Source organism: Burkholderia sp. MSMB1078WGS (assembly GCF_001528895.1).
Lineage (GTDB): Bacteria > Pseudomonadota > Gammaproteobacteria > Burkholderiales > Burkholderiaceae > Burkholderia.
The window spans coordinates 1-55,335 of the sequence record NZ_LPDI01000079.1; the positions used below are offsets into that span (position 1 = coordinate 1).

Below are 55,335 nucleotides of genomic sequence, written 5' to 3' on the forward strand. Positions count from 1 at the left end.
CCGCCCGGTGCGGACCCGCATGCCGGGTGGTGTGGGAGGGGATCGGTCAGACTCTCTGACCGCCCCTATCCCGATCTCATGCAAACATCGGCGCGCGGCTTGCACGCGCCGCCGCCGTCACGCGGGCTGTCGCGCCGCCGACTGCGAAGTCGCGTCGGGCGGCGTGCCGCGCGTGCCGGCGTCGGGCGCCGGCGCATGGGCGGCCGACGCGTGGCCGTGGCCGCGCGCGCAGAAGTGGCGCACGCGTTCGCGCACCGCACGCAGGCGCGCGATGCGGTCTTCGGCATGGGCGGTCCGGGCTTCGGCGATGCGCGCGTCGAGTGCGTCGAGCTTGGCTTCGCAGCCGGAGCGGGCGGCGACGGCGGGCGCCGCGGCGGCCAGCAGGGCGGCCGCGAAGAAGGGCGTAAGTCGTTGTTTCATCATGCTGATTTGTTGTTTTTCGGGTTCGGCCGGTCTGGCGCGGCAAGGTCAGGTGCCCCGCGTCGATGGGTGCCACCCCAGGCGCTCGGTTCGCCTGGCTGGTCGGGGCACGATCGAATTTTGGCTCATTTCGGCCGTCGCGAACACGGGACGTGGATTCTCTTTGACCACGCAGCCGTATTTCCTTTATAATTCAGGGCTTTTCCGCATTCATGCCCACGGAAAAAGAACAGGGAGAGCCTGCACCGCGCCTCGAAGCGCACACAGACAAGCAGGAAGAACACATCGGGCAAAGCATTTTTTTGGATCGATCATGAAGACGTTTTCCGCAAAAGCCCATGAGGTGACGCGCGAATGGTACGTGATTGACGCGACGGATAAGGTTCTCGGCCGTGTTGCCAGCGAAGTGGCACGCCGTCTGCGCGGCAAGCACAAGCCTGAGTTCACCCCGCACGTCGACACCGGTGATTTCATCATCATCATCAACGCGAGCAAGTTGAAGGTCACGGGCAACAAGACGCTGGACAAGAAGTACTACCGTCACTCGGGCTACCCGGGCGGTATCTATGAAACGACGTTCGGCAAGATGCAGGAACGCTTCCCGGGCCGCGCGCTCGAGAAGGCGGTCAAGGGCATGCTGCCGAAGGGCCCGCTCGGCTACGCGATGATCAAGAAGCTGAAGGTCTACGCAGAAGCGACGCATCCGCATTCGGCTCAACAGCCGAAGGCGCTCGAGATCTAAGGGGAGCCCACATGATCGGTAACTGGAACTACGGCACGGGCCGCCGCAAGAGCGCTGTCGCACGTGTCTTCATCAAGGCTGGCAAGGGCGACATCATCGTCAACGGCAAGCCCATCGCTGACTACTTCTCGCGCGAAACGTCGCTGATGATCGTGCGTCAGCCGCTGGAACTCACGAACCACGGCCAGACGTTCGACATCAAGGTGAACGTCAATGGCGGCGGCGAAACGGGTCAGGCAGGTGCAGTGCGCCACGGCATCACCCGTGCACTGATCGACTACGATGCGACGCTGAAGCCGTCGCTGTCGAGCGCAGGCTTCGTCACGCGCGATGCGCGTGAAGTCGAGCGTAAGAAGGTCGGTCTGCGCAAGGCTCGCCGCGCAAAGCAGTTCTCGAAGCGTTAATTTCGCTTCATGGCCTCGCCGCTTTCGGGCGGCGTCCGCCGGAAAAACCGCCAGCTTTCACGCTGGCGGTTTTTTTATGCCCGCTTCCGGGCCGCTGCGGCGCCCGCCTGCGCGGGCGCCCTTGATGAAATCGACAAGAACCTGTTGATTTCATGGACTTCAGCACGATCTTCTGATCGGCCCTACAATAGCGGCTAAAGCTTTTTGGAGAGTTCGAATGAACGCTGTTACCGAATCCGCAGCAACGACGACCGATATGCCGCTGCCGTTCGTCTTCACCGACGCCGCGGCCGACAAGGTCAAGCAATTGATCGACGAAGAGGGCAATCCCGACCTGAAGCTGCGCGTGTTCGTGCAGGGTGGCGGCTGCTCCGGCTTCCAGTATGGCTTCACGTTCGACGAGGAAGTCAACGAGGACGACACCGTGATGAACAAGAACGGCGTCCAGCTCCTGATCGACTCGATGAGCTACCAGTACCTGGTCGGCGCCGAGATCGACTACAAGGACGACCTCAACGGCGCCCAGTTCGTGATCAAGAATCCGAACGCAACCACCACCTGCGGGTGCGGTTCGTCGTTCTCGGTCTGAGCGCACGCCGGATCCGCGCCGGTTCGCCGGCATGAAAAAACGGGGCTTGATGCCCCGTTTTTTCATGCGCGCTCGCCTTGCGGCGCCCGCCGCGCGACGGTATCGCTTCAGCGCGGATAAAGCGCGCCGAGCACGCGCTCGCCGGCGGCGCCCGTCACGCTCGCGAGATTGCCGGGCTGGCGCGCGGTGAAGCGGTACGCGAGCCACGCGAACGCGAGCGCTTCGACCTGCTGCGGCGGTACGCCGAGCGCGGCCGTCGTATCGACGGTGGCCGGCACGCCGGCCTCGTGTAGCGCGTGCCGGAGCGCGTCGAGCAGCACCGGATTACGTGCGCCGCCGCCGCATACGAAGACGGCCTTGCAGCCCGGCGCGTGCTGCGCGATTTCGCGCGCCACCGACACCGCGGTGAGCGCGGTGAGCGTCGCCTGTACATCCTCCGGCGCAACCTGCGGGAACGCGGCGAGCTTCGCATCGAGCCATGCGGGATTGAACAGGTCGCGTCCGGTGCTTTTCGGCGGCGGCGCGGTGAAATACGGTTCGTCGAGCAACGCGTCGAGCAGCGGCGCGCGTACGCTGCCGCGTGCGGCGAACCTCCCGCCGTCGTCGTACGGCTTGCCCAGATGGCGGGTCGCCCATGCATCGATCAGCGCATTCGCGGGGCCGCAGTCGAAGCCGCGCACGTCGCCGCCCGCGTCGGGCAGGATCGTGATGTTGCTGATCCCGCCGAGATTGCAGACGACGCGCGTTTCGCCCGGCGCGCCGAACACCGTCGCATGGAAGGCAGGTGCGAGCGGCGCGCCGTGGCCGCCCGCGGCCACATCGCGGCTGCGGAAATCGGCGATCACGTCGATCTGGGTCAGCTCGGCGAGCAGCGCCGGATTGTTGAGCTGGCGCGTATAGCCGCGCTCGGGGCGATGGCGCACCGTCTGGCCGTGCACGCCGATCGCGCGGATCTCGTCGCGCGACAGCCCGGCCGTACGCTGCAATTCATGGCAGCACACCGCATAGCGCGTGACGAGCGCATTCGCCGCGAGCGATTCGCGGTCGATCTCGTTGTCGCCGGGCTGCTGCAGCGCGAACAGCGCGTCGCGCAGCGATTGCGCGAAGCCGACGAACGCTTCCGCGAGCACGGCCGGCGCGCGGCCGGCCTCGAAACGCACGGCGACGCCGTCGACGCCGTCCATGCTGGTTCCCGACATCAGCCCGAAGTAGATGCCGTCTGCCGGATGGGCATTCTGCGGCGGTCGTTGCGGCACGTTGGGTTCTCCTGGATCGTGCGGCGCGGGCCGGTGCCGCGCGCCTTGCGCCCGATTATCCGCGCAACCTGACGCGTCGTTAAGCGATGCGCGCGCAAGTTATGGGAAAATCCCTGTTTTTGCGACATTCTTCCCGGCACCGATGAGCACCGAACCCAGTTCCAAGCCCGTTTTCCCGATCACCGACGAAGTCCGGCATGCGCTCGCCGTCACGAAGCGCGGCGTCGACGAGCTGCTGATCGAGGAAGAGTTCGCGCAGAAGCTCGCGCGCAGCGCAGCCACGGGCACGCCGCTGCGCATCAAGCTCGGCCTCGACCCGACCGCGCCGGACATCCACATCGGCCATACGGTCGTGCTGAACAAGATGCGCCAGCTGCAGGACCTCGGCCACACGGTGATCTTCCTGATCGGCGATTTCACGTCGCTGATCGGCGATCCGTCGGGCCGCAACGCGACGCGCCCGCCGCTCACGCGCGAGCAGATCGAATCGAACGCGAAGACCTACTTCGAGCAGGCCGCGCTCGTGCTCGATCGCGACAAGACCGAGATCCGCTACAACAGCGAATGGTCGATGCCGCTCGGCGCGGACGGGATGATCAAGCTCGCGTCGCGCTACACGGTCGCGCGGATCCTCGAGCGCGAGGATTTCACGAAGCGCTTCCAGGGCGGCGTGCCGATCTCGATCCACGAATTCCTGTACCCGCTGATGCAGGGCTACGATTCGGTCGCGCTGAACGCCGATCTCGAACTCGGCGGCACCGACCAGAAATTCAACCTGCTGGTCGGCCGCGAACTGCAGAAGCAGTACGGCCAGGAACAGCAGTGCATCCTGACGATGCCGCTGCTCGAAGGCCTCGACGGCGTCGAGAAGATGTCGAAATCGAAGGGCAACTACGTCGGCATCAGCGAGAAGCCGACCGACATGTTCGGCAAGCTGATGAGCATCTCGGACACGCTGATGTGGCGTTACTTCGAACTGCTGTCGTTCCGCAGCATGGAAGAAATCGCCGGCTTCAAGCGCGACGCCGAAGGCGGCCGCAACCCGCGCGACTTCAAGGTGCTGCTCGCGCAGGAAATCGTCGCGCGCTTTCACTCGCAGGCCGACGCCGAGCGCGCACTCGAGGACTTCAACCACCGCGCGAAGGGCGGCGTGCCGGACGACATTCCGTCGGTTACGCTGGCCGGCGCGCCGCTGGCGATCGGTCAGTTGCTGAAGCAGGCCGGCCTCGTGCCGTCGACGAGCGAAGCGCTGCGCAACATCGAGCAGGGCGGCGTGAAGATCGACGGCGCGACCGTGTCCGACAAGGGCCTGAAGGTCGAGGCCGGCGAGTTCGTCGTGCAGGTCGGCAAGCGCCGCTTCGCGCGCGTCACGCTGACCGCATGATCGCGCTGATCCAGCGCGTGAAGCGCGCCGACGTACGCGTCGGCGAGCGCACGACGGGCGAGATCGGCGCGGGCCTGCTCGCGCTCGTCTGTGCGGAGCGCGGCGATACCGAGGCCGCGGCCGACAAGCTGCTCGCGAAGCTGCTCGGCTATCGCGTGTTCAGCGACGCGGCGGGCAAGATGAACCTGCCGGTGTCGAACATCGACGGCGAAGGCCGTGCAGGCGGCCTGCTGCTCGTGTCGCAGTTCACGCTCGCGGCCGATACCAACAGCGGGCTGCGACCGAGCTTCACGCCGGCCGCGCCGCCCGACGAAGGCGCGCGGCTGTTCGACTATTTCGTCGCGGCCGCGCGGGCGCGCCATCCCGTCGTCGAGACGGGCGAGTTCGGCGCCGACATGCAGGTGTCGCTCGTCAACGACGGCCCCGTGACGTTCTGGCTGCAAGTGCGGCCCTGATTCTTCCCCGGAGGCGCGCCGCGATGGCCACCACGCAGATTCTTTTCATCCGCCATGGCGAGACGGCCTGGAACCGCATCAAGCGCATCCAGGGGCATATCGACATCCCGCTGGCCGACACGGGGCTCGCGCAGGCGCAGCGGCTGGCGGCCCGGCTCGGGCGCGAGGCGCGCGACGGCGCGCGGATCGACGCGGTGTATTCGAGCGACCTGATGCGCGCGCAACAGACCGCACAGCCGTTCGCCGATGCGCTCGGGCTGCCGCTGCTGCTGCGCGAAGGGTTGCGCGAACGTTCGTACGGCGCATTCCAGGGGCACGACAGCACCGAAATCGAAGCGTTGTTTCCGGACGCGTATGCGGTCTGGCAGACACGCGATCCGGGCTTCGCGCCGGAAGGCGGCGAGTCGCAGCGCGAGTTCTATCACCGCGTGCTGCATGCGCTCGAACCGATCGTCGCTGCGCATCCGGGCGGCCGGATCGCGTGCGTCGCGCACGGTGGCGTGCTCGATTGCGTGTATCGCTTCGCGAACGGGATCGAGTTGTCGGCGCCGCGTACCTATCCGTTGCTCAACACCAGCATCAACGTCGTCGATTACGTGGATGGCCGCGCGCAGGTCGTGCGGTGGGCCGACGTGTCGCATCTCGAAGCCGCGAGCGACGACGACGGATACCGCAAGGTGCTCTGAGCATGCCCCCCCGTCCGGCATGGCCGGCCCGGGGTTCCGTTGCCTTGCTTCGCGCGTGACGCTTACTGCGGCAGCCCGTGGCGCGTCTTGTAGTCGAGTGCGTACGCGATCTTGCCGGGCTTGTCGGCCGTGATCGGCTGGCGCAGCTTGTCGAATTCCCCCTTGCTGTATTTCTTCCCGCCGTTGATCGCATCGGCGCGCCCGAGGTCGGCGCCCGTCTTGCCGTCGATCACGGGGTCCGTGGCCGCGACCATCCGCGTCGACGCATTCCAGACCGCATTCAGGTAGCCCGTGTCGGCCTTCGCCGGATCGGGATCGGTCGTGCCGGGCCGCGTCAGGTCGTAGCCGGCCAGCGCGAACGTGCCCGGCTGCGCGCGCAGCCAATCGGCCCAGTAGAACTCGAGGTAGTCGGTCGCTTGTGCGGGTTTGCTGTAGCCGATATCGCGCGTGAAATAGACGAGCGAGCGGTAGCGGTCGTTCGTCATGCCGAGCGTCAGGCCGAGGCCGGTCGGCAACTGCGCGGTCGTGATCGGCTGGCCTTCGCCGTTCTTCAGGCGCAGATAGCCGCGGCTCTGCATCTGCTGCCAGAACGCGTCGCCCGAATAATCGGCGAGGTTGTCCTTGACGACGACGTGCACGTGCAGCGCCGGGCCGCCGTCGGGCGTTTCGTAATAGGTCGACAGCCCATGATGGCCGTCGGTCAGGTACAGCGTGTCGCCGTTGGGGCCGATCACGACGGGGTTCAGCACCGAGCGGTCGCGGGCGTTCGCGTCGGTCGTCGCGCACGTGTAGCTCGCCGGCTCGCGCAGCGACGATTTGGCCGTGTAGCCGCTCGATGCGACGCCGCCGAGGCCTTCGTCCGCGCAGAAGTCGTCGAATTTCTTGTCGGGCTGCAGTTCGTAGCGGCCGAGCTTGTAGTAAATCTGGTCGTAGCCGATCGCACCCTGCGTCGGATGGAGGTCGCCGAGCGTGACGTCGATCAGGTCGCCGACGCGGGCAGCCCTCCATTTGCCCGGCTGCGGCGTGGTGGTGGCGGGCGGCGTGGGAGCCGGCGTCGTCGTGCCGCTGGACGGCGGCTGCGCGTTCGTGCGCGCGACGGCGGCGACATCGTCGCCTCCGCACGCGGCGAGGGCGAAGACGGTGGACAGGCTGGCGGCAAGGGCGAAACGGATCGGCAGGCGTGGCATCGCGGGCATCGGGCGTCGGTCGGGTGGGCGGGACACCGCACGGGTCACGGACACGCGTGACGAGCACGAGGTGCGACCATGCGTGGGTGCAAGCCCGTCAGCTTGTCACGGCTATTTGACAGTAAATTGAAATGATCGGAAGAAGCGGATCGTCAGGCAGGCGGAGTGCCGTCGGATGGAGCGGCCGTCGCGCGGCGGCGCGCACGCTTCGACGCGCCGTTCACGAGCGCCCAGCGCAGCACGGGCGCGATGGCGCGTATGCCGGGTCGAACCACCGCACGCCGTAACGGCGCGAACGTCGACACGCCGAGCATGCGCTGCGCCCACGGCGGCAACAGGTCGATCCCGGCATGCATCACCAGCGACGCAGCAGGCCGCAGCGTGGGCTTCGCGATCGGCACGTTCAGCAGGATGGACATGACCTCGAAGGTACGCGGCCCGGCGTCGAGTTCGGGCAGCATGCGCGCGAGATAAGCGGCCACCTCGGCGCGCGAACGCGGAATCTCGCGGGCGCCGAGCAGCTCGGCGATCAGCGCCGTCTCCGCGTAATAGCGGTCCTGCAGTTCGCCCGGCAGCGCGGGATTCACGTAACGCAGATGCGCGGCGAGGAAGCTCGACACTTCCGCGACATGCACCCAGGTGAGCAACGCTGGATCGTCGGCGCGGTACGGCCGGCCGTCGGGCGCGGTACCTGATATGCGCGTGTGGATCGTTTTCACGCGCTCGATCAGCGTGAGCGCGTCCGCGCGGCTGCCGAACGTCGTACCCGTGATGAACGTGGCGGTGCGCCGCAAGCGGCCGAAGATGTCGGTGCGGAACGACGAATGATCCCAGACGCCCGCGAGCGCGAGCGGGTGGAGCGCCTGCAGCAGCAGTGCGGCGATGCCGCCCGTCATCATCGACGTGAAATCGGCATGCACGCGCCAGCAGACGGCGTCGGGGCCGAACAGCCCCGGGTCTCCGGGCGGTGAGGAGAGATCGATCGACGGGCCGCCGCCGCCGGCCGTCAGGTGCGTGATACCGGCCACGAGCCGCTTGCGGATCGGCTCGGCCCAGCGTGGGCCCGGCACGGGTGCGGTGGGGTGGCGGCTGGGCGGCGTCGTCATGGCGGGGGCGGCGCGGCGACGGATTACTTCCCGTCGGGGGTATCCCACGCGTCGTGCTCGGTGATGCGGCGCGCATCGGGTACCGACAGCCCGAAGTGGCGATACGTGAGCAGCGTCGCGACGCGGCCGCGCGGCGTGCGCTGCAGGAAGCCCTGCTGGATCAGGTACGGTTCGAGCACGTCCTCGATCGTGTCGCGCTCCTCGCCGATCGCGGCCGCGAGATTGTCGATCCCCACCGGGCCGCCGTCGAACTTGTACAGGATCGCTTCGAGCAGCTTGCGGTCCATCAGGTCGAAGCCGACCGGATCGACGTCGAGCATCGCGAGCGCGGCATCGGCAACGGCCGCGGTGATCTGGCCGTCGGCCTTCACTTCCGCGAAGTCGCGCACGCGGCGCAGCAGACGGTTCGCGATCCGGGGCGTGCCGCGCGCGCGCTTCGCGATTTCCAGCGCGCCGTTCGGGTCGATCTGCGCATTCAGCAGCGACGCCGAGCGCCGCACGATGCGCGACAGTTGATCGGCGTCGTAGAACTCGAGGCGCGCGACGATCCCGAAACGATCGCGCAGCGGGTTGGTCAGCATCCCCGCGCGGGTGGTCGCGCCGACCAGCGTGAACGGCTGCAGGTCGAGCTTCACGCTGCGCGCCGCCGGCCCTTCGCCGATCATGATGTCGATCTGGTAATCCTCGAGCGCCGGATACAGGATTTCCTCGACGACCGGCGACAGCCGGTGGATCTCGTCGATGAACAGCACGTCGTTCGCTTCGAGGTTCGTCAGCAGCGCGGCGAGATCGCCCGCGCGCTCGAGCACGGGGCCCGACGTCTGGCGCAGGTTCACGCCCATCTCGCGCGCAATGATGTGCGCGAGCGTCGTCTTGCCGAGCCCCGGCGGCCCGAACAGCAGCACGTGATCGAGCGGCTCGGAGCGGCGCTTCGCGGCTTCGATGAAGATCTCGAGCTGGCCGCGCACCTTTTCCTGGCCGACGTAGTCGTCGAGCTGGCGCGGCCGCAATGCACGTTCGAACACCTCCTCGTGCGACGAGGCAGGCGTGGCGGCGATGATCCGCTGCTCGGTGGCGAGTTTGTCGGTTTCAATCATGCGGTCATTGTACCGCGCGACGACGCGCGGACCACCTGGCCGAACGGCCGACTGGCGAGCGCCGCGCGGCGGCGCGACACTGGCTTCGACGGCCGGATCGACCGCGCGTTACGCCTTCGACAGCGCCTTCAGCGCGAGCTTGATGCCTTCGGACACGCCGGTGCCGGCCGGCACGTTCTTGATCGCGGCAAGGCCTTCCTTCTCGGAGTAGCCGAGCGCCAGCAGTGCGTTGAGGATATCGGTCGCGTGGTCGGACGGCGACGCGGCCCCGGCGAGCGCGCCGAGGTCGGCGCCGAGCTTGCCCTTCAGTTCGAGCAGCAGGCGCTCGGCGGTCTTCTTGCCGATGCCGGGCAGGCGCGTGAGGCGGGCGGCGTCCTGCATCGTCACCGCTTGCGCGAGTTCCTGCACGCTCATGCCGGACAGCACGGCGAGCGCCATGCGCGCGCCGATGCCGGTGATCTTCAGCAGCTCGCGGAAGGTCGTGCGCTCCTGCGGCGTCAGGAAACCGTACAGCAGGTGGGCGTCCTCGCGGACGATCTGCTGCGTGAGCAGCACGACGCGCTCGCCCGTTTGCGGCAGGTTGTAGAAGGTGCTCATCGGCACGTCGATTTCGTAGCCGACACCGTTGCAGTCGACGAGCAGATGAGGCGGGTTCTTTTCGAGCAGGATGCCGGCGATGCGACCGATCATGGAGGACGGGATGCGAGGAAGAAAGCGCGAGTGTAGCGCACGCGCGGCGCAATGCCGATGGGGCGCGTCCGTCAGCCCGAAGCGGCGCGCGTCGCGGGCATGTCGGGCGCGGGTAGGACGGTCAAGCCGCCAACGCGGTCGAGCCGATGTGCCGGGCCGCGGGGCGCGGCGGCGTCAGCCGACCAGCCTGCCGCGCCGCACGCGCAGCCCTTTCTGCGCGAGCGCCGGCGCGAGGCCGCCCAGCGTGCTGAGCGTGTTGCCGCCGTGTGCGTGGCAGATCGCCATGCCGAGCGCGTCGGCTGCGTCGGAGCCCGGCTGGCCGGACAGGTTGAGCAGCCGCGTGACCATTTCCTGCATCTGCGTCTTGGTCGCGCGGCCGTAGCCGACCACGGCCTGCTTGAGCTGCAGCGCGGTGTATTCGGCGACCGGCAGCCCGCCCGCGACGAGGCCGCAGATCGCGGCGCCACGCGCCTGGCCGAGCAGCAGCGTCGACTGCGGGTTCACGTTGACGAACACCTTTTCGATCGCGGCCTGGTCGGGCGCGTGTTCGCGCACGATCGTCGAGACGCCCTGGAAGATCGTGCCGAGGCGGGTGGCCAGGTCGGCCGTCGGCGTGCGGATCACGCCGCTCGTGACATAGGCGAGCCGGTGGCCGCTGACGTCGATGACGCCGAAGCCGGTGACGCGCAGGCCGGGGTCGATGCCGAGAATTCGCATGAGTGAGGAGAATGGCGTGATGCAGCGATACTACAACGAATGGTGCGGCAAGCCGGCCGCCCGGGCGGGCGCAAAGGCGCCGCGCAATAAAAAACCCGGCGGAGGGGATGCCGCCGGGTTCTCGTGCAGCGGCCGCGCGGGCCGCATGCTGCGATCAGTGACGGAAGTGGCGCACGCCCGTCAGGATCATCGCGATGCCGTGCTCGTCGGCTGCCGCGATCACTTCGTCGTCGCGCATCGAGCCGCCCGGCTGGATCACGCAAGTCGCGCCGGCCGCCACGACGACGTCGAGGCCGTCGCGGAACGGGAAGAACGCATCCGACGCGACGGCCGAGCCGGCGAGCGTCAGGCCCGCGTTCTGCGCCTTGATGCTCGCGATGCGCGCGGAATCGACGCGGCTCATCTGGCCGGCGCCGACGCCGAGCGTCATGCCGTTGCCGCAGAACACGATCGCGTTCGATTTCACGTACTTCGCGACGCGCCATGCGAACAGCAGGTCGTCCATTTCCTTCGCGCTCGGCTGGCGCTTCGTGACGACGCGCAGCTCGCTCGGCTGCACGTTCTTCGCGTCGAGCGACTGCACGAGCAGGCCGCCGCCCACGCGCTTCAGGTCGAATGCGTTGTGGCCGTCGCCAAGCGCAATCTCCAGCAGGCGCACGTTCTGCTTCGCGGCGAACACCTGCTTCGCGGCGTCGCTGAACGACGGCGCGATCAGCACTTCGACGAACTGCTTGGCCACCGCCTGCGCGGTCGCCTCGTCGACTTCGCGGTTGAACGCGATGATGCCGCCGAATGCCGACGTCGGGTCGGTCTGGAATGCCTTCGCGTACGCGTCGGCCGAATCGTTGCCGACCGCGACGCCGCACGGGTTCGCATGCTTGATGATCACGCAGGCCGGCGCGTCGAACGTCTTCACGCATTCCCACGCCGCGTCCGAATCCGCGATGTTGTTGTACGACAGTTCCTTGCCCTGCAGCTGGCGGTAGTTCGCCAGCGCGCCGGCCGGCGCCGCGAGGTCGCGGTAGAACGCCGCGCTCTGGTGCGGGTTCTCGCCGTAGCGCAGGTCCTGCACCTTGTCGAACGCCATGTTCAGCGTGGCCGGGTACGCGCTGCGCGAGGCGTGCTGCAGCTCGTCGGTAAGGCTCGTCAGGTAGTTCGTGATCGCGCCGTCGTATTGCGCGGTGTGCGCGAACACCTTCGTCGCGAGACGGAAGTTGGTCGGGTAGCCGATCGTGTTGCCGTTCGCCTTCATTTCGTCGAGCACGACCGCGTAGTCGGCCGGGTCGACGACGACCGTCACGTCGCGGTGGTTCTTCGCGGCCGAGCGCAGCATCGTCGGGCCGCCGATGTCGATGTTCTCGATCGCGTCGGCGAGCGTGCAGTCGTCCTTCGCGATCGTCGCGACGAACGGATACAGGTTCACGACGAGCAGGTCGATCGTCGGGATGCCGTGCTGTTCGAGCGCCTGCATGTGCTCGGGCAGGTCGCGGCGGGCGAGGATGCCGCCGTGCACCTTCGGGTGCAGCGTCTTCACGCGCCCATCGAGCATTTCCGGGAAGCCCGTGTAATCGGCCACTTCGGTCACGGGCAGGCCGGCGTCGGCGAGGAGTTTCGCGGTGCCGCCCGTCGACAGCAGCTTGACGCCGAGGTCGGACAGCGACTTCGCGAAGTCGACGATGCCGGTCTTGTCGGAAACGGAAATGAGCGCTTGCTTGATCATGATGGAACCACCAATAGCCAGGGAAACGGGGACGGGACGGCCGCCTACAGCAGGCCGTGCTGCTGCAGCTTCTTGCGCAGCGTATTGCGATTGATGCCGAGGTACTCCGCGGCGAGCGACTGGTTGCCGCCGGCCTGTACGAGCACGACCTCGAGCATCGGCTTTTCGACGCAGGACATCACCATTTCATAGACGTCGTGCGGATTGGAGCCGTCTAGATCCCGGAAATACACGTCCAGGCTCTCGCGGACACATTGTTCGATGTTGTGCTTGCTCATGCTGCTAACTGGTTATGGTCGTCCGACTCGCCCTGGCTGTTTTCCGCTTCGTCGTCGACGTAGACGAGGTGGTCCGACAGCGCCTTTTGCGCCTCGAAGAATGCATTGACGGCGGCGAGCTGCTCGCGGGTGGAATCGAGCGTGTTCATTCGGTGCCGGAACCCGTTGGCACCGGAAAGGCCGCGAGTGTACCAGCCGATGTGCTTGCGCGCAGTACGGACGCCGGTGAATTCGCCATAGAAAGCGTAGTGGTCTTCCAGGTGTTCGTTCATCACGTGCTGGATCTCGTCGATCCGCGGCGGGGGCAGCAGCTCGCCGGTTTGCAGGAAATGATCGATTTCGCGGAACAGCCACGGCCGGCCTTGCGCGGCGCGACCGATCATCAGCGCGTCGGCGCCGGTTGCGTCGAGCACGGCCTTCGCTTTCGCCGGCGACGTGATGTCGCCGTTCGCGACGACCGGAATCCGCACGGCCGCCTTCACGGCCGCGATGGTGTCGTACTCGGCATCGCCGCGATACAGATCGGCGCGCGTGCGGCCATGCACGGTGAGCATCGAGATGCCGGCCGCTTCGGCCAGGCGCGCGACCGTGATCGCGTTCTTGTGCTCGCGGTCCCAGCCGGTGCGGATCTTCAGCGTGACGGGCACCGCATCGGGCCCCGTGCCGACCGCCGCGACGACGGCCTCGACGATCCGCTGCACGAGCGGCTCGTTCTGCAGCAGCGCGGAGCCGGCCGCGACGTTGCAGACCTTCTTCGCCGGGCAGCCCATGTTGATGTCGATGATCTGCGCGCCGTTGTCGACGTTGTAGCGGGCCGCTTCGGCCATCATCGCCGGATCGGCGCCGGCGATCTGCACCGCGATCGGTTCGACTTCGCCTTCGTGGTTCGCGCGCCGCATCGTCTTCGCGCTTTTCCACAGCTGCGCGTTGGACGCGACCATCTCGGACACGGCATAACCGGCCCCCAGCCGTTTGCACAGCTGGCGGAACGGACGATCCGTCACCCCGGCCATCGGGGCGACGAATAGGTTGTTACGCAATACGTGAGAGCCGATAACGGGCATCGCAATGGCGCCGCCCGCGACAAGCGCGGGCAGGGGGAAGGGAAGACGGAAAGCGGGCATTTTACCGTATTCCCATGCCCCGCCGATTTGACCCGGTTTGCTGGAGGCGCTGTGCGGTGTGCCGCGCGTCAGCTACGCTGGCCGAACATCATCTGGCGCGCGATCGCCTTCTTGAGCGGCGGCACGAACTCGAGCGCGGTGAGCGCGGCGCCGCGCAGCAGCGGAAGCGGGCCCGAGTCGACCGTAAACAGGCGCGCCAGCGTGTCGGTCGCGCCGATCGTGAAGCGCCGGTCGAGCGCGCGGCGCGCGTTGAAGGTTGCGAGTGCGGTCGCTTCGAAGCCTTGTGCGGACAGCGTGTCGACGAGCGTGTGCGCATCGCGCAGCCCGAGGTTGAGCCCCTGGCCTGCAACCGGGTGCAGCGTTTGCGCGGCATTGCCGACGATCGCGACGCGACCGCTGACGAGCGTCTGCGCGGCGTTCAGGCCGAGCGGGAAGGACGCGCGCCCGGCGATCGCGACGAATTCGCCCATGCGTTCGCCGAACACGCTGCCGAGCTCGCGCAGGAACGCATCGTCGGGCAGTGCGGCACGTCGCGCCGCTTCGTCGGGCGTACAGCACCAGACGAGCGAGTAATCGGCCTGACGCGGCCCGCCGAGCGGCAGCAGCGCGAGCGGGCCCTCCTGCGTGAAGCGTTCCCACGCGACGTTCGGGCGCGGCGCCGATACCGTGACCGTGCCGACGAGCGCGGTCTGTCCGTAGTCGCGGCGATGCTTGCCCGTATCGGCCTGCTGTTCGTGGAACAGCCCGCCTTCGGCATTGACGACGATACGCGCGCGCAGCGTGCGCTCGCCTTGCGGGCCGTCGAGCGTCAGCGCGACGCCGTCGGCGTCCTGCTGCGGCGCGCGCGCGGTGGTCGACGTGAGCCAGTCGACGCGCGTGCCGCGCACCGCATTCGCGAGCGCCTGCACGATCGAGCCGTAGCGCACCACGTAGCCGAGCGCGGCGAGGGCGTGCTCGTCGCGATCGATCAGCGTGCGGCCGAAATGGCCGCGCTGCGACACGTGGATATGTTCGATCGGCGTGGCGTCGGCGGGCCACGCGAGCGTGTCGAGCAGCACGCGACTGCCGTGCGACACGGCGATCGCGCGCGGATCGTTCGCGCTCGCGGCCGGGTCGCGCGCGTCGATCAGCGCGATCGATGCATGCTGCGTCGCGCTGCGGCGCGCGAGCCAGCCGGCGAGCGCGAGCCCGACGGGGCCCGCGCCGACGATGGCGAGGTCGTAATCCGGCGTGGCGGAGGGGGAAGCGGTCGTCATCAGGGTTCGTGAAACGGTGTTGGCAGTCGAAGCGGTTCAAGCGGTCCAGGCAGTCGCAGGCGGCACGCGGCCGCTCATGCGCCGTGCGCGGCGCCCTCGCGCATCAGCGCCTCGATCTCGTCGGCCGCGACCGGCACGTCGCGCGTGATCAGTTCGCAGCCGTGCTCGCGCACGATCGCGTCGTCCTCGATGCGGATGCCGATGTTCCAGTATTCGGGCGGCACGTCGTCGGCCGCGCGCACATACAGGCCGGGCTCGACGGTGAGCGTCATGCCGGCTTTCAGCGTGCGCCACGGCAGCGCGCCGTTGGCGTCGCGCGCGGCGAGCCGCTCGCGATAGTCGCCGCAGTCGTGCACGTCCATCCCGAGCCAGTGGCCGGTGCGATGCATGTAGAAGCGCGTGTACGCGCGCTCGGCGATCGCGTCGTCGACGTTCGAGAAGCGCGTTTTCGGGATGATCCCGGTGTCGAGCAGCCCCTGCGCGAGCACGCGCACGGCCGCGTCGTGCGGCGCCTCGAACGGCACGCCCGCGCGCGTCGCGTCGATCGCGGCCTGCTGCGCGGCGAGCACGATGTCGTACAGCGTGCGCTGCGCGGGCGAGAAGCGGCCGTTGGCCGGGAACGTGCGCGTGATGTCCGACGCATAGCCGTCGAGTTCACAGGCGGCGTCGATCAGGATCAGGTCGCCGTCTCGCGCGGCCGCGTTGCCGGCCGGATAGTGCAGCACGCACGCATTCGCGCCGGCCGCGACGATCGAACCGTACGCGGGCGCCTGCGCGCCGTGCTTGCGGAACAGGTACAGCAGCTCGGCCTCGAGCTCGTATTCGCGGATGCCGGGGCGGCACACCTGCATCGCCCGGCGGTGCGCGAGCGCGGAGATGTGCGCGGCGCGCATCATGATCGCGAGTTCGTGTTCGTCCTTCACGAGCCGCATGTCGTCGAGAAGCGGCGTGAGGTCGAGCAGCGCGTCCGGCGCGGCGACGCCCGTGCGTGCCTGCGCGCGCACCGCGTCGATCCAGCCTGCGAGCTGGCGCTCGAAGTCGGCCGATGCGCCGAACCGGTAGTGCACGGTGCCCGCATCGGCGAGCAGGCGCGGCATTTCGGTGTCGATCACGTCGACCGCGAATGCCGCATCGAAGCCGAACGCGTCGCGTGCGGCGTCGGGCCCGTAGTGAAAGCCTTCCCAGATCTCGCGGTCGACGTTCTTGCCGCGGCAGAACAGAATCGATTCCGGCGCCCCGTGCGGCGCGGCCGCGTTCAGCACGAGCACGGCATCCGGCTCGGTGAAGCCCGTCAGGTAATGGAAATAGCTGTCGAACCGATACGGGTAGGCCGTATCGCGGTTGCGCAGCATTTCCGGCGCGGTGGGGACGATGGCGACGCCGCCGCCCGCGGCACGCAGTGCGGCAAGCACGCGTTCGCGGCGCTGGCGGTAGACGTCGACGGCGATGGCGGTATCGAGGGGCGCATTCATCGTGCGATTGTAGCGCCGCGCGACGCGGTGCGTGAGAGTGGGGCCGCAAGCCGCTCCGGCCAAGGCCCGCGCGGCGGCTGTTGCAAACCATCCACAGGCCGGACGGGCGATTTTCTACCCGGCCGCGCGTGCCGGTTATGATCGGCGACAACGTATACTCTCGGCGGTTCCCTTGAAAAGGCAGATGATGAAATTAATCGGTTCGCTCAGCAGCCCGTACGTCCGAAAGGCGCGGATCGTGCTTGCTGAAAAGAAGATCGACTACAAGCTGGAGCTCGAGAACGTGTGGGCGCCGGAGACGGATATTCATGCATCGAATCCGCTCGGCAAGGTCCCGTGCCTCGTGATGGAGGACGGCGCCGCGGTATTCGATTCCCGCGTGATCTGCGAATACGTCGATACGCTGTCGCCGGTCGGCAAGCTGATTCCGCCGTCGGGCCGCGAGCGCGTCGAAGTGCGCTGCTGGGAAGCACTGGGCGACGGCGTGCTCGACGCGGCGGTCGCGATCCGTCTCGAACACACGCTGCGGGAAGAAGGGCAGCGCAGCGCGAGCTGGATCGCGCGCCAGCAACGCAAGATCGACGACGCGCTCGTCGCGATGTCGCAGGGTCTCGGCGGCAAGACGTGGTGCGTCGGCAATCATTACACGCTCGCCGACATCGCACTCGGCTGCGCGCTCGGCTATCTCGATTTCCGGATGCCCGAGCTCGACTGGCGCGATCGCCACCCGAACCTCGACAAGCATTTCGTGAAGCTGCAGCAGCGACAGTCGTTCGCCGATACGCTGCCGCAGAACTGAGCCGCGGCCCGGCCTTCACGCATTCGGCAGACGAAAGAAAAGCGCCCCGCGGGGCGCTTTTCTTTTTGCCGCGCCGGCCGCCGCTAGCGCGGGGTGGCCGCGCGCGTCACTCGATCGACGCGTACACGGTTTCGCCGAGCGAGAACGAATCGCTGCGCGCGATCGGCCACCACTTGTCGTACAGGGACAAGCCGCAGGTCTGGCCGTCGAGCAGCGCACCGGGTTTCAGGTACTTCAGCAGTTGCGACATCAGTCGCACCTCGTGCGGCGCGACCCGCTGCACGATGTGATGCGCGCGCAGCTCGGACGGATGCGCGAGGCCGGCCGCCTGCACGAGTTCCTGCAGCGCATGCAGCGTATTGCGGTGGAAGTTGTACACGCGCTCGGCCTTGTCCGGCACGACGAGCGCGCGCTGGCGCACCGGGTCCTGCGTCGCGACGCCGGTCGGGCAGCGGTCGGTGTGGCAGTGCTGCGCCTGGATGCAGCCGACCGCGAACATGAAGCCGCGCGCCGAGTTCACCCAGTCCGCGCCGATCGCGAGCGTGCGTGCGATGTCGAACGCGGTGATGATCTTGCCGCTCGCGCCGAGCTTCACGCGATCGCGCACGCCGATCCCGACGAGCGTGTTGTGCACGAGCAGCAGCCCTTCCTGCAGCGGCACGCCGACGTGGTCGGTGAATTCGAGCGGCGCCGCGCCCGTGCCGCCTTCCGCGCCGTCGACGACGATGAAGTCGGGCACGATGCCCGTCTCGATCATCGCTTTCGCAATGCCGAAGAATTCCCACGGGTGACCGATGCACAGCTTGAAACCGGTCGGCTTGCCGCCGGACAGCGTGCGCAGCCGCTCGACGAATTCGAGCAGCCCGCGCGGCGTCGAGAATTCCGAGTGCGTCGCGGGCGAGATGCAGTCCTTGCCCATCGGCACGCCGCGCGTTTCGGCGATTTCCGGCGTGATCTTCGCGGCCGGCAGCACGCCGCCGTGACCGGGCTTCGCGCCCTGCGACAGCTTCACCTCGATCATCTTGACCTGCGGATCGGCGGCCTGCTTCGCGAACTTGTCGGGGTTGAACGTGCCGTCTTCGTTGCGGCAGCCGAAGTAGCCGGACGCGATTTCCCAGATGATGTCGCCGCCGTGCTCGCGGTGGTACTTCGACAGCGAGCCTTCGCCGGTGTCGTGCGCGAAGCCGCCTTTCTTCGCGCCGAGGTTCAGCGAGCGGATCGCGTTCGCGGACAGCGAGCCGAAGCTCATCGCCGAGATGTTGAAGATCGAAATGTCGTACGGTTGCGCGCGATTCGCGCCGACGCGGATGCGGAAGTCGTGGCTCGGCAGCTTCGTCGGCGCGAGCGAATGGCTGATCCATTCGTGCGCGACGGCCTTCACGTTCAGCTCGGTGCCGTACGGACGATTGTCCGCGACGTTCTTCGCGCGCTGGTAGACGAGGCTGCGCTGCGCGCGCGAGAACGGCTTTTCGTCGGTGTCGTCCTCGACGAAGTACTGGCGGATTTCAGGTCGGATGAATTCGAACAGGAAGCGGAAGTGGCCCCAGAGCGGGTAATTCCGGAGGATCGCGTGGCGGTCCTGCTTCAGGTCGTACAGGCCGAGCGCGACGAGGGCGATGGGGACGACGATCCACAGCCAGGAAAGAACGTGGGCCGACGCGAGCGCGGCCGCTGCGACGAGCAGCAGCACGGCACACCACATCGCGAGGTAGCGGCGTGAAAGCATGGGGGACTCCATAAGAATCTTGAAATACCGCCATGCGTACGCTGCGAAGGCGGCGCGCCGGCCGCGGCGGAATCGTGTTCCGCCGGGCGCGGCGTGCCGCAAGTCTAAACCGAATGGATGTCAGCGTGCTTCGGCGAGCGCCGGCGCGTGGCCCGCCGGTGCAGCCTGGCCGGGTTGGCCGGTGGCCGCGAACTCGATGATGCCGCCGCCGAGGCAGATCTCGCCGTCGTACAGCACGGCCGACTGGCCGGGCGTGACGGCCCACTGCGCGTCGTCGAACGCGAGCGAGAAGCGCGCTTCGCCTGCCGGGCCGGCTGCCGCGGCGCCTGTCGCGGCCCGGCCATCCGCGGCCCGGCCGAACGTGCACGCCGCGTCGGCCTGCCGGTAGCGCGTCTTCGCGCCGCACGCGAAGCCGTCCGCCGGGGGCTCGCCGGCGACCCAGCTCACGTTGCCGGCGACGAGCTCGCGCGACAGCAGCCACGGATGATCGTGACCCTGCACGACGTACAGCGTGTTCGTCGCGATGTCCTTCGCGGCGACGAACCACGGCTCGCCGCTGCCGCTCTTGCTGCCGCCGAGGCCGATGCCCTTGCGCTGGCCGAACGTATAGAACGCGAGGCCGATGTGCTCGCCGACCACCTTGCCGTCGGGCGTCTTCATCGGGCCGGGTTTCGTCGGAAGATAGCGGTTCAGGAAATCGCGGAACGGCCGCTCGCCGATGAAGCAGATGCCGGTCGAATCCTTCTTCTTCGCATTCGGCAGCCCGATCTGCGCGGCGATCTCGCGCACCTTCGTCTTCGGGATCTCGCCGAGCGGGAACATCGTCTTCGACAGTTGCGCCTGGTTCAACCGGTGCAGGAAGTACGACTGGTCTTTCGTATGATCGAAGGCCTTCAGCAGTTCGAAACGCCCGTCGCGCTCGCGCACGCGCGCATAGTGGCCGGTCGCGATCATTTCCGCGTCGAGCGACATCGCGTGGTCGAGGAACGCCTTGAACTTGATCTCGGCGTTGCACAGCACGTCGGGGTTCGGCGTGCGGCCGGCCGAGTATTCGCGCAGGAACTCGGCGAACACGCGGTCCTTGTATTCGGCGGCGAAGTTGACGGCTTCCACGTCGATGCCGATCAGGTCGGCCACGGACACGACGTCGATCCAGTCCTGGCGCGTCGAGCAGTACTCGCCGTCGTCGTCGTCTTCCCAGTTCTTCATGAACAGGCCGACCACGTCGTAGCCTTGTTCCTTCAGCAGCCACGCGGTCACCGACGAATCGACGCCGCCCGACATGCCCACCACTACACGGCGCTTGCTCATTTGCCGACCGCCTGACGTTCGAATGCCTCGGGGCGCGGGGCGACCGAATGCGTGTGCACGAAATCGAGCGGAATGCGCCGCCCGGCGAGATAGTCGTCGACGCAGCGCATCACCGCGGGCGAACGATGGCGCTCGCTGCAGGCGCGCAGTTCGTCGGCCGTCATCCACAGCGTGCGGACGATGCCGTCGTCGAGCACATGGCCCGCGACCGGTTCGCCGGCGGTGCCGCAGAACGTGAAGCGCAGGTAGGTCGCGCCGGCGCTGCCGGGGCGATCGTAGTGCGCGAGATAGACGCCGACGAGCGCGTCGGGCGTGAACGGGCGCGCGGTTTCCTCGAGCGTTTCGCGGATCACGGCGTCGGCCAGCGTTTCGCCGGCTTCGAGATGACCGGCCGGCTGGTTGATGCGCAGGCCCGTCGAGGTTTCTTCCTCGATCACGAGAAAGCGGCCGGCGCGCTCGACGAGCGCGGCGACCGTCACATGCGGGGTCCAGATTTCGGGTTTCATGGTTCGGCATTTTACCGGTTGCGCCCGAACGTTGCCGGTCGTCCGCCGCCGGCCGTTCGTCAGACGATCCGACCCTCTCGGATCGCCCGTCCCGGCGCTGCGTGGCGGCGCGGGTCAAGCGCCTGTCGCATTCGAGCACGATCGTGCGGAAAGTGCTGGCGCGACCATCGCTTTCGGTTAAAGTGCAGCGTGAAAGCCGTTGCTCGTGAGCCGGTATGTCAGCCTGTCCGGCTCGTTGTGCAGTAAAGATCGCAAGAAAAGAAATACTGACAATGACTGGAGGGACTGACGATGCATATTGGAGTGCCTGCTGAAACGCGGGCCAACGAGGCGCGTGTGGCTGCGACGCCGGAAACCGTGAAGAAATACGCGGCGGCCGGCCATCGCGTCAGTATCGCGAAAGGGGCCGGCAGCGCAGCCAGCTATCCCGACGAAGCCTATGCGGCCGTCGGCGCCGAATTGACCGACCAGTCGGCCGCGTTTGACGCCGATCTCGTCCTGAAGGTCCAGGCGCCCACCGACGCCGAACTGCCGTTGCTCAAGCGCGGCACCGTGCTGATCGGCATGCTCGAGCCGTTCAACGGCGAGCAGGCGGCGAAACTCGCCGCGGCCGGCGTGACCGGTTTCGCGCTCGAGGCCGCGCCGCGCACGACGCGTGCGCAGAGTCTCGACGTACTGTCGTCGCAGGCGAACATCGCCGGCTACAAGGCCGTGCTGGTGGCCGCGTCGCTGTATCCGCGCTTCATGCCGATGCTGATGACGGCCGCGGGCACCGTGAAGGCGGCGCGCGTGCTGATTCTCGGCGCGGGTGTCGCGGGCCTGCAGGCGATCGCGACCGCGAAGCGGCTGGGCGCGGTGATCGAGGCGTCCGACGTGCGGCCGGCCGTGAAGGAGCAGATCGAGTCGCTCGGCGCGAAATTCCTGGACGTCCCGTTCGAAACCGACGAAGAGCGCGAAGCCGCGCAGGGTGTGGGCGGCTATGCGCGCCCGATGCCGGCATCGTGGCTCGGCCGCCAGGCCGCGCTCGTGCACGAGCGTGCGAGGCAGGCCGACATCGTGATCACCACCGCGCTGATTCCCGGGCGCCCGGCGCCGACGCTGATCTCGGTCGACACCGCGCAGGCGATGAAGCCCGGCTCGGTGCTCGTCGATCTCGCGGCCGGCCGCGGCCCGGAAATCGACGGCCGCAGGGGCGGCAACTGCCCGCTGACCGTCGCCGACCAGGTGATCGTGCACAACGGCGTGACGATCGCCGGCTACACGAATCTCGCGTCGATGGTCGCGTCGGACGCGTCGGCGCTGTACGCGCGCAACCTGCTCGACTTCACGAAGCTGATCGTCACGAAGGAAGGCACGCTGAACGTCGACCTGACCGACGACATCGTCGCCGCGACGCTGCTGTGCCGCGACGGTGAAGTCACGCGCAAATAACGGAGGAGACCATGGAAGTCATCAATCACACGGTGATCAACGTGATCATCTTCGTGCTGGCGGTGTACGTCGGCTACCACGTCGTCTGGAACGTCACGCCGGCGCTGCATACGCCGCTGATGGCCGTGACCAACGCGATCTCGGCGATCGTGATCGTCGGCGCGATGCTCGCGGCGGCGCTCACCGTCGGCGCGACCGGCAAGTTCTTCGGCACGCTCGCGGTCGCGCTCGCGGCCGTCAACGTGTTCGGCGGCTTTCTCGTGACGAGGCGAATGCTCGAGATGTTCCGCAAGAAGGAGCCCAAGCGCATCGAGGGCGGCAAGGAGGGCGCGCGATGAGCATGAACGTCGTTACGCTGCTGTACCTCGTCGCCTCGGTGTGCTTCATCCAGGCGCTGAAGGGCCTGTCGAATCCGAAGAGCGCGCGGCGCGGCAACCTGTTCGGGATGGTCGGGATGGCCATCGCGATCCTCACGACGATCGCGCTGATCGTCAAGCAGGCCGCGTGGCTCGGCGCGAACCTGCCGCTCGGCCTCGCGCTCGTGCTCGGCGCGCTGATCGTCGGCGGCGGCGTCGGGGCGTTCGTCGCCGCGCGCGTCGAGATGACGAAGATGCCGGAGCTCGTCGCGGCCATGCACTCGCTGATCGGTCTCGCGGCCGTGTGCATCGCGTATGCGGTGGTGTCGGAGCCCGAAGCGTTCGGCCTCGTGCCGCAGGACGCGGTGTCGTCGAGCTTCATCCCGTACGGCAACCGCGTCGAGCTGTTCATCGGCACGTTCGTCGGCGCGATCACGTTCTCCGGTTCGGTGATCGCGTTCGGCAAGCTGTCGGGCAAGTACAAGTTCCGGCTGTTCCAGGGCGCACCGGTCGTGTACGCGGGCCAGCACCTGATCAACCTGATGCTCGCGATCGCGATGCTCGGCTTCGGCATCCTGTTCTTCATCACGCAGGCGTGGCTGCCGTTCATCATCATGACGGCGATCGCGTTCGTGCTCGGCGTGCTGATCATCATCCCGATCGGCGGCGCGGACATGCCGGTGGTCGTGTCGATGCTGAACTCGTACTCGGGCTGGGCGGCGGCCGGCATCGGCTTCTCGCTGAACAACGCGATGCTGATCATCGCCGGTTCGCTGGTCGGCTCGTCGGGCGCGATCCTGTCGTACATCATGTGCCACGCGATGAACCGCTCGTTCTTCAACGTGATCCTCGGCGGCTTCGGCGGGGAAGCGGCGGCCGGCGGCGCGGCGGGCGCGCAGGAGCAGCGGCCGGTGAAGTCGGGTTCGGCCGACGACGCGGCGTTCATGCTCGGCAACGCGGAATCGGTCGTGATCGTGCCGGGTTACGGGCTCGCCGTCGCCCGTGCGCAGCACGCGCTGAAGGAGCTGACCGACAAGCTGGTCGAGAAGGGCATCGACGTGAAGTACGCGATCCACCCGGTCGCCGGCCGGATGCCGGGCCACATGAACGTGTTGCTCGCGGAAGCGGAAGTGCCGTACGAGATCGTGCACGAGATGGAGGACATCAACGGCGAATTCGGCCAGGTGGACGTGGTGCTCGTACTCGGCGCGAACGACGTCGTGAACCCGGCCGCGAAGAACGATCCGAAATCGCCGATCGCGGGGATGCCGATCATCGAGGCGTACAAGGCGCGCACGGTGATCGTCAACAAGCGTTCGATGGCGGCTGGCTACGCGGGCCTCGACAACGATCTGTTCTACATGGACAAGACGATGATGGTGTTCGGCGATGCGAAGAAGGTCATCGAGGACATGGTGAAGGCGGTCGAGTAGCGCACGCCGAGGCTATGCGGCGCCCGCTTCGATGCGCGGGCGCCGCGCCGGCACAGGCCCGACCGGCGCAAGCCGGCCGGTTTTTTTTCATGGTGCGACGCGTTGCGCGATGCAGGCGGCGATCGCGTCGCGTACGCGCACGATCGCCGGATCGCGCTGCGTGCTCGTGCGCCAGCCGATTTCGACCGGATAGCGCGGCAGGTCGATCGGGCACGCGAGTGCGCGCAGCGCGGTCGATTGCGCGATCGCGCGGGCCGCATGCGCGGGAATCGTCGCGACTGCGTCGGAGCCGGCGAGCAGGTACGGCAGCGCGGCGAAATGCGTGGTCGACGCCGCGACGCGCCGCTGGTGGCCGAGCGCGGCCAGCGCCTCGTCGACGATCCCGATCACGCCGCCCGACGATACGAGCAGGTGGTCGCGCCGCAGGAACTCGGCGAGCGTCAGCGTGCGCGGCGTCCGCGTGCGGCCGGCCGGATCGATCAGGCACGCATATCCGCCCGTCGCGACCGCGCGCCGGCTGAGCCCGTTCGCCGAGAAGCCGCCCGATGCGATCGCGAGATCGACGCCGTGCCGCAGCAGCGCGTCGCCGGCGATGCCGCTGTGGGTCTGCCGGAAGATCAGCCGGATGCCGGCGGCTTCTTGCGCGAGCGCATCGATCAACGCGCGGCCGAGCGCGATCTCGAAGTCGTCGGACAGCCCGATCGAGATCGTGCGGCCGACGCGGTCGCCGCCGTCGGCCGCGATCGCGAGGCTTTCGCGGCAGCGGTCGAGCGCGTCCGACAGGATCGGCTTCAGCTCGTCCGCGCGCGGCGTCGGCGCGAGCCCGCGGCCGGTGCGCACGAACAGCGGATCGGCATAGATCACGCGCAGCCGCCCGAGCGCCGCGCTGACCGCCGACTGCGTGAGGTCGAGCCGCAGCGCCGCGCGGCTCGCGCCGCCTTCCTCGTACAGCGCCTCGAACACCTTCAGCAGGTTCAGGTCGAGGCTGGCGATATCATCCACGTTCATGACACATATCGTTCCATCGATTTGATCGATGACATCTTATCGATAAAGATGGCGACATCCCATTCAACGGAGACGCCTTCATGTCCACGTCAGTCATCGCCGCGCTGCAGATCGGCGCATCGCCCGCCGGCACGCGCGCCACGCTCGACACGATCCTCGGCTACGAAACCGCGATCCGCGACAGCGGCGCGTCGCTGGTCGTGCTGCCCGAGGCCGTGCTCGGCGGCTATCCGAAAGGCGAAATCTTCGGCACGCGGCTCGGCTACCGGCTGCCCGAAGGACGCGACGCATATGCGCGCTACGCCGCGCAGGCGATCGACGTGCCGGGGCCGGAAACCGACGAGCTGGCCGCGCTGTCGCAGCGCACCGGCGCGAGCCTCGTGGTCGGCGTGATCGAGCGCGGCGGCAGCACGCTGTACTGCACGGCGCTGTTCTTCGATCCGCGCGACGGGCTCGTCGCGAAGCACCGCAAGCTGATGCCGACCGGCACCGAGCGGCTGATCTGGGGGCAGGGCGACGGCTCGACGCTGCCCGTCGTCGAGACGGCCGCGGGCCGCGCGGGCGCCGCGATCTGCTGGGAGAACCACATGCCGCTGCTGCGCTGCGCGATGTACGCGAAAGGCGTGCAGATCTGGTGTGCGCCGACCGTCGACGAGCGCGACGTGTGGCAGAGCTCGATGCGGCACATCGCGCACGAAGGGCGCTGCTTCGTCGTGAGCGCGTGCCAGGTGCAGCCGTCGCCGCGCGCGCTCGGCATCGACGTGCCGGGTTGGGACCCCGAGCGGCCGCTGATTCGCGGCGGCAGCGTGATCGTCGGGCCGCTCGGCGACCTGCTGACGGAGCCGCTGATCGGCGAGGCCGGGCTCGTGACCGCCCGTATCGACACCGACGAGCTCGTGCGGGCGCGCTACGACTTCGACGTCGTGGGGCACTACGCACGTGCGGACGTGTTTTCGCTGCACGTCGACGAGCGGCCGAAGCGGCCGGTGGTGTTCGGCGGGTAACGAAAGCGGAGGCGGGCGCCGCATGGCGCCCGAAAACGAAGGGCGGCGGCCGCCCGCCGCGCCGCGTCAGCGCATCGGCGCTTCCGCGATCCGCATGTAGTCGGCGATCCGCCGGCCCTCCATGTCCGGAAACTGCTCGTGCACGGTGATGTCGCCCATCCGCGCGATGTCGAAGGTGCGAAAATCGTCGCGCAGCTCGCACCACGCGCCGATCGTCCAGCGCCCGCCCCAGTAGACGAGCCCGAGCGGCCAGACGCGGCGCTGCGAGTGCGCGCCGAGCCGGTCGCGATAGTCGAAGCTGACGATGTGGCGCGTGTCGATCGCCTGGTGGATCGCGTCGACCTTCGCGCAAAACGTCGCGTCGATGTGGAACGACGGCGCGAACACGGGCAGCCGGTCGAGCGCCGTACGCTTGTCGGCCGGCATCGCCGACGCGATCTTCGCGAGCGCCGAGCGCGCGCCGCTCGCGAAGCGCGCACCGCCCCAGGTCTCGAGCATGCGCGCGCCGGTGGCGAGCGCCGCCAGCTCCTCGGCCGTGAACGTGAGCGGCGGCAGGCTCGCGTTGCGGTTCAGCCGGTAGCCGATGCCGGCCTCGCCTTCGATCGGCACGCCTGATAGTTGCAGGTCGCGTACGTCGCGGTAGACCGTGCGCGGCGACACCGACAGCCAGTCGGCCAGCTGCTGCGCGGTCGTGAGACGACGCCCGCGCAACAGCTCGGCGATCTGGAACAGGCGGTCGGCACGGCGGGTCATGACAGCACCTCGATTCCTCTGGCTACGGGGACTTCGCGATGATAGCGCCGCGCCGGCCCGCTGACCGCTGCGCTCAGTGGCATTTCGGCGCGTGCAGGCCGACGCGGTTGCCTTCCGTGTCGATCAGGTAGCCGACGTAGCCGTAGTTGTTCGGCAGCTCGACGACGGAGCCCTGCACGACGCCGCCCGCGCGCTTCGCGCGTTCGAGCGCCGCGACGACCGACTCGCCGGCGTTCAGGTAGACGAGCACGCCGTTCGCGCTCGGCTTCATCTGCTGCGGATCGAACACGATGCTGCCGCCCGTGCTCGATGCGTCGCGATCGAACGTCGCCATCGGCACGCCGCCGATGACCTCGCGCTGCAACGTGGTTTGCAGCACGGTTTCGTAGAAGCGGATCGCGCGGTCGAAATCGAGGGACGGAATGTCGAACCAGGCGATCGCGCGTTCCACGGTTGCAGTGGCGGTTGCTGACGTCATGACGAGCTCCTTGTGTTGCGTTGTTATTCGGATTCGGTGGGGAAACCAGCCTGCATTGCGCCGGGATTGCAGTGTGATCGCGGGCTGCTGACACCGTATTGTCAGTAGAGTTGTCACCCTTGACATGCAACCATTTGGTTGCATAATAAGACCGTTGACCCGGGAGCGGCATGGACCTCGTTTTCAAGGCGCTGGCCGATGCCACGCGCCGTCGGTTGCTCGATCTGCTGTACGCAAAAAACGGCCAGACCGTGTCCGAGCTGTGCGACGGGCTCGCGATGAGCCGGCAGGCCGTGAGCAAGCATCTCGCGCTGCTCGAGGCCGCGAATCTCGTCGCGACGACGTGGCGCGGCCGGGAGAAGCTGCATTACCTGAACCCGGTGCCGATCCATGACATCGCACAACGCTGGATCGGCAAGTTCGAGCGTCAGCGCCTGCAGGCGCTGGCGGACCTCAAGCGGGGGCTGGAAGTGCCCCGCGACACGGGAGACGACGATGGGTAATCCCGACTTCGTGTACGTGACCTTCATTGCGGCCACGCCCGAGCGCGTGTTCGACGCGCTGACCAACGCCGAGCTGACGAAGGACTACTGGGTACGGCATCGCAACGCGTCGCCCGACTGGCGGCCGGGTTCGCGGTGGGAACATCAGGACTACGACGATCCGTCGCGGGTCGACATCGTCGGCGAAGTGGTCGAGAACGATCCACCGCGCCGGCTGGTCGTCACGTGGCGCACGCCGTCGGGGGAGGGCGAGGAATCGCGCGTGACCTATCTGGTCGAGCCACACGAGGGCGTCGTGAAGCTGACCGTCACGCATGACGGGCTGGTGCCCGGTTCGGAGATGGATCGAGGGATTCGCGGCGGCTGGCCGGTCGTGCTGTCGAGCCTGAAGACGTTGCTCGAGACGGGGCATGCCCTGCCGTTCACGATGGCGCGCTGGTCGCAGTCGAAGCATTGACCGGCTGCGGAAAAGCACAGGGGCCGCGATGGCGGCCCCTGCACGTCGTGGCTTGCACAAGCGCACGGATGGCTTACGCGTCGCCCTCCGGCGCGGCCGGGCGTGCCTTCACGCTGCCGGCGATCAGGTCGAAGCGGAACAGCCGGCATTCGAGCGCGCCGTTGAACAGCGGCGTCTTGGCCGATTCGCGCAGGCGCAACTGGCCCGGCAGCGAACGGTCGGACGTCAGCAGGAACGCCTGCCAGCCCGTGAAGCGCTGCTTCAGCGCATCGCCGAGCGCGTTGAAGAACTCGCTGTCCGGCGCGTCGGTGTGCGTGCGACGGAATGCGTCGTCGTTGCCGCGGTTGCGGCCGGTTTCGCGCACCTCGCCGCGCGCGCTGCGGCCGCGCACTTCGATCCGCTCGCCGTACGGCGGGTTCGCGAGGAGGATGCCCGGCCCGTCGCACGGCGGCGTCATCCCGCGCGCATCGACCTGTTTGAGCCACACCGACGGCACGCCCGCGCGCTCGAGGTTCGCGCGTGCCTTCTCGAGCATGTCGCCGGAGATGTCGCTGCCGTACACGCCGAGCGCTTCGCCGCGCCTGGCTCGCGCCGCGCGCTTCGCGTCGAGCGCCGGGACCTTCAGCCCCTGCCACGCGGTGATGTCGTACTGCTTGAGCTTTTCGAAGCCGAACCGGCGCTCGACGCCGGGCGCCACGCCGAGCGCGATCTGCGCGGCTTCCGCGAGGAACGTGCCGCTGCCGCACATCGGGTCGTACAGCGCGGTGCCGGGCGTCCAGCCGGTCAGGCGCAGGATGCCGGCCGCGAGGTTCTCGCGCAGCGGCGCCGCGCCCTTGTCGAGACGCCAGCCGCGCTTGAACAGCGGCTCGCCTGACGTATCGAGGTACAGCGTGCATTCGCCCGCCGTCAGGAACGCGAACACGCGCACGTCCGGCGCACCGGTGTCGATGCTCGGGCGCGCGCCGGTCTTGTCGCGCATCCGGTCGCAGATCGCGTCCTTCACGCGCAACGTCGCGAATTCGAGGCTCTTCAGCGGCGACTTGATCGCGGTGATGTCGACGCGCAGCGTCTGCGTGGCCGCAAACCAGCGCTCCCACGGTTGCTCGAGCGCGAGCGCATAGACGTCCTGCTCGTTGCGGTACGCGCGGTGCGCGATCTTCAGCAGGATCCGGCTCGCGATCCGCGAATGGAGGTTCGCGGCCATGCCTGCGGCCCAGCCGCCGCTGAAATGGACGCCGCCCGGCACCTGCGCGCCCGCGGTGAACGGCGCGCCGTTCAGGTGGCGGCCGGCGATTTCGGCCAGCTCGGCGGCAAGCGCCGCTTCGAGGCCGCGCGGGCAGGGGGCGAAGAATTCGAACAGGGTGGGCGAGGACATAAGACGGGTGAGGACGTGCAAAAGTCCACTATTGTACGCGGCGCGGCCGACCGGGGCCGGCGTTTCGGCGCGGCGGCGCCGGCGCGACGGCCGCTCGCGCGTGCCGGGAGGACGGCGACGGGCACCGGCGGGGCGCCGCTGCCCGCCGCAGCTCAGTGCGCGCCCGGCTGGCCGGCGCGCGCGGCCGGGGTGCCCGCCGGCCAGAACAGCGCGAGCGGATTCGACAGCACCGTGCGGACGATCGCGGCGACGAGCGCGCGCACCTTGGTCGGGCGCAGGCTGCGCGAGCGCACGGCCATCGTGAAAGCGAGTGCGAAGCTCACGAGCACGTTGAGGAAGGCCATGCTGAGCACGCCGGCGCCGGCCCACCACAGTTCGGGCGTGCCGAGCGCATCCTTGCCCAGTACGCCGAGCGCGATCCCGATCGAGCCGGCCGACAGCGTCACGTGCCGCACCTCGAACGGGAACATGAACACGGTGACGATCGCCGGGACGAGGCCGAGCATCAGGCCGAGGCCGACGTTCGCGACCACGCCGGCGACGTTCGATCGGCAGAAATGCGCGAGCTTTGCGGCGCCGGCCGCGCCGAGCGTCAGGCGCAGCCTACGGTTGTACGCGAGCGCGTCACCGACGCGGTGCAGCACGAACCAGTTGTCGGCCCAGCCCGCGAGCAGGCTCGACGCCCACAGCAGCACGCCCGTGAGCGCCGCATAGAACGGCGTCGGGCCGAGCAGCGAGAACGAATGCAGCGTCGCGTGCGCCTTCTCCGGCGAGATCAGGTTCGTATGCGCGACGTTGGCCGCGAACAGCTGCACGAGCAGGCACACGGGCAGCACGACGACCACGTTCCCGGAAATCGCGGCCGCCTGCGTGCGGATCAGTGCGATCACCGACGCGACGAACGCCTTCACGCCTTCCTCGTGACCGGTGTCGTCGAGCTCGCGCGCGAGCGTCGGCGCGGTCATTGCGGGCTGCTTGGTCGCGAGCGTGAAATGCAGGAAGTGCATCAGCATGAAGCTGGCCGCGTAGTTGATGCCCGCCAGCAGCCCTTCGAGCATCGACTGCAGGTGCGCACCCGTGATCGCGAACTTCACGCACACGGTCGCGACCGTGACGAGGCCGCCGCCCGCGGCCATCCGCAGCATCTTCAGGTACTCGGCCCGGCCGCGCGAGATGTAGTGCTCGCCGGTGTCCGCGTTGGTCTCGACGAGCTTGCGTGCGAACAGCGAGAAGTTGCTGCGCACGAGGTGCGCGACGCTCTGGCTGCTCTGGTTCGCGTCGACGAGCTCGGCGGTCAGGTGCGCCATGCCGTGCAGGTCGTCGCGCGCCATCCACGCGTTGAGCAGCATTTCCGCGCGCAGGATGCGCATGCGCATCCGCTCGACCTGGAACACGATGTCGACCGACACGCCGTTGCGGTACAGGTGCGCGAACACGTTGTCGACGGCGATCCGGCATTCGTCGAGCAGCACGCGCAGGTAGTTCACCTCGTGCAGCAGCTTGCTCGGATCGCCGCCGTCCTCGACGGCCGCGTGCGCGGTCTCGACCGCGAGCATCGCGCGCGTGAGGCGGTAGAACGGCTGCGATTCGAGCGGCTTGCGCGCATCGTCGTCGGACAACCGGCTGCGCACCGTCTGCGACAGGCCGGTCGAGCTGATCTGGCAGGTCAGGTTGTGCAGCGCGGCCAGCAGGTCGCGCGAGAACGAGCCGGGCTCGTGGCGCTCCTCGTCGGTGACGTCGAACGAGAGCAGCTCGGCGAGACGCGCGAGCAGGTCGTCGGACAGCGCGTCGATCCATTTCGCGTCCTCGGGCGTCGGGAACATCAGCGTGAACAGCGCCGACAGTTCGCGGCGGTTCGGCGCGGGCGGGATCAGCGACGAATCGATCCGCTCGAACAGCGCGCCGAAGAAGCCCGAATGCACGGGCATGCCGGCGTCGCACAGCAGCGAGATGCCGTCGCACTCGCGCAGGATGCCGCGCAGGATGCGCGCGGCGTGCGCTTTCCATGCGGGGTTGCGATCGAGCACGTGGAACAGGTAGCGCAGCCGCGCATGGGCGGGATAGGCCCGCGTGTCGGCGTCGCGCTCGGCCGGCGCGTCCTGCACCGTGCCGTTGCGGCGCAGCCAGTGCGCGAGCTCGATCAGCCATTCGCTGCGCTCGGCGTACGACGCGTCGGCGTCGGCATGCGCGAGCAGCGCATCGAGCTGGTGACCGGCATTGCGCGACGCGCGCCACTTCTTGATCAGGGTCGTCAGGGAACGAAACATAAACGGAATAGCGAAAGCCCGTGACGGGCGGGTTCGGGATGCCGGCCGGGGAAACGGCGCGGCGCCGGGAGAACGGATGAGACGGGGCCGGTGCCGGACGGGGCGCGGCGACCCGCGATGCGACTGCCCCGCTGCGGTGCACGCCGACCGCGTGCAGGCGCCGGGGGCACGGCGGTCGGGCCGAACGCGGCCCGGCGCCACTGGCCGGTGCGCACGACGAACGGCGCGAGCCTGAAAGTGCGTAGGATCGTCAATCGGGCCGGAAAACGCAAGCCGACCGCGTTGCATGGCGCGGGTTCCGGCGGCTTTGACAAAGAATGTAAATGGCCGTTCTAAATGGCCGTCGGGCCGATGAAGGCGGTGCGCGAGGCCGGCTGCGGCGGCGTGCAGCCTGCGACGGGCGGCGCGCGGCCCGACGCGCCATTCGACACCGCGCGGGCGAACGCCGTGTCGAACGTTCGCCTGCGCGCCGTCCGCGTTCGCTTATGCGCCGGACTTGCCCGTCGCGCCGGCGTCGCCGCCGGACGTCGGGTTGGCCGGGCACGGCACGACCGGCGCGGCCGCCGTCTTGCTGCCGGCCGCGGGCGTGGCTGGCGCGCCGCGGCGCGCGGCCATCGCGCGCACGCCGTCCGCGGCCTGCGCGGCAATCGCGTCGAGCGCGCGCCGGTGGCCGGCGACGAGTGCGTCGTAGCCGTCGCCGACCGGTTCGGCGACGCTCGTGCGGCAGGTCATCACGGCCTGCGTGGCGAGCGAGCGCACGCTCCACACGGCGTCGACCGCGGCCCGCTTGCCGGGCCACGACTCGAAGCGCTGCACGTTCACGCTGATGCGGTACACGGGCACGCCGGCCGGATAGGCGGAATTCGCGACGTCGATCGTGCCGAGCCGAGCGGCGAGATCGTCCGACAGCGCGCGGCGGATCTCGTCGGCGGGCGGCGACGCCCAGCGTTCCTGCTCGAGCACGTCGACCTGCGCGGCGTTCTTCTGCACGACCAACTGGTTCTTCGCGACCTGTTCGGGCACGCCGACCGACGGCACCTCGATCAGGAACGCCGGGTTGGCCGGCGCGGTGCGCAGCGGCGCCGCGGCGTCGGCCGGGCTGAGCGTGTAGAACCGCGCGGGCGGCGAGCTGCACGCGGCGAGCGCGAGTGCGGCGAAGACGGCCGCCGCGCCGCTCGCGAAACCGTTCACGCGTGTCGTCATGGTTTATCTCCTGGCTTGCCCTTGAGCAGCGATTCGGGGTGGCGCTCCAGATAGTCGGCGAGCGCGTTCAGCGATTGCAGCGTGCGCGTGAGTTCCTTCAGCGCGCCGCGCACGTCGGACTGCAGCGGCGAATCCTGCTGCAGCGTCGCCTCGGCGGTCGAGAAGGTCTGCTTCGCGGCCGACAGCGTGTCGCGCGCTTGCGGCGCGACCTGCGTGTCGAGCTGCTTGAACAGCTTGTCGGCGTTCGCGAGCGCGCTGTTCAGGTTCGCGCCGATCTGGTCGAACGGCACCTTGTCGAGCTTCTTCGCGATGTCGGCGACCTGCAACTGCAGCTCGTCGAGCGTATTCGGCACGGTCGGCAGCTCGAGCGGCTGGCGGGCCGTGTCGATCTTCACGGCGGGCGCCTTCGGGAAGAAGTCGAGCGCGACGTACAACTGGCTCGTCAGCAGGTTGCCGGTGCGCAGCTGGCCGCGCAGCCCGTGCTGGACGAGCCGCTCCACGATTTCGCGGCGCGCCGGTTCGCCCTTGCTCTCGATCGTCTCGCGGAAGCGGCGGCCGAGGCGCTCCGGATACACGTTCATCGTCACCGGCATCAGGAAGTTCTTCGTCTTCGGATCGAAGTCGATGCCGATGTTCGTCACTTCGCCGAGCACGATGCCGCGGAAGTCGACCGGCGCGCCGACGGCGAGCCCGCGCAGCGACTGGTTGAAGTTCATCACGACCTGCAGCGGCTGGCCGTCCGGGTCGCGCATCGCGTCGCCCTCGTCGGAGCCGAGACGGAACGTCGTGTTGTTCGGCGCGGTCGTGCCGCTGCCCTGGTTCGGCGGCGTCTGGAACGCGATGCCGCCGAGGATCACCGTCGCGAGCGACTGCGTGTTCAGCTTCAGGCCGCTCGAATCGAGCCGCAGATCGACGCCGCTCGCCTGCCACCAGCGCGTGTTCATGCCGACGTACTGGTCGTACGGTGCATTGACGAACACATTGAACGTGACGCCCGTGCCGTCCTTGTCGAGCGAGAAGCCGACCACCTGGCCGACCTGGACGCGACGGTAGTAGACCGGCGAGCCGATGTCGACCGAGCCGAGCGAATCGCCGCGCAGCACGTACTGCGTGCCTTTCTGGTCGCCCGTGACGGCGGGCGGCGTCTCGAGCCCGGTGAAGTCGGTCAGCGTGTCCTGCCCGTGACCGGCGTCGACGCCGATGTACGCGCCGGACAGCAGCGTGCCGAGCCCCGACACGCCGGTCGCGCCCACGCGCGGGCGCACGATCCAGAAGCGCGAACCCTGGACCGCGAAGTCCTCGGCTTCCTTCTTGAGCTGCACCTGGACCAGCACGCGCGACAGGTCCTTCGACAGCTTGATCGTCTTGACCGTGCCGATCTCGACGTCCTTGTACTTGACCTGGGTCTTGCCCGGCTCGAGCCCTTCGGCGCTGTGGAAGCTGATCGTGATTTCCGGGCCGCGCTCGCGCACGGACTTGATCACGAGGCCGATGCCGATCAGCGCGGCGATCAGCGGCACGAGCCAGACGAGCGACGGCAGCCAGCCGCTTTTCGTCGAGATCGCCGGATCGGGCGGCCGGGGCGCGTCGTGCTGCGGGCCTTGTGGACTATTCATGGTGATTCCCTGAGGTTTCGACTGGATCCCAGATCAGGCGGGGATCGAACTGCATCGACGCGAGCATCGTCAGGATCACGACCGAGCCGAACGCGAGCGCGCCGGGGCCGGCCGTGATGACGGCGAGCGAACGGAAATGGACGAGCGCGACGGTCAGCGTCACGACGAAGATGTCGAGCATCGACCAGCGGCCGATGCGCTCGACGATCCGATAGAGGCGCGTGCGCTGCAGCGGCCGCCAGGCGGTGCGGCGCTGTGCGCTGATGACGAGGATCGTCAGGACGGCGAGCTTGAGCATCGGCACGAGAATGCTGGCGACGAACACGACCACGGCGAGCGGCCAGTCGCCGGACGTCCAGAAGTAGATGACGCCGCTCATGATCGTGTCCTGCTGCGACCCGACGATCGACGACGTACGCATGATCGGCAGCAGGTTCGCCGGAATGTAGAGGATCGCGGCCGCGAGCAGCAGCGCCCACGTGCGCATGATGCTGTTCGGCGTGCGCACGTGAAGCGCGCTGCCGCAGCGCGCGCAATGCGCGTGCGGCCGGTCGATCGTCTGCACGAGCCCGCACGCGTGGCAGCTGGCGTAGCCCTCGCGGGCGGCGGTCGGCGTGGGCCTCGTCATCGGCGGGGCGTGTCCTGCAGCGGCGCGGCGGGGTCGGGCCGCGCCGGCGCGCGGCCGGCGCGCAGGTCGTCGGCGATGTCCCACACCGTGCGCGGGTCGAACATCAGCACGACGGCGGTCATCAGCGTGAGCGCGCCGAACGCGAACAGCGCCGCGTCGGGCACGACGCGCGCGAGGCTCACCATCTTCACGATCGTGACCACGATGCCGAGCATGAACACCTCGATCATCCCCCACGGCCGCACGAGCTGGATCGTGCGCAGCACGACGTTGAGGCCGGGCGGCACGATGCCGCGCCGGATCGGCAGCAGGACGTAAAGGAGCGCGGCCATCTCGACGAGCGGGAACAGCACGGTCGAGCAGAACACCATCACGCCGACGATCTCCATGTCCTGATGCCACAGCGCATCGATCGCGCCGATCAGCGTCGTCTGCACGCGCGTGCCGTTCAGGTCCATTTCGAGGATCGGGAACGCCTGCGCGATGACGAACGTGACGAGCGCCGCGACCGCGAGCGCGCTGATGCGCTCGATCTGCGTGGTGCTGTTGCGATAGAGCAGCGCGTCGCAGCGCGGGCAGCGTGCGATTTCGCGGCCCCTCAGGCGCGGTTTATGCAACAGTGCGTCGCATTCGTGGCAGGCAATCAGGTCGTATCGTTGCATGGAAAAGGCGGTGCTGCGACGGCCGGGGAACGCGTCGACGGGGCCGGAACCCGCGCCAATCTTACCAAAAGGGCTTTTTCGATGGGTCAAGGATCGTGCGCTGCGTGACCGGTCGGTAACATGACGGGAAGCCGTCAGCCGGCTGGCGCGCCTGTCCTCAGAGTCCGCGCGCGTCAAAAGGTTGCGGTAGCATGGCGCCCTCGACATGCGTCGGCCGAATTTACCGGCGCAGCCGTTCGCTGAACTGAGGAACCCAAGATGGCATCGAAATCGCCGCCGGCCGCGCCGGCACGCTACGCGCCTACCGCGATCGCCCTGCACTGGCTGATCGCGCTGCTGATCGTCTGCGGCTTCGCGCTCGGCTGGGTGATGACGGACATCCCCGGCTTCACGCCCACCAAGCTGAAGTACTTCTCGTGGCACAAGTGGATCGGCGTGACGGTGTTCGCACTCGCCGTCGTGCGCGTGCTGTGGCGGGCGACCCACGTGCCGCCGCCGCTGCCGGGCGACACGCCGGCGTGGCAGCGCGCGGCGTCGCACGGCGTGCACATGCTGCTGTACGTGCTGATGATCGTGATTCCGGCGACGGGCTACCTGTACAGCTCGGCGTCGAACATCCCGGTCGTCTATCTCGGCATCGTGCCGCTGCCGCGCCTGATCGACCCCGATCCGGCGCTCAAGGAAACCTTCAAGACGCTGCACGTGTCTTTGAATTACATTCTGCTTGCGCTCGTCGCGATGCACGTGCTCGCGGCGCTCAAGCATCAGTTGTTGGACCGCGACGGCCTGCTGTCGCGCATGCTTCCCTTTGCCAAATGAAGGATCCCATGAAAGTGTCTTTCTCCCGCTCCATGCTGACCGCGTTCGCCGCGGCGGCGTTTGTCGCGTCGGGCGCGGCGCATGCCGACGTCGATCTCGCGAAGAGCAAGGTGTCCGCCGTGTCGAAGCAGATGAACGTGCCGACCGAAGGCGCGTTCAAGAAGTTTTCCGCGCAGGTGAAGTTCGACCCGGCGAAGGCCGCGCAGGGCAGCGCGCAAATGACGATCGACGTCGCGAGCTTCGACCTCGGCGACAAGATGTACAACGACCAGGTCGCCGGCAAGGACTGGTTCGACGCGAAGACCTATCCGCAGGCGAGCTTCGTGTCGTCGGCGATCGCGCCGGCCGGCGGCAACAAGTACAACGTGACCGGCAAGCTGACGATCAAGGGCAAGACCGAGACCGTCACGGTGCCCGTCACGGTCGCGCAGAACGGCGCGACGCAGACGTTCGACGGCGTGCTGCCGATCAAGCGTTCGACCTTCAACGTCGGTACCGGCGAGTGGAAGGACACGTCGGTCGTCGCGGACGAAGTGCAGATCAAGTTCCATCTCGTCGCCACGAAGTAAGCGGCAGGTTGCCGCGTCCACTGAATGCCGCGCGAGGGCGCGGCGCCGTTCCCAGGAGAAAAGGTTTGAAAAAGCATCTGATCATCGCCGCCGGCGCGCTGGCCGCTTCGCTGTCGTTCTCGGCCTTCGCCGAAAGCGCGACCTACCAGTTCGACCCGAGCCACACGTACCCGAGCTTCGAGGCCGACCACTTCGGCGGCCTGTCGGTCTGGCGCGGCAAGTTCGACAAGTCGAGCGGCACCGTGACGCTCGATCGCGCGGCGAAGACCGGCACGGTCGACGTGACGACCGACATCGCGTCGATCCACACCGGCAGCGCAAAGCTCGACGAGCACCTGCAGACGGCCGAGTTCTTCGATGCGGCGAAGTTCCCGCAGGCGAACTACAAGGGCACGATCAAGTTCGACGGCGACAAGCCGGTGTCGGTGGTCGGCAACCTGACGCTGCATGGCGTCACGAAGCCGCTCACGCTGAAGATCGATTCGTTCAAGTGCATGCCGCACCCGATGCTCAAGCGCGAAGTGTGCGGCGTCGACGCGGTCGGCGAATTCAGCCGCGACGATTTCGGTCTCGACTACGGCAAGCAGTACGGTTTCAAGATGAAGACGAAGCTGCTGATCACGGCCGAAGCGGTCAAGCAGCAGTAAGGCTCTCCTGCCGGGTCGGCCATCGTGCCGGCCCCTGCGGGCAAACCGCCGCGCTCCCGTTATCGGGGCGCGGCGGTTTTTTTGCGCGCCTATAATCGCCCGAGCGCAGCATGCGGCCATGCGGCGCCGGGCAGGCCGACGCCGCGACGGCGGCCGCCTCGAACAGAACGTACAACGACAAGGAGATCGCCGATGCATGCCGTCACGCAGTCCCGTTCCATTGCCTCGTCGCCGCGCGTCTGGCGCGCGGTGGTCGCCGCGTCGATCGGCAACGCGCTCGAGTGGTTCGATCTCGTCGTCTACGGTTTTTTCGCGGTGACGATCTCGAAGCTGTTCTTCCCCGCCGGCAACGACACCGTGTCGTTGCTGCTCACGCTCGGCACGTTCGGCGTGTCGTTCTTCATGCGGCCGCTCGGCGCGATCGTGCTCGGCGCGTATGCCGACCGCGCGGGCCGCAAGGCCGCGCTCACGCTGTCGATCCTGCTGATGATGGCCGGCACGCTGATCATCGCGGTGCTGCCGACCTACGAGACGATCGGCGTCGCCGCGCCGGTGATCCTCGTCGCCGCGCGGCTGATGCAGGGCTTTTCGGCAGGCGGCGAGTTCGGCAGCGCAACCGCGTTCCTCGCCGAGCACGTGCCGGGCCGGCGCGGGTTTTTCGCGAGCTGGCAGGTCGCGAGCCAGGGGCTCACGACGCTGCTCGCCGCGGGCTTCGGCACCGTGCTGAACGCGCAACTGTCGGCCGCGCAGATGGCGTCGTGGGGCTGGCGCGTGCCGTTCTTCTTCGGGCTGCTGCTCGGGCCGGTCGCGTACTACATCCGTACCAAGGTCGACGAGACGCCCGAATTCCTCGCGGCCGAAGGCACCGCGAACCCGCTGCGCGATACGTTCGCGTCGCACAAGGCGCGCCTCGTCGCGGCGATGGGCGTGGTCGTGCTCGGCACCGTCGCGACCTATCTCGTGCTGTTCATGCCGACCTACGGCGTGAAGCAGCTCGGCCTCGCGCCGTCCGCCGCGTTCGCGGCGATTCTCGTCGTCGGTGTGATCCAGATGGCGTTCGCGCCGCTCGTCGGCCACTGGTCGGATCGCTACGGCCGCGTGCGCGTGATGATCGCGCCGGCCGTCGGCATCCTCGTGCTGATCTATCCGGCGTTCGCGTATCTCGTCGCGCATCCGGGCTTCGGCACGCTGATCGCGCTGCAGGTGCTGCTCGCGTTCCTGATGACCGGCTACTTCGCGGCGCTGCCGGGGCTGTTGTCCGAGGTGTTTCCGGTGCAGACGCGCACGACCGGGATGTCGCTCGCGTATAACGTCGCGGTGACGATCTTCGGCGGCTTCGGGCCGTTCATCATCGCGTGGCTGATCCGCGAGACCGGGATGAAGACTGCGCCGAGCTTCTACCTGATGTTCGCGGCCGTGCTGAGCCTCGCGGCGCTGGTCGTGCTGCGGCGGCGGTTCGGGTTTCGCTGAAAGGGGCGGGGCGGCGCGTCAATTGCCGCCGCGCTCGCACACCGGTTGCGCCGGCATCAGTTGCGGCGGCGCGTCGACGGTCCGGACCGGGCGCCCCGCGAGCGCGGCGAGCGCCTGCCGGAGCTGCCAGTCGGCGGCCGTGCCGAATGCGCGCTGCGGCAGCGCCGCGCTCCTCGCCGTATCGATCTTCGCGCGCACGCGCTGCTCGCGCAGCTTCTGTCGTGCGTTGCGCACCTGCGCGAACGGGTCGGGCGCCTGCCGGTCCGCATACGGTGCGCGGGCCAGATCGGCTTCCCGGTACCACAGCAGCACGCCGTCGACGTCCGAATCGACGCGCGGCGGCACGAGCCAGTCCGGCATGACGCCGTAGCCGTCCATCGGGCAGCCGTTCGGCCGCAGGTTGCGCGCGAACGTGAAATTGAGACGCGTGCCGTCGATCAGGTCGACGCCCGTCTGTGCGAGCCCTTTCCCGTAGGTCGGCATGCCGAGCAGTTTCGCGCGGCCGAGATCCTTCAGCGCCGCCGCGGTCGCTTCGGCGGCCGACGCGCTCTGTCCGTCGACGAGCACGACGAGCGGCACGGTGCGCCACCAGTCGTCGGCCTGCAGCGGCGCGAGCGGATCCTGCCCGTGCATGACGGGCAATTCGTAGTCGGGCCAGTTGGTCGTGTAGCGGCGGCGGTGCGTGTCGCCGCGCTCGACCGTCACCATCGCGGTGCGGTCGCGTCCCGCGAACAGCGCGGTGATGCCGATCGCCGCATTGAGCGCGCCGCCGCCGTTGATGCGCAGGTCGAGAATCATCTGCTTCACCGGCGGCCCCGCGCGGCGCGCGGCCTGCACCGCGTCGATATAGTCGCCGACCGCCGGCTCCGGAAAGCTCGACAGCCGCGTGTACAGGATGTCGCCGTCGAGCCGCTTCGCGGTCGCCGGATGCGGTTTGACGATCGTGCGCACGGGCGCGAAGCTCAGCACCGCATGCTTCGGGCCGCGCTGCACCGTGAGCTTCAGCGGCACGCCCGCGTCACCCTTCGCGAGTTGCATCAGCGCGCTGCCGTCGATGCCGACGACGCTCCTGTCGTTCATCGCGACGACGAGATCGTCGGGCCGCACGCCGGCCCGTTCCGCCGGCGCGTCGGGAATCACGTCGATGATGTGCAGTCCGTCGGGCCGTGTCTCGAACACGATCCCGATGCCCGGCGTGCCGTCGCGTGCGCGCCGCTCGTCGTCGCGCCGCTCCTGCTCTTCCTTCGCGTTGAAGAAGCGTGCGTAAGGCAGCGTCTTGATGCCTTCGTGGGTCGCGGCGTCGAGCAGCGCGCCGATGTCGACGTCGGTCAGGTGCTGTTTCTTCAGCACTTCGACGGCCGCTTTCAGTTCGCAGAGCTGCGGCTCCCAGTCGGGCGGGCAGGGCGACGGCGGTCGGATGGCGGGCACCGAAGCGGCGGCCGGTGAAGCGGCAGGCAGCGAAGCGGCGGGGGATGCGGATGCCGATTGCGCATCGGCGAGCGGCGCATACGGGAACGCGGCCGCGACGGCTGCGCAGACGGCGAGGCGACGAACGACACGCATGGGAGGCATCATCGGGACCGCACGTTCGGACGGGTGGCGAGGGGGGGGCCCGGTGTCGGGGGCAACCGGCAAGCGACGGGGCAGGGCGCGGTGACGATTGTAGCCGACCCCTGCGACCGCGCCGGTCGAGCCGGCCGCGTGTCGGACCGCGGTGGCGCGCACATAAAAAAACCGGCCCAAACGGGCCGGTTTTTTCGAAGCCGAAACGGTGTAGCGCTCAAACCTGCGCGCCGGCGTTCGGATCGTCCGGATCGTGCGCGGCCTTCTTTTCCTTGATCAGGTCTTCGCGCTTGATGCCGAGCCACATCGCGAGCGAGCCCGCGACGAACACCGACGAGTAGATGCCGAACATGATGCCGACCGTCAGCGCGAGCGCGAAGTAGTGCAGCGTCGGGCCGCCGAAGAAGAACATCGACAGCACCATCATTTCGGTCGACGTATGCGTGATGATCGTGCGCGACATCGTGGTCGTGATCGCGTGGTTGATCACTTCCTGCACGCTCATCTTGCGTTCGCGGCGGAACGTTTCGCGGATCCGGTCGAAGATGACGACCGACTCGTTGACCGAGTAGCCGAGCACCGCGAGGATCGCCGCGAGCACCGCCAGCGAGAACTCCCACTGGAAGAACGCGAAGAAGCCGAGAATGATCACGACGTCGTGCAGGTTGGCAATGATGCCGGCCACCGCGTACTTCCATTCGAAGCGGAACGACAGGTAGATCACGATGCCGATCACGACGCACGCGAGCGCGAGCAGACCGTCGGTCGCGAGCTCGCGGCCGACCTGCGGGCCGACGAACTCGACGCGCTGCAGCGTCACGTCCGGGCTCTGCGCCTTCAGCGCGCTCATCACCTGGTCGCTCTGCTGCGCGGACGTGAGGCCTTCCTTCAGTTGCAGGCGGATCAGCACGTTGCGCGACGTGCCGAAGTTCTGCACTTGCGCATCGGCATAGCCGAGCTTGCCGAGCGTCGCGCGCACGGGTTCGAGCTGGGCGGCCTGCTGGTACTGAACCTCGATCACCGTGCCGCCGGTGAATTCGACGGACAGGTGCAGCCCGCGGTGGAACAGGAAGAACACGGCGGCGAGGAACGTGACCAGCGAGATCACGTTGAACACCAGCGCGTGCCGCATGAACGGAATGTCTTTACGGATGCGGAAAAATTCCATGGCTTCGTCTCCGGGGCCTTATTGGGTCGAGCCCGGTTTCTTCGGCGACACGCCTTGCTGCGCGCGGTTGCGCAACTGCGGCTTGCCGGCGCGCGGCGCGTTGCCCTTCGCCGGGGCGGCGAGCTTCGCGGCGCGGGCAGTGTCGGTCGATTCGTCCGCATCGGCGAACGACGCGGCGGCAGCGGCGCCTTCCGGCTTCCACACCTGGCCGATCGCGAGCGACTTCAGCTTCTTGCGGCCGCCGTACCAGAGGTTGACGATCCCGCGCGAGAAGAACACCGCGGAGAACATCGACGTCAGGATGCCGAGGCAGTGCACGATCGCGAACGCGCGAACCGGGCCCGAGCCGAACGCGAGCAGCGCGAGGCCGGCGATCAGCGTCGTGACGTTCGAGTCGAGAATCGTCGCCCACGCATGGGCGTAGCCGGCCTGGATCGCGAGCTGCGGCGGCTGGCCGGCGCGCAGTTCCTCGCGCACGCGCTCGTTGATCAGCACGTTCGAGTCGATCGCCATGCCGAGCGCGAGCGCGATTGCCGCGATGCCCGGCAGCGTCAGCGTCGCCTGCATCAGCGACAGCACGGCGACGAGCAGCAACAGGTTCACCGACAGGCCGATCACCGACACCACGCCGAACAGCATGTAGTACGCGACCATGAACACGGCGATCGCGCAGAAGCCCCAGATCACCGAGTGGATGCCCATCTTGATGTTGTCGGCGCCGAGGCTCGGGCCGATCGTGCGTTCCTCGATGATGTCCATCGGCGCGGCAAGCGAACCGGCGCGCAGCAGCAGCGCGAGATCGGCCGCGGCCTGCGGCGTCGGCTGGCCCGTGATCTGGAAGCGGTCGCCGAGTTCGGACTGGATCGTCGCGACCGTCAGCACTTCGCCCTTGCCCTTCTCGAACAGCACCATCGCCATCGGCTTGCCGATGTTCTCGCGCGACACCGTGCGCACCGCGCGGCCGCCCGCCGAATCGAGGCGGATGTTGACCGACGGACGCTGGTGCTCGTCGAAGCCGGCCGACGCGTCGATGATGCGGTCGCCGGTGAAGATCACGTCCTTCTTCAGCAGCACGGGCGCCTGGTTGCCCTGCGTGAAGAGTTCCTCGCCCGGCGGCACGGGATCGTTCGGGTTCGGGTGCGTGTTGATCGGGTCGGCAAGGCGCGCCTCGAGCGTCGCGGTGCGGCCGATGATGTCCTTCGCCTTCGCGGTGTCCTGCACGCCCGGCAGTTCGACGACGATGCGGTCGCTGCCTTGCTGCTGCAGGATCGGCTCGGACACGCCGAGTTCGTTCACGCGGTTGTGGAGGGTGGTCAGGTTCTGCTTGAGCGCGGCGTCCTCGACGGACTTCTGCACGGCCGGCGTGAAGGTGCCGACCACCTGCGTGCCGCCGCCGCCGGGCTGCGTCGCCCATTGCAGCTCGGTGATCGACGCGGCGAGCACCTTGCGGGCGTCTTCCGCCGTCTGCGCATCGCTGAAGTTGACGACCACGGACTGCTCGACGCGGCTCACGCCGCCGTCGCGGATGTTCTTGTCGCGCAGCAGCGTGCGCGCGTCGGACGCGTCGGAGTCGAGCTTCTTCGTGAGCGCGCCCGTCATGTCGACCTGGAGCAGGAAGTGCACACCGCCGCGCAGGTCGAGGCCGAGATACATCGGCAGCGCGTGCAGCGCGGTCAGCCAGCGCGGCGACGCGCTTTGCAGGTTCAGTGCGACGACGTACTGCGGATCGTTCGGGTCGGCGTTCAGCGACTTCTGCAGCAGGTCCTTGACGCGCAGCTGCGTATCGGTGTCCTTCAGGCGCACGCGGATGTTCGCGTTGGTCGCCGTGTTCTCGAAGGTGACGTCGTCCGGCGTGATCTGCGCGGACGCGAGCGCCGATTCGACCTGGGTCAGCGTGGTCGAGTCGAGCTTGACCGTGGCCTTGCCGCTCGACACCTGCACCGCCGGCGCTTCGCCGAAGAAGTTGGGCAATGTGTACAGAAGGCCGATGGCGAGCGCCACGACCATCACGACATATTTCCAGAGTGGATAACGATTCATGAGGGGGCCGAACGGGTGGTTGGCGTGAAAGCGTCGCGTCCGGCGCCGCGGCGGCCCGCTCTCTCAGGCGGGCACGGCGCGGGGGGCCGGACGCTCGGTATAAGCCTTACAGCGACTTGATCGTGCCCTTCGGCAGAATGGTCGTGACGGCAGCCTTCTGCACGGTGATTTCGGTGCCTTCGGCGATTTCGACGCCGATGTAGCCTTCGGTGACCTTCGTCACCTTGCCGACGAGGCCGCCGCTCGTGACGACTTCGTCGCCCTTCGCCATGGCCGCGAGCATGTTGCGGTGTTCCTTCTGGCGCTTCATCTGCGGACGGATCATGATGAAGTACAGCACCGCGAACATCAGGATGAGCGGCAGGAAGCTCATCAGGCTCGATTCGGCGCCACCGGCACCTTGCGCGAAGGCATTGGAAATGAACGGCACGTTGGTCTCTCCGTAGGGGAAGATCGAAAAATAAGCCGGTTATTCTACCACCGGCCCCATGCGCAAACGGCGCGGCAAATGCGCTTTCGGATCAAGCTGTTAAAGCGCGAACCGATACCGTTGCGGCTTGTGTGGAAAGGCAATTGTAATGTTTGATGGCTCGGTCCGGCGGGTGGACCGGGGTTTTTTAGTGCGTGTCCTATTGGATACGGTTTTCTTTCAGGTCGTGTCCTATGGGGCAGGCCGCCCGCCGGCGGTCAGTCGACCCCTCTCGCGCGATCCTCCGCGAAGCGCTGCCGGAACGCGTCGAACGTATGGGTTTCGATCGCGTCGCGGATCTCGCTCATCAGCTGCAGGTAGTAGTGCAGGTTGTGGATCGTGTTGAGCTGCGCACCGAGGATTTCGCCGACCCGGTGCAGGTGATGCAGGTAGCCGCGCGAGAAATTCTGGCACGTGTAGCACGTGCAGCTCGCATCGAGCGGCTTCAGCGAGTTCTTGTGCGTCGCGTTGCGGATCTTCACGTCGCCGAAGCGCGTGAAGAGCCAGCCGTTGCGCGCGTTGCGGGTCGGCATCACGCAATCGAACATGTCGACGCCGTTCGCGACGCCTTCGACGAGATCCTCCGGCGTGCCGACGCCCATCAGGTAGTGCGGCTTGTTCGCCGGCAGCTTCGGGCCGACGTGGCGCAGCACGCGCATCATGTCTTCCTTCGGCTCGCCCACCGACAGCCCGCCGATCGCGAGGCCGTGGAAGCCGAGCTCGGACAGGCCCGCGAGCGATTCGTCGCGCAGATCCTCGAACATCCCGCCCTGGACGATCCCGAACAGCGCGTTCGGGTTGCCGAGCCGGTCGAATTCGTCGAGCGAGCGCTTCGCCCAGCGCAACGACATGCGCATCGAGTCGGCCGCTTCCTTGTGCGTGGTCGGCACGCCGTTGGTCGCGTACGGCGTGCATTCGTCGAACTGCATCACGATGTCCGAGTTCAGCACCTTCTGGATCTGCATCGACACTTCCGGCGACAGGAACAGCTTGTCGCCGTTGATCGGCGACGCGAACGTGACGCCGTCCTCGGTGATCTTGCGCAGGTCGCCGAGCGAGAACACCTGGAAGCCGCCCGAGTCGGTCAGGATCGGCTTGTTCCAGCCCATGAAGCCGTGCAGGCCGCCGTGCGCGTCGATCGTGTCGAGGCCCGGGCGCAGCCACAGGTGGAACGTGTTGCCGAGGATGATCTGGGCCTTGATTTCGTGCAGTTCGCGCGGCTGGATCGCCTTCACGGTGCCGTACGTGCCGACCGGCATGAAGATCGGCGTCTCGACCGTGCCGTGGTTGAGCTTCACGCGGCCGCGGCGCGCGTGGCCGTCGGTCGTCAGCAGTTCGAATTCGAGCCCGTTCGCCGGGCGGCTCTGCACGGGAGCGGGCGTGTTGTGGCTCGCGTGCGTATCGTGGGATGAACCTTCGGTCATCGTGAGTGCTCCTTGCTACCGGAAAACAGTCCGGCGCATGTTGGAAACGCCGCCGGGAAACCGGCGGCGGGGAAAAGCGGGTGCGCGCAAAAGCGTGACGCGCGCAGCGGGAATACGGGCACTGCGATGCAACGGCGGCCGCGCAGTGCGTGGCGTGCGGGCCGTCGCGCCCGCCGCCCCGCCGCGCTTCACGCGCGCGGCGCCTCCGGCGTGTCGCGCCGCGTGAGCAGCATCGCGTCGCCGTAGCTGAAGAAGCGGTAGCGTTCGGCGATCGCGTGCCGGTAAGCGGCGCGGATCGTCTCGACGCCCGCGAACGCGGACACCAGCATCAGCAGCGTCGATTTCGGCAGGTGGAAGTTCGTGACGAGCCGGTCGACCACGCGGAAACGGTAGCCGGGCGTGATGAAGATGTCGGTTTCGGCCTGCGTCGCCGCGAGCGGGCGGCCCGCTTCGTCGGCCGAGCGCGCGGCGGCTTCGAGCGCGCGCATCGACGTCGTGCCCACCGCGATCACGTTGCCGCCGCGCGCGCGGGTCGCGGCGATCTTCTCGACGAGCGACTGCGGCAGGTCGTACCACTCGCTGTGCATCTTGTGCTCGGCGATGTTCTCGACGCGCACCGGCTGGAACGTGCCGGCGCCGACGTGCAGCGTCAGCGTCGCGCGCTCGACGCCCATCGCGTCGAGCTTCTCCAGCAGCGGCTGGTCGAAGTGCAGCCCGGCCGTCGGCGCGGCGACCGCGCCCGGGTTGCTCGCGTAGACGGTCTGGTAGCGCGTTTCGTCGGTTGCATCGGGATCGTGCTCGATGTAGGGCGGCAGCGGCAGGCGGCCGTACTGCTCGATCAGGTCGAGGCACGGCGCGGGGAAGTGCAGCGTGAAGAACGGCTCGACGCGCTCGCCGACCGTCACGTCGAACGCATCGGCCAGGCGCAGCGTCGTGCCGGCGCCCGGCGACTTGCTCGCGCGGATCTGCGCGAGCGCGGTGTGCGTGCCCGTCACGCGCTCGATCAGCACCTCGATCTTGCCGCCGCTGGCCTTCTGGCCGAAGAAACGCGCCTTCAGTACCTTGGTATCGTTGAACACGAGCAGGTCGCCGGGCGCGATGCACGACGGCAGCTCGGCGAAATGGCGGTCGACGAGGCGTGCGGGCTCGACGCCGCGGTCGACCTCGAGCAGGCGGCTCGCGGTGCGATCGGGCAGCGCGGTTTGTGCAATCAGCTCGGGCGGCAGATTGAAATCGAAATCGGAAAGCGTGAACATGCGGGTTGGTTAGAAGCGGCCGGCGGGCGTGGCCGACAGCGCGCAAACGCGTAATCGGGGCGCGCGAGCCGCTATGATGACGGGATGCGCGGCCTGGCCGGCGTCGTTCGTTCGGACGACGTGAAAGCCGCTATTGTACTTGCCTTGCGAAGCACCCAGACGATCCGATGCCTGTGTCACCACGCCGTTCCCTCGCTGCCGTTGCCGATTCCGCCGATCCGTTCGACGCGGACGATGCCGCCTCGTCCGCGCCGTCCGCATCGGGCTCCGGCGCGCGCCGCGCCGGCCCGAAGCGCGGCGCCGACGGGCGGCTTGCGCAGCCCGCGGCGGCCGCGCCCGAGGCCGACGGCGCCGCCGGCGACGAAGCAGGGGCGGCCGATGCGAAGCGCAAGAAGAAGCCGGCCGCCGACAAGCCGGTGAAAACCGCCGACAAGCTCGCGAAGCTCGGCCTCACGCGCTCGATCGATCTCGTGCTGCATCTGCCGATGCGCTACGAGGACGAAACCACGCTCACGCCGATCGGCGAACTGCTGCCGGGCGGCATCGCGCAGACCGAAGGCGTCGTGTTCGACAACGAGGTCGCGTACCGGCCGCGCCGCCAGCTCGTCGTGAAGATCCGGGACGACGACGGCGAGCAGCTCGTGCTGCGGTTCCTGAATTTCTACGGCTCGCAGGTCAAGCAGATGGCCGTCGGCCAGCGGCTGCGCGTGCGCGGCGACGTGCGCGGCGGCTTCTTCGGGATGGAGATGGTGCACCCGGCCGTGCGCGTCGTCGAAGCCGATGCGCCGCTGCCGCAGGTGCTCACGCCCGTCTACCCGAGCACGGCCGGCGTGTCGCAGGCGTATCTGCGCAAGGCGATCGAGAACGCGGTCGAGCGCACGCCGCTGCCCGAACTGCTGCCGCCCGAGATCGAGCGCGATTACCTGAAGCCGCTCGGCGTGCCGACGCTCGCGCAGGCCGTGCGCATCCTGCACCACCCGGGCGTCGATTCCGACGAAGCCGCGCTGATGGACGGCTCGCATCCGGCATGGACGCGCATCAAGTTCGAGGAGCTGCTCGCGCAGCAGCTGTCGCTCAAGCGGGCGCACGAGGAGCGCCGCACGCGCGCCGCGCCCGCGATGCCGCGCCGCGCCGCGACCGATGCCGATGCGTTGACCACGCGCCTTTACGCGGCGCTGCCGTTCACGTTGACCGGCGCGCAGGCGCGCGTCGTCGACGAGATCGCGCACGACCTCACGCTCGCGCATCCGATGCAGCGTCTGCTGCAGGGCGACGTCGGCAGCGGCAAGACGGTCGTCGCGGCGCTGGCCGCCACGCAGGCGATCGACGCCGGCTACCAGGCCGCGCTGATGGCGCCGACCGAAATCCTCGCGGAACAGCACGCGCGCAAGCTGCGTGCATGGCTCGAGCCGCTCGGCGTCACGGTCGCATGGCTCGCGGGCAGCCTGAAGGCGAAAGAGAAACGCGCGGCGATCGAGGCCGCCGCGCTCGGCACCGCGCAGCTCGTGATCGGCACGCACGCGATCATCCAGGATACGGTCGAATTCGCGCGGCTCGGCCTCGTGATCGTCGACGAGCAGCACCGCTTCGGCGTCGAGCAGCGTCTCGCGTTGCGCGCGAAGGCCGCGAATGCCGCCAACGGCGCGCGCGACTTTCAGCCGCACCAACTGATGATGTCGGCCACGCCGATTCCGCGCACGCTCGCGATGACGTACTACGCGGACCTCGAGGTATCGACGATCGACGAGTTGCCGCCCGGCCGCACGCCCGTGCTGACGCGCCTCGTCGGCGACGCGCGGCGCGACGAAGTGATCGCCCGCGTGCGCGAGGCCGCGCTGACCGGGCGCCAGGTGTACTGGGTGTGCCCGCTGATCGAGGAGAGCGAGACGCTGCAGCTGCAGACGGCCGTCGAAACCTACGAGACGCTGGCCGCGGCGCTCCCCGAGTTGAAGGTCGGCCTCGTGCACGGCCGCCTGTCGCCGGCCGACAAGGCGGCCGTGATGGAAGCGTTCACGCGCAACGAAGTGCAATTGCTGGTCGCGACGACCGTGATCGAAGTCGGCGTCGACGTGCCGAACGCCTCGCTGATGGTGATCGAGCACGCGGAACGGTTCGGCCTCGCGCAGCTGCACCAGTTGCGCGGCCGTGTCGGGCGCGGCACCGCGGCGTCGGTGTGCGTGCTGCTGTACACCGGGCCGCTGTCGATCGCCGGCCGCGAGCGGCTGAAGACGATGCGCGAGACGACCGACGGTTTCGAGATCGCGCGGCGCGACCTCGAAATCCGCGGCCCCGGCGAATTCCTCGGCGCGCGCCAGTCGGGTGCGGCGATGCTGCGTTTTGCGAACCTCGAGACCGACGGCTGGCTGATCGATCCTGCCCGCGAGGCCGCGGCGCGGCTGATTGCCGCGTATCCGGAGGTCGTCACGCAGCATCTCGCGCGCTGGCTCGGCGCGCGCGAGCAATACCTGAAGGCCTGATCGACCGGCTTGGGGCCGGATCGAAAGCCGCCACTCGACGCATCGCGATGCAGAGAAACTTGGCGAACCTGGGTAAGAGGGTGTATAAATTAAACCTATCGCCTGTATATCTCTGATTGACCCACAATGACCCTGACTGAATTGAAGTACATCGTCGCGGTCGCGCGCGAGCGGCATTTCGGTCGCGCGGCCGAAGCGTGCTTCGTGAGCCAGCCGACCCTGTCGGTGGCGATCAAGAAGCTCGAAGACGAGCTCAACGTGCAGATTTTCGAGCGCGGCGCGAGCGAAGTGAGCGTGACGCCGATCGGCGACCAGATCGTCACCCAGGCGCAGCGCGTGCTCGAGCAGACCTTCGCGATCAAGGAGATCGCGAAGCAGGGCAAGGACCCGCTCGTCGGCCCGTTCCGCCTCGGCGTGATCTACACGATCGGGCCGTACCTGCTGCCGACGCTCGTCAAGCAGATGATCCAGCGTGTCCCGCAGATGCCGCTGATGCTGCAGGAGAACTACACGCTGAAGCTGCTCGAACTGCTGAAGCAGGGCGAGATCGACGCCGCGATCATGGCGCTGCCGTTCCCCGAAACCGGCCTGATGGTGCGGCCGCTGTACGACGAGCCGTTCGTCGTCGCGCTGCCGGCCGGCCATCCGTGGGAGAAGCGCGACGAAATCGACGCCGAGGATCTGAAGCAGGAAACCATGCTGCTGCTCGGCAATGGCCACTGCTTCCGCGATCACGTGCTCGGCGTGTGTCCGGAACTGATGCGCTTCTCGCAGACGGCCGACGGCATCCAGAAGACGTTCGAGGGCTCGTCGCTCGAGACCATTCGCCACATGGTCGCGAGTGGCGTCGGCATCACCGTGCTGCCGCGGATGTCGGTCGCCGAGATCGGCCCGCGCGCGAACGGCCCCGATGCCGAGCTGCTGTCGTACGTACCGTTCAACGAACCGGTGCCCGACCGCCGCGTGGTGCTCGTGTGGCGCAAGAGCTTCACGCGGATGCCGGCGATCGACGCGATCAGCGACGCGATTGCCGCTTGCGAACTGCCGGGTGTCGCGAAGCTCGACATGCCGGCCACGATGAACTGACGCGCCGATGCAGGCGTGTGTGGCAGCGTGATGAACGGGGTCGTGCGACCCCGTTTATTTTTCCCTATTGCATAGATGAAATTTATCAAATTCAAATAATCGATAGATATAGATAGAATCCTCTACATGGATCGATGTCGAGCCGACGTGCGAGATGCACGTTGGATGCAAGCGTCAAAGGAGGATGTCATGATGCGGTCGGTATTGAAGCACGCGCAGCGGAACATCCCGTCGCGCGACACGGTCGTACATCGCGCCAGGGCGGCGGTTCGCGGCCTGCGCCCGATTGCGTTCGCGTACCTGGCGGACCGTGTGTATGGCGGATGAGTGCCGCCGCACGCCGGTCCAGTGTTCCCCCGAATCACCTGCCGTCGAGCCTTGAGGGAGCATCGCATGTCCGATATCCGAAAAGCCGCCCGCGTCGTCGGTACGACGACTGCCGGCAGCCGCTTCCCCGAGTGCCCCGCCTGCGGCGCACGGCAACGGGAACGCGTGTCCAGGGCCGCGCACGACATCCCGTAGTACGACAGGAGGACCCGCCTGTTCCGTTTCTTACCCCCCGCAACGCTCCACGAACCGCGCCCGGCACGTGGGGGCCTACGAGCCAGTGAAGGAGAAAAAAAGCATGTCGAACGAAACGAAGTGCCCGTTCAACCACACCGCAGGCAGCGGCACGACGAACAAGGACTGGTGGCCGAACCGGCTGAACCTCGACGTCCTGCATCGGCATTCGGCGCTGTCCGATCCGATGGACGACGATTTCGACTACGCCGAGGCGTTCAAGAAGCTGGATCTCGCCGCGGTGAAGCAGGACCTGCACGCGCTGATGACGACGTCGCAGGACTGGTGGCCGGCCGACTTCGGCCACTACGGCGGCCTGTTCGTGCGCATGGCATGGCATAGCGCCGGCACGTACCGCACGGCCGACGGCCGCGGCGGCGCGGGCGGCGGGCAGCAGCGCTTCGCGCCGCTCAACAGCTGGCCGGACAACGTGAGCCTCGACAAGGCGCGCCGCCTGCTGTGGCCGATCAAGCAGAAGTACGGCCGCAACATCTCGTGGGCCGACCTGCTGATCCTGACCGGCAACGTCGCGCTCGAATCGATGGGCTTCAAGACGTTCGGCTATGCCGGCGGCCGCGTCGATACGTGGGAGCCGGACGACGTCTACTGGGGCTCGGAAAAGATCTGGCTGGAACTGAGCGGCGGCCCGAACAGCCGCTACACGGGCAAGCGCGAACTCGAAAGCCCGCTCGCCGCGGTGCAGATGGGCCTGATCTACGTGAACCCGGAAGGCCCGGACGGCAACCCCGACCCGGTCGCCGCCGCGCACGACATCCGCGAGACGTTCGCGCGGATGGCGATGAACGACGAGGAAACGGTCGCGCTGATCGCGGGCGGCCACACGTTCGGCAAGACGCACGGCGCCGGCCCGGCCTCCAACGTCGGTCCGGAGCCGGAAGCCGCGGGCCTCGAAGAGCAGGGCCTCGGCTGGAAGAGCACGTTCGGCACGGGCAAGGGCAAGGACACGATCACGAGCGGTCTCGAAGTCACGTGGACGTCGACGCCGACGAAGTGGAGCAACGACTTCTTCAAGCACCTGTTCAGCTACGAATGGGAGCTCACGAAGAGCCCGGCCGGCGCACACCAGTGGGTCGCGAAGGATGCCGACGAGATCATTCCGGACGCGTACGACGCGTCGAAGAAGCATCGTCCGACGATGCTGACGACCGACCTGTCGCTGCGTTTCGACCCGGCCTACGAAAAGATCTCGCGCCGCTTCTACGAGAACCCGGCCGAATTCGCCGACGCGTTCGCACGCGCGTGGTTCAAGCTCACGCACCGCGACATGGGCCCGCGCGCCCGTTATCTCGGCCCGGAAGTACCGGCGGAACACCTGCTGTGGCAGGATCCGATCCCGGCCGTCGATCACCCGCTGATCGACGCCGCCGACGTCGCCGCGCTGAAGGCGAAGGTGCTGGCGACGGGGCTGAGCGTGTCGCAGCTCGTGTCGACCGCCTGGGCGTCCGCATCGACGTTCCGCGGTTCGGACAAGCGCGGCGGCGCGAACGGTGCGCGCATCCGCCTCGCGCCGCAGAAGGACTGGGAAGTGAACCGCCCGGCCGAACTCGCGGCGGTGCTCGAAACGCTCGAAGGCGTGCAGAAGGCGTTCAACGACGCGCAGACGGACGGCAAGAAGGTGTCGCTGGCCGACCTGATCGTGCTGGCCGGTGCGGCCGGCGTCGAGCAGGCCGCGAAGAATGCGGGTATCGCGGTCACCGTGCCGTTCGCACCGGGCCGGATGGACGCGTCGCAGGAAGAAACCGACGTCGACGCGATGGCCGTGCTCGAGCCGCTCGCCGACGGTTTCCGCAACTTCCTGAAGCACGCGTACAAGACGCCGGCCGAGGCGCTGCTGGTCGACAAGGCCCAGTTGCTGACGCTGAGCGCACCGGAGATGACGGTGCTCGTCGGCGGCCTGCGCGTGCTCGGTGCGAATGCCGGCGATGCGAAGCATGGCGTGTTCACCGATCGTCCGGAAACGCTGACGAACGACTTCTTCGTGAACCTGCTCGACATGGGCACGGAATGGAAGCCGGTGTCGGCCGCGAACGACGTGTTCGAAGGGCGCGATCGCGCGACGGGCGAGCTCAAGTGGACGGGCACGCGCGTCGACCTGATCTTCGGTTCGCATGCGCAACTGCGTGCGCTGGCCGAGGTGTACGGCAGCGCGGACGCGAAGGAGAAGTTCGTGCGCGATTTCGTCGCGGCCTGGAACAAGGTGATGAACCTCGACCGCTTCGACCTCGCGTGAACCCGGCCGCATCCCGATGCGGTGATGCGGTGATGCAGTAACGTGAAACGGCCGGTCCGGCGACCGGCCGTTTCTTCCCTGAACGATGTCTTGTCAAAGGAGTGACGATCATGACGCAAATGATGCTCGACATGCGCGCTGCCGCGGCGCCCATTCTGCGATCGCCGGTGGAGCTGGCGCGCTACGTCGTCGGCTTCGCGATCGTCGTCGGCGGAGCGGCGGAGCTGGCCTCGCAGGCGCTGCACGCGCTCGCGCCGGTCGTGTCGGCCGCCGGCGGTTGAGGGCGGCCACGGATTCGCGACGCTAGACTGGCGAGTCGCGAACGGATGCCGCGCGAGGCGGCATGCGGATTGCCCGATGCATTTTCGCCGGTTCAACATTTCGAATGAGGAGTCCCGAAGATGGCCAAGAAAGGCAACGCCACGCAGATCAACATCGGCATCAGCGACAAGGACCGCAAGAACATCGCGGAGGGCCTGTCGCGCTTGCTCGCCGATACGTTTTCGCTGTACCTGAAGACCCACAATTTCCACTGGAACGTGACCGGACCGATGTTCAACACGCTGCACCTGATGTTCGAGGAGCAGTACAACGAACTATGGCTCGCGGTCGACTCCGTCGCCGAGCGCATTCGCACGCTGGGCGTCGTTGCGCCCGGCACGTTCGGCGATTTCGCGAAACTGTCGTCGGTGCCCGAAGCGAAGGGCGTGCCGGCCGCCGAGGAGATGATCCGCCAGCTCGTCGAAGGGCACGAGACGGTCGTGCGCACCGCGCGCGAAATCTTCCCGATCGCCGACGCGGCGAGCGACGAGCCGACCGCCGATTTGCTCACGCAGCGCCTGCAGACGCATGAAAAGACCGCATGGATGCTGCGGTCGCTGCTCGCGTAAGTCCAGCGCTGCCGGGGCGTCGGGCCGGGCCCGGGCGGGCCGGCTCCGAATCCGTCCCTGGATCGATGCCCGCCGCCGCACGGCCGTGCGCAGCGGGCCGCGGCGGCCGGCCGGCCCGCTGCGACCGCCGGCCGCGGGGCGCGCCGACATGACGCGCAGCGCCGCTCGGCTCTAAAATGCCGGGATTCTCTTCCTGGTGCTTCGCCATGCTTGCCCGCTTTCCCCTGTATCTGCGGCTCGTCCGGATGGACAAGCCGATCGGCAGCCTGCTGCTGCTGTGGCCGACGCTCAACGCGCTGTGGATCGCATCGGACGGCCATCCGCGCTGGCCGCTGCTCGTGATCTTCACGCTCGGCACGCTGCTGATGCGCTCGGCCGGCTGCGCGATCAACGATTACGCCGACCGCGATTTCGACCGCCACGTGAAGCGCACGGCCGACCGGCCGCTGACGTCGGGCAAGATCCGGGCATGGGAAGCCGTCGCGATCGCGGTCGGGCTGTCGTTCGTCGCATTCCTGCTGATCCTGCCGCTCAATACGCTGACGA

The 55,335-nt window shown here is 68.0% G+C and carries 54 protein-coding genes (1 of these 54 only partly in view); 24 read left to right on the top strand and 30 right to left on the bottom strand.

Annotated features, from left to right (window positions below; translation table 11 throughout):
• Window positions 1-117: 117 nt before the first annotated feature.
• Window positions 118-423 carry a DUF1090 family protein gene (locus WT24_RS18325; RefSeq protein ID WP_060035394.1) on the bottom strand — a complete coding sequence of 102 codons (306 nt, stop codon included), beginning with the start codon at window positions 421-423 and terminating at the stop codon, window positions 118-120.
• A gap of 310 nt (window positions 424-733) precedes the next feature.
• On the opposite strand from WT24_RS18325, the gene rplM reads away from it, so the two are divergent.
• From rplM to erpA, 4 genes are read left to right on the top strand one after another with little or no spacing between them, the layout of a single operon-like run.
• Window positions 734-1,162, top strand: coding sequence for a 50S ribosomal protein L13 (rplM, locus tag WT24_RS18330; RefSeq protein WP_009687896.1), 429 nt, complete (start codon window positions 734-736; stop codon window positions 1,160-1,162).
• An 11-nt stretch (window positions 1,163-1,173) separates the two neighbouring features.
• The gene (rpsI, locus tag WT24_RS18335) at window positions 1,174-1,566 is read left to right on the top strand and encodes a 30S ribosomal protein S9 (RefSeq protein ID WP_006476904.1); all 393 of its coding nucleotides are present in this window, start codon (window positions 1,174-1,176) and stop codon (window positions 1,564-1,566) included.
• Window positions 1,567-1,575: 9 nt separating this feature from the next.
• A complete protein-coding gene (locus WT24_RS34935; RefSeq protein ID WP_179949372.1) occupies window positions 1,576-1,764 on the top strand; it encodes a hypothetical protein in 189 nt (62 codons plus the stop codon).
• A 19-nt stretch (window positions 1,765-1,783) separates the two neighbouring features.
• Window positions 1,784-2,155: an iron-sulfur cluster insertion protein ErpA gene (gene erpA / locus WT24_RS18340; RefSeq protein ID WP_006759918.1), complete on the top strand. Its 372-nt coding sequence runs from the start codon at window positions 1,784-1,786 to the stop codon at window positions 2,153-2,155.
• Between the two features lie 107 nt (window positions 2,156-2,262).
• On the opposite strand, the gene WT24_RS18345 is transcribed toward erpA, so the two are convergent.
• Window positions 2,263-3,411, bottom strand: a complete 1,149-nt coding sequence (locus WT24_RS18345; protein WP_060035396.1) for an anhydro-N-acetylmuramic acid kinase — start codon at window positions 3,409-3,411, stop codon at window positions 2,263-2,265.
• 142 nt (window positions 3,412-3,553) lie between these two features.
• Between WT24_RS18345 and tyrS the strand changes: the two genes are divergently transcribed.
• The 3 genes from tyrS to WT24_RS18360 are packed head-to-tail and all read left to right on the top strand — an operon-like array spanning window position 3,554 to window position 5,936.
• A complete protein-coding gene (tyrS, locus tag WT24_RS18350; RefSeq protein ID WP_059500994.1) occupies window positions 3,554-4,795 on the top strand; it encodes a tyrosine--tRNA ligase in 1,242 nt (413 codons plus the stop codon).
• Entirely contained in the window at window positions 4,792-5,250 is a 459-nt protein-coding gene (dtd, locus tag WT24_RS18355; protein WP_059834559.1) for a D-aminoacyl-tRNA deacylase, read from the top strand. Before tyrS ends, dtd begins: the two co-directional genes overlap by 4 nt.
• Before the next feature lie 23 nt (window positions 5,251-5,273).
• Window positions 5,274-5,936: a histidine phosphatase family protein gene (locus WT24_RS18360; protein WP_060035398.1), complete on the top strand. Its 663-nt coding sequence runs from the start codon at window positions 5,274-5,276 to the stop codon at window positions 5,934-5,936.
• A gap of 62 nt (window positions 5,937-5,998) precedes the next feature.
• Here WT24_RS18360 and WT24_RS18365 read toward each other — a convergent pair whose 3' ends face one another.
• The 10 genes from WT24_RS18365 to WT24_RS18410 all read right to left on the bottom strand — a co-directional run bounded on the left by WT24_RS18365 (window position 5,999) and on the right by WT24_RS18410 (window position 16,583).
• On the bottom strand, window positions 5,999-7,123 hold the full coding sequence (locus WT24_RS18365) for a ParB/Srx family N-terminal domain-containing protein (RefSeq protein ID WP_060035447.1): 1,125 nt from the start codon (window positions 7,121-7,123) through the stop codon (window positions 5,999-6,001).
• 152 nt (window positions 7,124-7,275) lie between these two features.
• Window positions 7,276-8,229, bottom strand: coding sequence for an oxygenase MpaB family protein (locus WT24_RS18370; RefSeq protein ID WP_060035400.1), 954 nt, complete (start codon window positions 8,227-8,229; stop codon window positions 7,276-7,278).
• 23 nt (window positions 8,230-8,252) lie between these two features.
• Window positions 8,253-9,326 (bottom strand): Holliday junction branch migration DNA helicase RuvB, encoded by a 1,074-nt coding sequence (gene ruvB / locus WT24_RS18375; RefSeq protein WP_059500998.1) that lies wholly within the window; start codon window positions 9,324-9,326, stop codon window positions 8,253-8,255.
• Between the two features lie 108 nt (window positions 9,327-9,434).
• Window positions 9,435-10,016 carry a Holliday junction branch migration protein RuvA gene (gene ruvA, locus WT24_RS18380; protein ID WP_021162490.1) on the bottom strand — a complete coding sequence of 194 codons (582 nt, stop codon included), beginning with the start codon at window positions 10,014-10,016 and terminating at the stop codon, window positions 9,435-9,437.
• A 174-nt stretch (window positions 10,017-10,190) separates the two neighbouring features.
• Complete coding sequence (gene ruvC / locus WT24_RS18385) at window positions 10,191-10,733, bottom strand: crossover junction endodeoxyribonuclease RuvC (protein ID WP_006476894.1); 543 nt, start codon at window positions 10,731-10,733, stop codon at window positions 10,191-10,193.
• Window positions 10,734-10,887: 154 nt separating this feature from the next.
• Complete coding sequence (purH, locus tag WT24_RS18390; protein WP_060035402.1) at window positions 10,888-12,453, bottom strand: bifunctional phosphoribosylaminoimidazolecarboxamide formyltransferase/IMP cyclohydrolase; 1,566 nt, start codon at window positions 12,451-12,453, stop codon at window positions 10,888-10,890.
• Between the two features lie 44 nt (window positions 12,454-12,497).
• Window positions 12,498-12,731 (bottom strand): Fis family transcriptional regulator, encoded by a 234-nt coding sequence (locus WT24_RS18395; protein WP_006476892.1) that lies wholly within the window; start codon window positions 12,729-12,731, stop codon window positions 12,498-12,500.
• Complete coding sequence (dusB, locus tag WT24_RS18400) at window positions 12,728-13,795, bottom strand: tRNA dihydrouridine synthase DusB (protein WP_034206429.1); 1,068 nt, start codon at window positions 13,793-13,795, stop codon at window positions 12,728-12,730. Before dusB ends, WT24_RS18395 begins: the two co-directional genes overlap by 4 nt.
• Before the next feature lie 128 nt (window positions 13,796-13,923).
• Complete coding sequence (locus WT24_RS18405) at window positions 13,924-15,111, bottom strand: UbiH/UbiF/VisC/COQ6 family ubiquinone biosynthesis hydroxylase (protein WP_060035404.1); 1,188 nt, start codon at window positions 15,109-15,111, stop codon at window positions 13,924-13,926.
• 74 nt (window positions 15,112-15,185) lie between these two features.
• Complete coding sequence (locus WT24_RS18410; RefSeq protein ID WP_059779219.1) at window positions 15,186-16,583, bottom strand: aminopeptidase P N-terminal domain-containing protein; 1,398 nt, start codon at window positions 16,581-16,583, stop codon at window positions 15,186-15,188.
• Window positions 16,584-16,767: 184 nt separating this feature from the next.
• On the opposite strand from WT24_RS18410, the gene WT24_RS18415 reads away from it, so the two are divergent.
• Window positions 16,768-17,382 (top strand): glutathione S-transferase family protein, encoded by a 615-nt coding sequence (locus WT24_RS18415; protein WP_027783574.1) that lies wholly within the window; start codon window positions 16,768-16,770, stop codon window positions 17,380-17,382.
• Between the two features lie 106 nt (window positions 17,383-17,488).
• Here WT24_RS18415 and WT24_RS18420 read toward each other — a convergent pair whose 3' ends face one another.
• From WT24_RS18420 to WT24_RS18430, 3 genes are all read right to left on the bottom strand, one after another.
• Window positions 17,489-19,108: an FMN-binding glutamate synthase family protein gene (locus tag WT24_RS18420; protein WP_060035406.1), complete on the bottom strand. Its 1,620-nt coding sequence runs from the start codon at window positions 19,106-19,108 to the stop codon at window positions 17,489-17,491.
• 120 nt (window positions 19,109-19,228) lie between these two features.
• On the bottom strand, window positions 19,229-20,419 hold the full coding sequence (gene mnmA / locus WT24_RS18425; RefSeq protein ID WP_060035407.1) for a tRNA 2-thiouridine(34) synthase MnmA: 1,191 nt from the start codon (window positions 20,417-20,419) through the stop codon (window positions 19,229-19,231).
• Complete coding sequence (locus tag WT24_RS18430; protein ID WP_059779224.1) at window positions 20,416-20,925, bottom strand: NUDIX hydrolase; 510 nt, start codon at window positions 20,923-20,925, stop codon at window positions 20,416-20,418. Before WT24_RS18430 ends, mnmA begins: the two co-directional genes overlap by 4 nt.
• Window positions 20,926-21,216: 291 nt before the next feature.
• Here WT24_RS18430 and WT24_RS18435 point away from each other — a divergent pair, with 291 nt between their 5' ends.
• Genes WT24_RS18435 through WT24_RS18445 form a run of 3 tightly spaced genes read left to right on the top strand, consistent with a single transcriptional unit; the run spans window position 21,217 to window position 24,145 of the window.
• Window positions 21,217-22,356: a Re/Si-specific NAD(P)(+) transhydrogenase subunit alpha gene (locus tag WT24_RS18435; RefSeq protein WP_059501005.1), complete on the top strand. Its 1,140-nt coding sequence runs from the start codon at window positions 21,217-21,219 to the stop codon at window positions 22,354-22,356.
• 11 nt (window positions 22,357-22,367) lie between these two features.
• On the top strand, window positions 22,368-22,694 hold the full coding sequence (locus tag WT24_RS18440; protein ID WP_012327914.1) for an NAD(P) transhydrogenase subunit alpha: 327 nt from the start codon (window positions 22,368-22,370) through the stop codon (window positions 22,692-22,694).
• Window positions 22,691-24,145 (top strand): NAD(P)(+) transhydrogenase (Re/Si-specific) subunit beta, encoded by a 1,455-nt coding sequence (locus tag WT24_RS18445; RefSeq protein WP_006483443.1) that lies wholly within the window; start codon window positions 22,691-22,693, stop codon window positions 24,143-24,145. The genes WT24_RS18440 and WT24_RS18445 overlap by 4 nt, the downstream gene beginning before the upstream one ends.
• 87 nt (window positions 24,146-24,232) lie before the next feature.
• Here the strand turns inward: WT24_RS18445 and WT24_RS18450 are convergent, their stop codons facing one another.
• Window positions 24,233-25,153, bottom strand: a complete 921-nt coding sequence (locus WT24_RS18450; RefSeq protein WP_060035409.1) for a LysR family transcriptional regulator — start codon at window positions 25,151-25,153, stop codon at window positions 24,233-24,235.
• 80 nt (window positions 25,154-25,233) lie between these two features.
• Between WT24_RS18450 and WT24_RS18455 the strand changes: the two genes are divergently transcribed.
• Window positions 25,234-26,157 carry a carbon-nitrogen hydrolase family protein gene (locus tag WT24_RS18455; RefSeq protein WP_060035411.1) on the top strand — a complete coding sequence of 308 codons (924 nt, stop codon included), beginning with the start codon at window positions 25,234-25,236 and terminating at the stop codon, window positions 26,155-26,157.
• Between the two features lie 66 nt (window positions 26,158-26,223).
• Here the strand turns inward: WT24_RS18455 and WT24_RS18460 are convergent, their stop codons facing one another.
• Together WT24_RS18460 and WT24_RS18465 are read right to left on the bottom strand one after the other, a co-directional pair.
• Complete coding sequence (locus WT24_RS18460) at window positions 26,224-26,910, bottom strand: YafY family protein (protein ID WP_059501008.1); 687 nt, start codon at window positions 26,908-26,910, stop codon at window positions 26,224-26,226.
• A 73-nt stretch (window positions 26,911-26,983) separates the two neighbouring features.
• Complete coding sequence (locus WT24_RS18465) at window positions 26,984-27,388, bottom strand: VOC family protein (protein WP_034206437.1); 405 nt, start codon at window positions 27,386-27,388, stop codon at window positions 26,984-26,986.
• Window positions 27,389-27,558: 170 nt separating this feature from the next.
• Here WT24_RS18465 and WT24_RS18470 point away from each other — a divergent pair, with 170 nt between their 5' ends.
• The gene (locus WT24_RS18470) at window positions 27,559-27,891 is read left to right on the top strand and encodes a helix-turn-helix transcriptional regulator (RefSeq protein WP_060035413.1); all 333 of its coding nucleotides are present in this window, start codon (window positions 27,559-27,561) and stop codon (window positions 27,889-27,891) included.
• On the top strand, window positions 27,884-28,348 hold the full coding sequence (locus tag WT24_RS18475; RefSeq protein WP_059779228.1) for an SRPBCC family protein: 465 nt from the start codon (window positions 27,884-27,886) through the stop codon (window positions 28,346-28,348). Before WT24_RS18470 ends, WT24_RS18475 begins: the two co-directional genes overlap by 8 nt.
• Before the next feature lie 73 nt (window positions 28,349-28,421).
• Here WT24_RS18475 and WT24_RS18480 read toward each other — a convergent pair whose 3' ends face one another.
• The 6 genes from WT24_RS18480 to WT24_RS18505 form a co-directional block, all read right to left on the bottom strand.
• The gene (locus WT24_RS18480; RefSeq protein WP_059501011.1) at window positions 28,422-29,723 is read right to left on the bottom strand and encodes a class I SAM-dependent RNA methyltransferase; all 1,302 of its coding nucleotides are present in this window, start codon (window positions 29,721-29,723) and stop codon (window positions 28,422-28,424) included.
• Between the two features lie 152 nt (window positions 29,724-29,875).
• Window positions 29,876-31,990, bottom strand: a complete 2,115-nt coding sequence (locus WT24_RS18485; RefSeq protein WP_060035415.1) for a site-specific recombinase — start codon at window positions 31,988-31,990, stop codon at window positions 29,876-29,878.
• Window positions 31,991-32,473: 483 nt separating this feature from the next.
• Window positions 32,474-33,193, bottom strand: coding sequence for a membrane integrity-associated transporter subunit PqiC (locus WT24_RS18490; protein WP_059501013.1), 720 nt, complete (start codon window positions 33,191-33,193; stop codon window positions 32,474-32,476).
• On the bottom strand, window positions 33,190-34,809 hold the full coding sequence (locus WT24_RS18495) for an intermembrane transport protein PqiB (protein ID WP_059501014.1): 1,620 nt from the start codon (window positions 34,807-34,809) through the stop codon (window positions 33,190-33,192). The genes WT24_RS18490 and WT24_RS18495 overlap by 4 nt, the downstream gene beginning before the upstream one ends.
• Entirely contained in the window at window positions 34,802-35,437 is a 636-nt protein-coding gene (locus tag WT24_RS18500; RefSeq protein ID WP_059501015.1) for a paraquat-inducible protein A, read from the bottom strand. The genes WT24_RS18495 and WT24_RS18500 overlap by 8 nt, the downstream gene beginning before the upstream one ends.
• Entirely contained in the window at window positions 35,434-36,099 is a 666-nt protein-coding gene (locus WT24_RS18505) for a paraquat-inducible protein A (RefSeq protein WP_060035416.1), read from the bottom strand. The genes WT24_RS18500 and WT24_RS18505 overlap by 4 nt, the downstream gene beginning before the upstream one ends.
• 258 nt (window positions 36,100-36,357) lie before the next feature.
• Between WT24_RS18505 and WT24_RS18510 the strand changes: the two genes are divergently transcribed.
• The 4 genes from WT24_RS18510 (at window position 36,358) to WT24_RS18525 (ending at window position 39,604) form a co-directional block, all read left to right on the top strand.
• On the top strand, window positions 36,358-36,918 hold the full coding sequence (locus WT24_RS18510) for a cytochrome b (RefSeq protein ID WP_034206446.1): 561 nt from the start codon (window positions 36,358-36,360) through the stop codon (window positions 36,916-36,918).
• Window positions 36,919-36,926: 8 nt separating this feature from the next.
• Window positions 36,927-37,487 carry a YceI family protein gene (locus WT24_RS18515; protein ID WP_059501115.1) on the top strand — a complete coding sequence of 187 codons (561 nt, stop codon included), beginning with the start codon at window positions 36,927-36,929 and terminating at the stop codon, window positions 37,485-37,487.
• 65 nt (window positions 37,488-37,552) lie between these two features.
• Complete coding sequence (locus WT24_RS18520; protein ID WP_006476873.1) at window positions 37,553-38,134, top strand: YceI family protein; 582 nt, start codon at window positions 37,553-37,555, stop codon at window positions 38,132-38,134.
• A 192-nt stretch (window positions 38,135-38,326) separates the two neighbouring features.
• Complete coding sequence (locus WT24_RS18525) at window positions 38,327-39,604, top strand: MFS transporter (protein WP_059501017.1); 1,278 nt, start codon at window positions 38,327-38,329, stop codon at window positions 39,602-39,604.
• A gap of 18 nt (window positions 39,605-39,622) precedes the next feature.
• Here the strand turns inward: WT24_RS18525 and WT24_RS18530 are convergent, their stop codons facing one another.
• The 6 genes from WT24_RS18530 to queA form a co-directional block, all read right to left on the bottom strand.
• Window positions 39,623-41,167, bottom strand: coding sequence for a S41 family peptidase (locus WT24_RS18530; protein WP_257127519.1), 1,545 nt, complete (start codon window positions 41,165-41,167; stop codon window positions 39,623-39,625).
• 217 nt (window positions 41,168-41,384) lie between these two features.
• Window positions 41,385-42,335 carry a protein translocase subunit SecF gene (gene secF / locus WT24_RS18535; RefSeq protein WP_059501018.1) on the bottom strand — a complete coding sequence of 317 codons (951 nt, stop codon included), beginning with the start codon at window positions 42,333-42,335 and terminating at the stop codon, window positions 41,385-41,387.
• Between the two features lie 18 nt (window positions 42,336-42,353).
• On the bottom strand, window positions 42,354-44,375 hold the full coding sequence (gene secD / locus WT24_RS18540) for a protein translocase subunit SecD (RefSeq protein ID WP_059501019.1): 2,022 nt from the start codon (window positions 44,373-44,375) through the stop codon (window positions 42,354-42,356).
• 106 nt (window positions 44,376-44,481) lie between these two features.
• The gene (gene yajC, locus WT24_RS18545; RefSeq protein WP_006476868.1) at window positions 44,482-44,805 is read right to left on the bottom strand and encodes a preprotein translocase subunit YajC; all 324 of its coding nucleotides are present in this window, start codon (window positions 44,803-44,805) and stop codon (window positions 44,482-44,484) included.
• Between the two features lie 257 nt (window positions 44,806-45,062).
• On the bottom strand, window positions 45,063-46,268 hold the full coding sequence (gene tgt / locus WT24_RS18550; protein WP_059791811.1) for a tRNA guanosine(34) transglycosylase Tgt: 1,206 nt from the start codon (window positions 46,266-46,268) through the stop codon (window positions 45,063-45,065).
• Between the two features lie 188 nt (window positions 46,269-46,456).
• Window positions 46,457-47,524, bottom strand: coding sequence for a tRNA preQ1(34) S-adenosylmethionine ribosyltransferase-isomerase QueA (gene queA / locus WT24_RS18555; RefSeq protein WP_059501021.1), 1,068 nt, complete (start codon window positions 47,522-47,524; stop codon window positions 46,457-46,459).
• A 167-nt stretch (window positions 47,525-47,691) separates the two neighbouring features.
• On the opposite strand from queA, the gene recG reads away from it, so the two are divergent.
• The 6 genes from recG to ubiA all read left to right on the top strand — a co-directional run.
• The gene (gene recG / locus WT24_RS18560) at window positions 47,692-50,001 is read left to right on the top strand and encodes an ATP-dependent DNA helicase RecG (RefSeq protein ID WP_060035419.1); all 2,310 of its coding nucleotides are present in this window, start codon (window positions 47,692-47,694) and stop codon (window positions 49,999-50,001) included.
• 126 nt (window positions 50,002-50,127) lie between these two features.
• Window positions 50,128-51,087 (top strand): LysR substrate-binding domain-containing protein, encoded by a 960-nt coding sequence (locus WT24_RS18565; protein WP_006754461.1) that lies wholly within the window; start codon window positions 50,128-50,130, stop codon window positions 51,085-51,087.
• A 625-nt stretch (window positions 51,088-51,712) separates the two neighbouring features.
• Window positions 51,713-53,899, top strand: coding sequence for a catalase/peroxidase HPI (gene katG / locus WT24_RS18570; protein WP_060035421.1), 2,187 nt, complete (start codon window positions 51,713-51,715; stop codon window positions 53,897-53,899).
• 110 nt (window positions 53,900-54,009) lie between these two features.
• The gene (locus tag WT24_RS34940) at window positions 54,010-54,180 is read left to right on the top strand and encodes a hypothetical protein (protein ID WP_179949373.1); all 171 of its coding nucleotides are present in this window, start codon (window positions 54,010-54,012) and stop codon (window positions 54,178-54,180) included.
• A gap of 120 nt (window positions 54,181-54,300) precedes the next feature.
• Window positions 54,301-54,789 carry a non-specific DNA-binding protein DpsA gene (gene dpsA, locus WT24_RS18580; RefSeq protein ID WP_034206455.1) on the top strand — a complete coding sequence of 163 codons (489 nt, stop codon included), beginning with the start codon at window positions 54,301-54,303 and terminating at the stop codon, window positions 54,787-54,789.
• A 206-nt stretch (window positions 54,790-54,995) separates the two neighbouring features.
• On the top strand, window positions 54,996-55,335 hold the 5' end (the start) of the coding sequence (gene ubiA, locus WT24_RS18585) for a 4-hydroxybenzoate octaprenyltransferase (RefSeq protein ID WP_059501025.1). It continues 524 nt past the right edge of the window; only the first 340 of its 864 coding nucleotides appear in the window; the start codon lies at window positions 54,996-54,998; the stop codon falls past the right edge of the window.

Bases quoted from the DNA above. Each gene is read 5' to 3' on its own strand.
- WT24_RS18325 (WP_060035394.1), bottom strand. From the start codon at position 423: ATGATGAAACAACGACTTACGCCCTTCTTCGCGGCCGCCCTGCTGGCC.
- rplM (WP_009687896.1), top strand. From the start codon at position 734: ATGAAGACGTTTTCCGCAAAAGCCCATGAGGTGACGCGCGAATGGTAC.
- rpsI (WP_006476904.1), top strand. From the start codon at position 1,174: ATGATCGGTAACTGGAACTACGGCACGGGCCGCCGCAAGAGCGCTGTC.
- WT24_RS34935 (WP_179949372.1), top strand. From the start codon at position 1,576: ATGGCCTCGCCGCTTTCGGGCGGCGTCCGCCGGAAAAACCGCCAGCTT.
- erpA (WP_006759918.1), top strand. From the start codon at position 1,784: ATGAACGCTGTTACCGAATCCGCAGCAACGACGACCGATATGCCGCTG.
- tyrS (WP_059500994.1), top strand. From the start codon at position 3,554: ATGAGCACCGAACCCAGTTCCAAGCCCGTTTTCCCGATCACCGACGAA.
- dtd (WP_059834559.1), top strand. From the start codon at position 4,792: ATGATCGCGCTGATCCAGCGCGTGAAGCGCGCCGACGTACGCGTCGGC.
- WT24_RS18360 (WP_060035398.1), top strand. From the start codon at position 5,274: ATGGCCACCACGCAGATTCTTTTCATCCGCCATGGCGAGACGGCCTGG.
- WT24_RS18365 (WP_060035447.1), bottom strand. From the start codon at position 7,123: ATGCCACGCCTGCCGATCCGTTTCGCCCTTGCCGCCAGCCTGTCCACC.
- WT24_RS18370 (WP_060035400.1), bottom strand. From the start codon at position 8,229: ATGACGACGCCGCCCAGCCGCCACCCCACCGCACCCGTGCCGGGCCCA.
- ruvB (WP_059500998.1), bottom strand. From the start codon at position 9,326: ATGATTGAAACCGACAAACTCGCCACCGAGCAGCGGATCATCGCCGCC.
- ruvA (WP_021162490.1), bottom strand. From the start codon at position 10,016: ATGATCGGTCGCATCGCCGGCATCCTGCTCGAAAAGAACCCGCCTCAT.
- ruvC (WP_006476894.1), bottom strand. From the start codon at position 10,733: ATGCGAATTCTCGGCATCGACCCCGGCCTGCGCGTCACCGGCTTCGGC.
- purH (WP_060035402.1), bottom strand. From the start codon at position 12,453: ATGATCAAGCAAGCGCTCATTTCCGTTTCCGACAAGACCGGCATCGTC.
- WT24_RS18395 (WP_006476892.1), bottom strand. From the start codon at position 12,731: ATGAGCAAGCACAACATCGAACAATGTGTCCGCGAGAGCCTGGACGTG.
- dusB (WP_034206429.1), bottom strand. From the start codon at position 13,795: ATGCCCGTTATCGGCTCTCACGTATTGCGTAACAACCTATTCGTCGCC.
- WT24_RS18405 (WP_060035404.1), bottom strand. From the start codon at position 15,111: ATGACGACCGCTTCCCCCTCCGCCACGCCGGATTACGACCTCGCCATC.
- WT24_RS18410 (WP_059779219.1), bottom strand. From the start codon at position 16,583: ATGAATGCGCCCCTCGATACCGCCATCGCCGTCGACGTCTACCGCCAG.
- WT24_RS18415 (WP_027783574.1), top strand. From the start codon at position 16,768: ATGATGAAATTAATCGGTTCGCTCAGCAGCCCGTACGTCCGAAAGGCG.
- WT24_RS18420 (WP_060035406.1), bottom strand. From the start codon at position 19,108: ATGCTTTCACGCCGCTACCTCGCGATGTGGTGTGCCGTGCTGCTGCTC.
- mnmA (WP_060035407.1), bottom strand. From the start codon at position 20,419: ATGAGCAAGCGCCGTGTAGTGGTGGGCATGTCGGGCGGCGTCGATTCG.
- WT24_RS18430 (WP_059779224.1), bottom strand. From the start codon at position 20,925: ATGAAACCCGAAATCTGGACCCCGCATGTGACGGTCGCCGCGCTCGTC.
- WT24_RS18435 (WP_059501005.1), top strand. From the start codon at position 21,217: ATGCATATTGGAGTGCCTGCTGAAACGCGGGCCAACGAGGCGCGTGTG.
- WT24_RS18440 (WP_012327914.1), top strand. From the start codon at position 22,368: ATGGAAGTCATCAATCACACGGTGATCAACGTGATCATCTTCGTGCTG.
- WT24_RS18445 (WP_006483443.1), top strand. From the start codon at position 22,691: ATGAGCATGAACGTCGTTACGCTGCTGTACCTCGTCGCCTCGGTGTGC.
- WT24_RS18450 (WP_060035409.1), bottom strand. From the start codon at position 25,153: ATGAACGTGGATGATATCGCCAGCCTCGACCTGAACCTGCTGAAGGTG.
- WT24_RS18455 (WP_060035411.1), top strand. From the start codon at position 25,234: ATGTCCACGTCAGTCATCGCCGCGCTGCAGATCGGCGCATCGCCCGCC.
- WT24_RS18460 (WP_059501008.1), bottom strand. From the start codon at position 26,910: ATGACCCGCCGTGCCGACCGCCTGTTCCAGATCGCCGAGCTGTTGCGC.
- WT24_RS18465 (WP_034206437.1), bottom strand. From the start codon at position 27,388: ATGACGTCAGCAACCGCCACTGCAACCGTGGAACGCGCGATCGCCTGG.
- WT24_RS18470 (WP_060035413.1), top strand. From the start codon at position 27,559: ATGGACCTCGTTTTCAAGGCGCTGGCCGATGCCACGCGCCGTCGGTTG.
- WT24_RS18475 (WP_059779228.1), top strand. From the start codon at position 27,884: ATGGGTAATCCCGACTTCGTGTACGTGACCTTCATTGCGGCCACGCCC.
- WT24_RS18480 (WP_059501011.1), bottom strand. From the start codon at position 29,723: ATGTCCTCGCCCACCCTGTTCGAATTCTTCGCCCCCTGCCCGCGCGGC.
- WT24_RS18485 (WP_060035415.1), bottom strand. From the start codon at position 31,990: ATGTTTCGTTCCCTGACGACCCTGATCAAGAAGTGGCGCGCGTCGCGC.
- WT24_RS18490 (WP_059501013.1), bottom strand. From the start codon at position 33,193: ATGACGACACGCGTGAACGGTTTCGCGAGCGGCGCGGCGGCCGTCTTC.
- WT24_RS18495 (WP_059501014.1), bottom strand. From the start codon at position 34,809: ATGAATAGTCCACAAGGCCCGCAGCACGACGCGCCCCGGCCGCCCGAT.
- WT24_RS18500 (WP_059501015.1), bottom strand. From the start codon at position 35,437: ATGACGAGGCCCACGCCGACCGCCGCCCGCGAGGGCTACGCCAGCTGC.
- WT24_RS18505 (WP_060035416.1), bottom strand. From the start codon at position 36,099: ATGCAACGATACGACCTGATTGCCTGCCACGAATGCGACGCACTGTTG.
- WT24_RS18510 (WP_034206446.1), top strand. From the start codon at position 36,358: ATGGCATCGAAATCGCCGCCGGCCGCGCCGGCACGCTACGCGCCTACC.
- WT24_RS18515 (WP_059501115.1), top strand. From the start codon at position 36,927: ATGAAAGTGTCTTTCTCCCGCTCCATGCTGACCGCGTTCGCCGCGGCG.
- WT24_RS18525 (WP_059501017.1), top strand. From the start codon at position 38,327: ATGCATGCCGTCACGCAGTCCCGTTCCATTGCCTCGTCGCCGCGCGTC.
- WT24_RS18530 (WP_257127519.1), bottom strand. From the start codon at position 41,167: ATGCGTGTCGTTCGTCGCCTCGCCGTCTGCGCAGCCGTCGCGGCCGCG.
- secF (WP_059501018.1), bottom strand. From the start codon at position 42,335: ATGGAATTTTTCCGCATCCGTAAAGACATTCCGTTCATGCGGCACGCG.
- secD (WP_059501019.1), bottom strand. From the start codon at position 44,375: ATGAATCGTTATCCACTCTGGAAATATGTCGTGATGGTCGTGGCGCTC.
- tgt (WP_059791811.1), bottom strand. From the start codon at position 46,268: ATGACCGAAGGTTCATCCCACGATACGCACGCGAGCCACAACACGCCC.
- queA (WP_059501021.1), bottom strand. From the start codon at position 47,524: ATGTTCACGCTTTCCGATTTCGATTTCAATCTGCCGCCCGAGCTGATT.
- recG (WP_060035419.1), top strand. From the start codon at position 47,692: ATGCCTGTGTCACCACGCCGTTCCCTCGCTGCCGTTGCCGATTCCGCC.
- WT24_RS18565 (WP_006754461.1), top strand. From the start codon at position 50,128: ATGACCCTGACTGAATTGAAGTACATCGTCGCGGTCGCGCGCGAGCGG.
- katG (WP_060035421.1), top strand. From the start codon at position 51,713: ATGTCGAACGAAACGAAGTGCCCGTTCAACCACACCGCAGGCAGCGGC.
- WT24_RS34940 (WP_179949373.1), top strand. From the start codon at position 54,010: ATGACGCAAATGATGCTCGACATGCGCGCTGCCGCGGCGCCCATTCTG.
- dpsA (WP_034206455.1), top strand. From the start codon at position 54,301: ATGGCCAAGAAAGGCAACGCCACGCAGATCAACATCGGCATCAGCGAC.